This is a genomic window from Stenotrophomonas sp. P2112 (genome assembly GCF_041897515.1).
Classification (GTDB): domain Bacteria; phylum Pseudomonadota; class Gammaproteobacteria; order Xanthomonadales; family Xanthomonadaceae; genus Stenotrophomonas; species Stenotrophomonas sepilia.
This window is the reverse complement of record NZ_CP169216.1, coordinates 3875857-3930583: the sequence shown is the minus strand read 5'-3', so window position 1 is coordinate 3930583 and position 54727 is coordinate 3875857. Positions and strand designations below refer to the sequence as shown.

Below are 54727 nucleotides of genomic sequence, written 5' to 3'. Positions count from 1 at the left end.
CGATGGCCTGTGGCCGCCTTCAGCACCGTCTGGACGGGGGCGGTCCGCAATCAATTCGATGGGGCACGCTGCCCCAATCGGGTAGGCTGTGCGGGAACTGCCAAGGATCAGCGGGTTCGGATCGTGTCGATCTATGCATTGAAAGGACGTTTTCAGGACCTCCTGCGTCCAGCCGTACGCGGCCTGTACCGCATGGGGATCACCGCCAATGCGGTGACCGTGGCCGCTGCCGTGGTCTCGCTGCTGGTGGCCGGCGCCGTCTGGTGCTGCGCGCCGGCGCAGCCATGGCTGTACCTGCTGCTGCCGCTGTGGATGCTGCTGCGCATGGCGCTCAACGCGGTGGACGGCATGCTGGCCCGCGAATTCGGCCAGCAGTCGCGGCTGGGTGCCTATCTGAACGAATTGTGCGATGTGATCGCCGATGCGGCGCTGTACCTGAGCCTGCTCAGCGTGCCGGGCGTGCGCCCGGAGGCGCTGTGGCTGCTGGCCTGGACCGCGGCGCTGAGCGAATACGCCGGCGTGCTGGGGCTGATGGTCGGCGCCAGCCGCCGCTATGACGGCCCGATGGGCAAGAGCGACCGCGCCTTCGTGATCGGTGCGCTGGGCCTGCTGCTGGCGTTTGAGTGGGTTGGCGCGATGACGGTCACGGGCGTGGCCGCGGCCATGGCGGTGCTGTGCGTGCTGACGATGATCAACCGGGTCCGTCGCGGACTGCGGGAAACCGCAGTTTCGCCAAATTAATCAAGCAGATAGAAAAAGACAATCAGGAGATTGCATGCGTCAGGCGCAGGAACGGGAATTCCACAGCTTCGACCAGGTACCGCTGTTCTACCGGTACTGGGCGGGCACCACCGCAGCGCCGGCCACCAAGGCCATCGTGCTGCTGCACCGCGGGCACGAGCACTCCGGGCGTGTTACCCATCTGGTCGATGAGCTGGACCTGCCTGACACCGCCTTCTTCGCCTGGGATGCGCGCGGCAATGGCCGTTCGCCGGGCGCGCGTGGCGATGCACCGGGCTTTCCGGCGCTGGTGCGCGACCTGGACAGCTTCATCGCCCACATCGGCGCCGAGCATGGCATCGCGGTGGAAGACATCGTGGTGATCGCGCAGAGCGTGGGTGCCGTGGTCGCCGCCACCTGGGTGCACGACTACGCGCCGCGCCTGCGCGCGCTGGTGATGGCCTCCCCGGCGTTCAAGGTGAAGCTGTACGTGCCGTTCGCACGCCCGGGCCTGGCCTTGATGCAGAAGCTGCGCGGCAACTTCTTCGTCAACAGTTACGTCAAGCCGCAATGGCTGACCCACGATCCGGCGCGGGTGGAAAGCTACCGCACCGATCCACTGATCACCCGGCCGATCTCGGTGCGCGTGTTGCTGGGCCTGTATGAGGCGGCCGATCGCATCGTCGCCGATGCGCAGGCCATCAGCGTGCCGGTGCAGTTGCTGGTGTCCGGCTCGGACTTCGTCGTGCACCGTGGCCCGCAGGACCGCTTCTACGAGCGCCTGTCCAGCCCGATCAAGGAGCGCGTGCATCTGCCGGGCTTCTTCCACGACACGCTGGGCGAGCGTGATCGGGCACCGGCACTGGCACGTATCCGCAGCTTCATCCAGGCGCGATTCGCCGAACCGTTGCGCGAGTTGTCGCGGCGCGATGCGCACCGCCATGGGCCGACATTTGAGGAGTCTGAAATCCTGGCCTGGCCGCCCGAGCGCAACAGCCTGGCCGACCTGCGCTGGCGCGTGGTGCGCGGTGGCCTGCGCTTTGGCGGCAGACTGTCCGAAGGCATTGCACTGGGCCTGCAGACCGGTTTCGATTCGGGCAGCACGCTGGACTACATCTATCGCGACGAAGCACGTGGCAAGGGCCCGTTGGGGCGCCTGGTCGACCGCAACTACCTGGATGCGATCGGCTGGCGCGGCATCCGCATTCGCGGTCGGCACCTGCAGGAACTGCTGCGCGATGCCGCCCAACGCCTGCGCGGGCAGGGCATGCCGGTGCGCGTGCTGGACGTGGCCGCTGGCCATGGCCGTTATGTACTGGAAGCGCTGGGCCAGGGCGAGCAACGCGCCGAGCGCATCGTGCTGCGCGACTTCAGCGGTCTGAACGTGACCCAGGGCCAAGCGTTGATCGAGCGCCTCGGTGCGTCCGACATCGCCCGTTTCGAACAGGGCGATGCGTTCGATCCGGTGCAGCTGGCGCAGGTCGATCCGGCGCCGACGCTGGCGGTGGTATCGGGCCTGTACGAACTGTTCCCCGACAACGACGCCGTGCTGTGCTCGCTGCAGGGCATCGCCGCAACGGTGCCGATGGGTGGCTACCTGGCCTACACCGGCCAGCCCTGGCACCCGCAGCTGGAGTTCATCGCCCGCGCGCTGACCAGTCATCGTGGTGGCGCTGCTTGGGTGATGCGCCGCCGCACCCAGCAGGAAATGGATGAACTGGTGCGCCTGGCCGGGTTCGAGAAAGTGGCGCAGCGCATCGATGACTTCGGCATCTTCACTGTGTCGCTGGCACGCCGGACCGCGTGATGGCGACGCTGGCTGCAACTCCGCTTGCCACGGCGGGGCGCCCCTGGCGGCGCGCGCTGCTGTGGCTGGCCCTGCTGGGCCCGTTCTTCTTTGCCAGCTACGGCTTCGCCAACTGGATGGCCGGCCGCCACGCCGAACTGCCGGTGATGGCGTTCGGCTGGGAAACGCAGATTCCGTTCATGCCATGGACGATCGTGCCGTACTGGTCGATCGACCTGTTCTACGCGGTCTCGTTCTTCCTGTGCCGGCAGCGCCTCGAACTGGACCGGCACGCATTGCGGCTGTTCAGTGCACAGCTGATCGCCGTGAGCTGCTTCCTGCTGTGGCCGCTGCGCTTCAGCTTCGAGCGGCCGGAGATCGGCGGCGTGTTCGGTTGGCTGTTCGATGTGCTGCTGGGTTTCGACAAGCCGTTCAACCAGGCGCCATCGCTGCACATCGTGCTGCTGATCGTGCTGTGGGTGAAGTTCGCGCAGTACCTGCACGGTGCCTGGCGCTGGGTCCTGCATGTGTGGGCGCTGCTGATCGGCGTCTCGGTGTTGACCACGTTCCAGCATCATTTCATCGACATCCCGACCGGGCTGCTGGCCGGCTGGCTGTGCGTGTGGCTGTGGCCGGAGCAGGGCACGCCACCGCTGCGGGCCTGGCGCATCGCGCGGCATGCCAAGCGGTGGCGATTGGCTGCGCTGTACCTGCTGGCGGCCGCCGTGCTGCTGGTGCCGGTGGTCCTGCTGCGGGGTACGGCGTTGTGGCTGCTGTGGCCGGTGGTGTCGCTGATGCTGGTGGCGCTGGCGTATGCCGGGCTGGGCACGGCGGTGTTCCAGAAGCGCGCCGATGGTCGCCTGAGCATGGCGGCACGCTGGCTGCTGGCACCGTACCTGGGCGCCGCCTGGGTCAACTCGCGGCTGTGGACACGGCGTGCGCCGCAGCCGGTGCCGGTGCTGGACGGCGTGTGGCTGGGCCGGATTCCCTGCACGGTATTGCCGGCACCTTTGGTGGCCGTGGTCGATGCCTGCGCCGAGCTGTCCTGCTGCGCGCCGGGTGCGGCGTATGGCAGCGTGCCGATGCTGGACCTGGTGGTGCCCACGCCGGAGCAGCTGCGCGAGGCCGCCGAGGCCATCGAGCGTCTGCGGCCGCAGGGGCCGTTACTGGTGTGCTGTGCACTGGGCTATTCGCGCAGTGCCGCCAGCGTGGCGACGTGGCTGCTGCGCACGGGCCGTGCCGCGGAAGTCGGAGCGGCGGTCGCCATCGTGCGTGCGGCACGCCCCGGCATCGTGCTGGGCCCGGAGCATCTGCAAGCCATCACCGCAGCGGCTGGAGTGCGCGCATGAGTGCCGTTCCCGATCTGGCGACCATGCAACTGCTGCTGCGCCAGGGACGCTGGCCCGCGCTGCTGTCGCTGGGGCTGCTGCTGGTGGCGCTGCTGCTGCTGGGCATCGAAGCGGGGTTGGCGATGATCGCCGCCGGGCTGTTGCTGCTCAGTGTGGGCGCTGGGCTCGTGCAGGCCTACCATGCATGGCGGGTCGGGCTGGACGCGAGCCTGCTGCAGCTGTTGCGCGATGAAGGCCTGGAAGGCGAAGCCGCTGCACGCCGTACCGACCAGTTGCTGCAGGACAGTGGCCTGCGCCGCACACCGGCCGATGCGCCGCTGCGCGGCTGGGACGTGCGTTGGGCCGGCATGCGCCGGCTGCTGCTGCGCCAGTACCTGCTGACGGCAGTGCAGGCCGCACTACTGGTACTGGCCGTAGTGTGGCCGCAGACGTGAACGGGAGGGACCGATGTTCGCCGAACTGATTGCACGCGCCTGCAGTGGCGCGATCCACGTGGTGACGGGCGCCCGTGCGCTGTGGATCGGCTGTGCGCCGTCCAGCGAGCGCCGCGTGTACTACGGCAACCACGCCAGCCATGGCGACTTCGTGCTGATCTGGTCGTCGATGCCGCCCGCGCTGCGGCGACAGGTACGCCCGGTGGCCGCCGCCGAATACTGGCAGCGCGACGGCCTGCGCCGCTACCTGATCGATGCGGTGTTCAACGGTGTACTGGTAGAGCGTGAGGCCGGGCACCGCCAGCAGGACCCGTTGCAGGTGCTGCGCGATGCGGTCGACGAAGAGTGCTCGCTGATCCTGTTCCCGGAAGGCACGCGCAATGTGGGCGATGAGCCGCTGCTGCCGTTCAAGAGCGGCATCTACCACCTGGCGCGGCAACGGCCGGAGCTGGAGTTCGTGCCGGTGTGGATCGACAACCTGAAGCGGGTGATGCCGAAGGGCCGGTTCCTGCCGCTGCCGCTGCTGTGCACGGCTACGTTCGGCACGCCGCTGCGGCTGCAGGCCGACGAGGACAAGGCTGCATTCCTGGCCCGCAGCCGGCAGGCGCTGCTGGACCTGGCGCCGAATGGAGGGCGCGCATGAGCTATCTGATGGACGTGTCCGGTGACCTGGCCGCGCGCAGCGTGGGCCAGCAGACCGGTCTGCTGTTTGCCGGCGTCGGCGTGGTGCTGGTGCTGGCCACGCTGGTGGCCGAGACCCTGCGCTGGCGGCAGCGTGGGCAGCCCAGTGCAGTGATCGCCAACCTGGTGTCGCGCATCCGCGCCTGGTGGGTGATGGCGATCGTGGTCGGGCTGGCGCTGTTCTTCGGTCGCGCCGGGGTGATCGTACTGTTTGCGATCATCTCGCTGTTCGCGCTGCGCGAGTTCATCACTCTGGCACCGACCCGCTCGGGCGACTACTACGCGCTGCTGGCCGCGTTCTACATCGTGCTGCCGTGGCAGTACTACCTGGTGTGGATCGACTGGTACGGCATGTACACGCTGCTGATTCCGGTCTACGCATTCCTGTTCCTGCCGATCCTGTCGACCATCGGTGGCGATACCACGCACTACCTGGAGCGGACGGCGAAGGTGCAGTGGGGGCTGATGATCTGCGTGTTCTGCATCTCGCATGTGCCGCTGCTGCTCAACCTGCATGTGCCCGGGCATGATCCGGCGCGCAACGTGCTGCTGTTTGCCTTCCTGGTGATCGTGGTGCAGTCCTCGGATGTGCTGCAGTACATCTGGGGCAAGCTGCTGGGCCGGCACCTGATCGCCCCGAAGCTGTCGCCGTCGAAGACGGTGGAGGGCTTCGTGGGCGGCGTGCTGAGTGCCAGTGCGCTGGGTGCGGCACTGTGGTGGATCACCCCGTTCACGCCGCTGCAGGCGTTCGGCCTGTCGCTGCTGATCAACCTGATGGGGTTCTGGGGGGGGCTGGTGATGTCGGCGATCAAGCGCGACCGTGGCATCAAGGACTGGGGCCACATGATCGAGGGCCATGGCGGCATGCTCGACCGGCTGGATTCGGTGTGCTTCGCCGCGCCGGTGTTCTTCCATGTGGTGCGGTATTACTGGAAGGCGGGCGGGGGCGGGTGATCCTACCGGGCCTTCATCCACGCATGGCGTGGATCTACTGACGGGCGGGGGCGGTTGACTTTGCCGGGCTTCCATCCACGCATGGCGTGGATCCACCGGTAGTGCCGGCCGCTGGCCGGCAACTGCAACTTCCTGCCATCGTTCATGGGGTTGCCGGCCAGCGGCCGGCACGACCCACGCGCGCTTACGCGCTGATGCCGTATTCCTTCAGCTTCTTGCGCAGGGTGGCGCGGTGGATGCCCAGCATCGCCGCGGCGCGGCTCTGGTTGCCTTCGCAGTGGTTGAGCACTTCCACGAACAGCGGGATTTCCATCTCGCGCAGCACGATCTCGTAGACATCGTCCGCGTCGCAGCCATCAAGGTCACGCAGGTAGCGGCGCACGGACTGGGCGACGTGTTCACGCAGCGGTGGCCGGGGAGCGCCACGACTGTTGTCAGGACGAGAGAGGACAGCGTTCAAGGGGGTTCCCGATTCGGTTGGCCCGTGCGCGCGGAGCGCGCGGCCGGACGAGGTGGTGGCGGCCAGTCTAGCGCGAGCGTGCCCGACCTGCCACGGCTGGTCGCCTCTATCCTGCTCAGAGGAAGTCGAAGGTGAATGCGACGGTGGATGCGGCGGGTTCCTGCACGCGGAACGCAATGCGTGCACTCTGGCCAGGTTCCAGCACGGCCGCGCCGGGGTTCTCGCCGAGGTACTGCGCCGGTGCGAACACGCCGCTGCCGATCACCCGGCCATCGGCGTCAGACAGCGACAGGCGCAGATCCGGCCAGGCCTGTGCCCAGCGCGCATCGTTGCGGATGCTGGCCTGCACCTGCAGTACGCCCGCCTGGCCCGGCACGGGGCGGATCTCGCGGCTGGTCATGGTGAACGCGGTGGGGTCATGCCAGGCCGGCAGGCTGCAGCGCAATACGCCGCACAGTGCGCCCAGCCAGGCGCGGTTGCCGGCGTCGGCGGCCAGTCGCGCACGATCGGCCAGCACGCTCTGCAGGACCAGCAGCAGTGCCAGTCCGGCGACCAGCCCCCAGTGCCAGCGTGGCGTCGGCAGTGCGCGTGGCCGCGAGGTGCCCAGGAAACTGGGTGCATCTCCGGCCACGGCCTGCGGAGCCGGAGCGGCAAGGACGGGTTCGATCACGGCCGCTTCGTCGGGGTTGACGATGTCATCGCACTGTCGCGTTTCCGCCATCGGTGGCGGCGCCGCTTCGAGGGGGGTGCGGGCTTGGGCTGGCGGGATGTCATCCATCGCCGGGTCGGGCGTGCGTGAATCGGTCGCAGGTGCAGCCTCGCCTTCCGACGCGGGGCGCAGGAAGGTGGCCAAGGGGCGGCGCGGCGGGTTCGGCTCGGACATGCTCAGGGTGCGGGCTCGGATCCAGCGGTCATTCAATCACGATCAGGCGCGGCGTACGCCGGTGATGCGCATCCAGTCGCCATCCTGGGTCGCCTGCAGGTCGTTGAACCACGCGGCGTAGCGCTGCAGCAGTTCGCCTTCCTGGCCATGCAGGATGCCGGACAGGGCGATGCGGCCGCCGGCAGCGACGCGCGCGGCCAGCAGCTCGGCCAACGCGTCCAGTGCCGAGGCAAGGATGTTGGCGACCACGATCGGGTAGGTGGCGACCGGTTCGTCCTGCGGCAGGTACACGTGCATGCGTGCCTGCTCGCCGTTGCGCTCGGCATTGTCGGCGGTGGCGACCAGCGCCTGTGGATCGTTGTCCACGCCGACCGCTTCGGCGGCACCCAGCTTCAGCGCGGCCAGGGCGAGGATGCCCGAGCCGCAGCCGAAGTCGAGCACGCGCTGGCCCTGCAACTGGCCGTCCACGGCCAGCTGGTCCAGCCAGCGCAGGCACAGGGCGGTGGTCGGGTGGGTGCCCGAGCCGAAGGCCAGGCCCGGGTCCAGCCGCACCACGGCGGCATCGGCGGCCTGCGCGGCGTCCGGCAGTTCATGGTTCCACGGCACGATCCAGGTACGGCTGCCGAAATCCATCGGCTGGAACTGGTCCAGCCAGGCGCGTTCCCAGTCTTCATCCTCGACGGCGCGGAAGCTGCCGTTGCTCCAGTCCAGTTCCGGATCGAACGATTCCAGCGCGGCCAGCAGCAAAAGTGCATTGCTGTCGGCGGGGAACAGTGCGCTCAGCACCAGGGTGTCCCACAGCGGCGTTTCACCCACGCCGGGTTCGAGGATGGCCTGTTCGTTGCTGGTGTCGGCTTCGGCATCGAGCAGGGTCACAGCCAGTGCGCCGACGTCCTCCAGCGCATTTTCATAGCGGGGCTGGGTGGCTTCGGTGCAGCGCAGGGTCAGTTCCAGGAACGGCATGGCGGTGGGGGCAATCACGGGAAAGGGGGCCATGCTAGACCATCGGAGCGTCTCCGTATCGCGTGAGATGCCACCTTGAGATGAACGGGGGCAGTTCAGACAGGCCTGCCGGGCCTTGCTAAACTCGTCACTTTCCTGTGCGCCGTGAACGCTCACCGCCGCCGATGGCCTTCGCCCCGACCCTGAAAACCTGGTTGCTCGTGCTGCCGGCGGTGGCCGTGCTGGGCGTGGCCGGGTACCGGGCCAGCGGCCATGCGGCGGGCGTGGCATCACCGTCGCCGGACCTGCCGACCGTCGTGGCCAGCCGCGACAGCGGAGCGGCGTTGCCGGTGGTGCCGGAAGCCCTGGCGCGCCGGCTGGCCACCGTCGAGCGCGGCAACACGCTGCCGTCGGGCCTGCCGCTGGACCTCCGCGCCGACATCGAAGACGCCAGCGATCTGTACGCCTACGCCCAGCGACTGCGCGTGCAGGCCGATACAGGTAACCATGAAGCGCGCTGGATGCTCAGCCGCGTGTACGACTATTGCGCGCAGTACGCACTCGATCCGGGTGGCTACCGCCTGGACAACAACGTGTTGAGCGGGTTGGGCCTGACCGCGGCGCCGGCGATGATCGAGGCCCGCGAGCGCGTGGCGCAGCGGTGTGGCGGCTTCGTTCCGGGCGACAAGCTGGGCGCTGCGCTGGTGCTGGCCGAACGCCGCAAGGCGGCCGCGCAGGGCAACCTGGCCGCAGAAGCATCGTTGTTCGCCGAGGGTGAGCCGTTGCATGACAGTGCCGAGTACCGCCGCGACCTGGTCGAGCGCGTGCGCACTTCGCGTGACCCGGAGGCCTATATGGCGATCGCGCCGGGCATGGGCGTGCGTGCCGCCGGTGACAGCGCACTCGACGGCCTGGTGGCGGGCGAACAGCTCAGTGAGCTTGCATGGCGGCTTGCGGCCTGCGAACTCGGTCTACCGTGTGGAGCGGACAGCGTGCTGGTCAACAGTTTTTGTGCGAACGGAGGGATCTGTTCGCAGGATGGAGCGCAGGATTTCCGGGATTTCGTGTATGACGCTGCGGTATCGCGGCAAGGTGCTGGGAAAATGAAGGAATGGATCAAGCGATTGATTGGAAAGAGGGACGGGCGATGAATTACCGTCGATTCCTGCATGGGGCCAAGTTCTGGTTCTGGGTGGCGCTGTTCGTGGCCTACTCTGCCGGTGCGGTCGGCCTGCTGATGATCGATACCTACGAGGATCGGTACCGGCATCTGTCGAAGGTGGAACTGACCACGGTGAAGGCGCAGGAAGACGTGCGCCGCGCCGGCGCCAGCCAGGTCGCTGCGGTCTATCGCGCGCAGACGGGCATGCCGTTCGCTTCACTGCCGGCTGGCAGCACCTTCCAGGTAGTTTGGCCGGATGGCTCGACCGAGACCATGGTGATCGTCGATCCGACCTCGCCCAATGGCGTGCGGCCGCTGGCCAATTCGCAGATTCCGGCGACCGCGGCGGACGCGCGCTGAGGCCGCATCAGTAGAGCCGAGCCATGCTCGGCTGCACTCGCCCGCAAGCCGGGAACGGCTCGGCGCTGCCGGAAGGAAAACAGGAAAGGGCGGGAATATCCCCGCCCTTTCCATGTCCAGCATCGGGTGACGATCAGGTCAGCGCGATCGGCTTGTTCTTGCGTTCGGCAAGGCGCTTTTCCAGGTAGTGGATGTTCTGTCCACCGGCCTGGAAGCCCTTGTCGCGCATGATCCGCTGCTGCAGGGCGATGTTGGTCTTGATGCCATCGACCACCATCTCGCTCAGCGCCACCCGCATGCGGGCGATGGCGGTTTCGCGGTCCGGGCCGTGCACGATCAGCTTGCCGATCATCGAGTCGTAGTTGGACGGCACGCGATAGCCACTGTAGATGTGGGTATCCACGCGCACGCCGGGGCCGCCCGGCGGATGGAAGCCGGTGATGGTGCCCGGGCTCGGCACGAAGGTCTCAGCATCTTCGGCGTTGATGCGGCACTCGATGGCATGGCCGGTCAGTACCACGTCGCTCTGCTTGATCGACAGCTTCTGGCCAGCGGCGATCTTCAGCTGCTCGGCCACCAGGTCGATGCCGGTGACCATTTCGGTGACCGGATGCTCCACCTGGATGCGGGTGTTCATTTCGATGAAGTAGAAGCGGCCGTCCTCGTACAGGAATTCGAAGGTGCCGGCGCCGCGATAACCGATGCGGATGCAGGCTTCCACGCACACCTTGCCGATCTGCTCGCGCTGTTCGGCGGTGATGCCCGGTGCCGGTGCTTCTTCCACCACCTTCTGGTGGCGGCGCTGCATCGAGCAGTCGCGTTCGCCGAGGTGGATGGCGTTGCCCTGGCCGTCGGCCAGCACCTGGATCTCCACGTGGCGCGGGTTCTCCAGGAACTTCTCCATGTAGACCTCGCCATTGCCGAACGCGGCCTTGGCCTCGCTCTTGGTGGTTTCGATCGAGGTCTTCAGCGAGGCTTCGGCGTGCACGACGCGCATGCCACGGCCACCACCGCCGCCGGCCGCCTTGATGATGACCGGATAACCGATCTCACGGGCGATCTTGGTGTTGGCGACGATGTCGTCGCCCAGCGGGCCGCCCGAGCCGGGCACGCACGGCACGCCAGCGGCCTTCATCGCGCGGATGGCTTCGACCTTGTCACCCATCATGCGGATGGTGTCAGCCTTGGGGCCGATGAAGATGAAGCCAGACTCTTCCACGCGCTCGGCGAAGTCGGCGTTCTCCGACAGGAAGCCGTAGCCCGGGTGGATGGCCTGGGCGTCGGTGACTTCAGCAGCGGCGATCAGTGCCGGGATGTTGAGGTAGCTCTGCGGCGACGGCGCCGGACCGATGCAGACCGACTCGTCGGCCATGGCCACGTGCTTGAGGTTGCGGTCGACCGTGGAGTGCACGGCCACCGTGCGGATGCCGAGGGTGTGGCACGCGCGCAGGATGCGCAGCGCGATCTCCCCTCGGTTGGCGATGACGACTTTGTCGAGCATGGCGCGCCCCTCAGCCGATCACGAACAGCGGCTGGTCGAACTCCACCGGCTGGCCGTTCTCGCCGAGGATGGCGACGATGGTGCCGGACGTGTCGGCTTCGATCGGGTTGAACATCTTCATCGCTTCGATGATGGCCAGGGTTTCGCCTTCCTTGACCTGCTGGCCCACGGTGACGAAGGCCGGCTTGTCCGGGGCGGACGAGGCATAGAAGGTGCCGACCATCGGCGAGCGCAGCACGTGGCCTTCCGGCAGCGCCGGGCCCGGCTTGGCGGTGCCGCCGGTGGACGCTTCGGTCGGCGACTGCATCGGCATGGCCTGCGCCGCCGGCGCCGCCGGGGCGGCGTACACCGGAGCAGCGACCGGTGCGGCATAACCAGCGACCGGAGCGCGCGACAGGCGCACCGACTCTTCGCCTTCCTTGATTTCGATTTCAGCCAGGTTCGACTCTTCCAGCAGGTCGATCAGCTTCTTGATTTTGCGCAGATCCATGAGGGCCTCTTTGGTTTCTATCTAGGTGAGGAGAGCGCCGTGGGCGCCCGGGTCGACAATCAGGTGGCGGATACGCGCAGCAGCGCCGCGTCCATCGCGTAGCGGTAGCTGTCGGCACCGAAGCCGCACACCACGCCCACCGCCTTGTCACTGAAGTAGCTGTGCTGGCGGAAGGGTTCGCGGGTATGCGGGTTGGACAGGTGGATCTCGATGAACGGCACCGCCACCGCTGCCAGCGCATCGCGCAGGGCCACCGAGGTGTGGGTGAAGGCGGCGGGGTTGATCAGGATGAAAGCGGTTCCGTCGTTGCGCGCAGCCTGCACGCGGTCGACCAGCACATGCTCGGCGTTGGACTGCAGGCTCTCCACGGCGTGCCCGGCAGCCGATGCCTGCGCGGCCAGGGCCTGGTCGATGTCGGCCAGCGTGGTGTGGCCGTACACCTCCGGCTCGCGGGTGCCGAGCAGGTTGAGGTTGGGGCCGTGCAGGACCAGCAGCTTCGCCATGGGATCCGGAAGACGGGAAAGGGCGGCAGTCTGGCGGAACCGGTGGATGCTGTCCAGTTCGGCGAAGTTTGCAGCGTTTCAATCGTATGTTTGAAACGTGCCGGAGGGCCTGTGGCTGTATGGCGGACGCCGGATCAAGGCGCGCTGAACGTCGTGCAGGCGGTGGATGCGAGCACATAGGCCGACGATCACGGCAGGGCCGGGCGAGGGGCGATGCCGCAACGGCCCATGATGCGGTAGATCCACGCCATGCGTGGATGAAGGAAGTGCGGCGCGCAGCAAGCTACGCAGCCACCGAGGGGGCTGCCCAAGGTGCGCTGCCCCCCCCAGCGCCCCAATCGGACATCCGCTCAGGTTTCCAGCGGCACCGTCGGCACCACGTTCGGGAATACCTCCTCCAACGGCTCCTGTTCCCCCGGTTGTGGCGCCGGCCAGTTGTAGGCGTTCACCGGCTGCGCGCGGTTCACCCACAAGGCGTAATACAGGTGATCGGCGCGACCGTCGCCGGTATTGGGGTGGATCAGGATGGTCAGCCCCAGGCTGTTGAGCTGCAGCCACGGCACCAGCACCGGCAGCAGGTCGTTGGTGAAGCCGAAGTAGAAAGAGGGCGTGAAGTGCGGGCCGCGCGGCTCCAGGTTCCAGTTGCCCAGCTCCACCGGGAAGCGCTCGGCGGCCCAGCGCCGCAGCAGGGCTGCCTTCTCGAAGCTGTCCTCATCGAAATAGATATGGGCGTGGTAGCTCTTGATGTCGGTGTAGGCGCGCGGGGCGGTGGGCAACGTGGCCTCGCCGGGGCGCACGCTGGCCGGGCGCGGGGTCGGTTCGCTGGCCGTGGCCTGGCCCCAGGGGCTGCGGCCCTTGGGCGCTGGCGGAACGATGGCGCGGAAGCCAGGTCGCCCGGGTTCGGTGGTGTTCACGGCGCTGCCGACGCGCGCGGCGGCGGTGGCGGTGGACGCGCTGGCCAGGCCGCCGGCGGCCAGGCCGGCCGACGCGATCAGGCGCCGGCGGGCGGGCGAGAGCAGGTCGGCCCAGTGGGCGTCATCGTCGCCTGCGTCGGTGAGGGGATGCGGGTCCGGGTGCATGAGGGGCTCCGTGGCGGCATTGTGGGGGCAGGCGTCCACGCTCGGGCAGGGCTGCCGGTGGCGTCCAATAAGCAGCCGGCATCACTTCATGCACGGCTGCCTTCGTCGCCTTGAGCGCGACCGAACGGCGGGCTAGGGTGCAGGTCTACTGCCCCGGAGCCCGCCATGGCCTCGCCTGATGCCGACACCCTGCGCAAGCGCGCCAGCTTCCGCCAGTTGCATGCAGCAGGATGCTTCGTGCTGCCCAATCCGTGGGACGTGGGCAGTGCGCGCTATCTGCAACGGCAGGGCTTCCAGGCCCTGGCCACGACCAGTGCCGGCTGCGCCTGGAGTGAGGGGCGGCCGGACGGCGCGGTATCGCTGCAGGCCACGCTGGAGCACCTGCGACTGATGGCGGCGGCGACCCCGTTGCCGTTGAATGCCGACTTCGGTGATGGTTTCGGCGCTACGCCACGGGCGGTGGAGGAGGCGGTAGCCGCGGCGCTCGCTACCGGCATCGCGGCGTTGTCGATCGAGGACGCCAGCGGCCTGGCCGATGCACCACTGAGGCCCATCGAGCAGGCGGTCGAGCGATTGCGCGCGGCGCGTGCGGCCATCGACCGCGCGGGCGGCGACGTGCTGCTGGTCGGGCGAGCGGAGAACTTCTTCGTGGGCGTACCGGATCTGCAGGACACCCTGCGGCGCCTGCGTGCCTACGCCGAGGCCGGTGCCGATGTGCTGTATGCACCGGGCATCAGTACGCGCGAGCAGATCAGTGCGGTGGTCGCCGCCGCGGGCTCGAAGCCGGTGAACCTGCTGGTCGCTGGACCCACAGCACTGAGCCTGCAGGACATCGCCGCACTTGGCGTTCGCCGGGTCAGCCTGGGCGGTGCGCTGGCGCGTGCCGCGTGGGCTGGACTGATGCAGGCGACCCAGCCGATCGTGCAGGACGGACGCTTCAATGGCCTGCAGCAGGCGGCGTCCGGGGCTGCCTTGAACGCGTTGTTCCAGTAGCCCCGCGCCCTGCATGACGGGAAGGGCCGGTGACTACAACGCCTCGATCTCCCGCTTGGGCAGGATCACGCCGGGTTCCAGCGCTGGCAGCAGTTGGCGAAGCAGGCGCGGATTGTCCTGCAGCCCCGTGCCGTCCAGATACGTCCACCCGGAACCGCCAATGCGGCGCACGGCCACCATGAACGTGGTGCTGCGCATCGGGGTTTCACGCACCCGTACCAGGGATTGGCGTGGCACGAAGCAGACTTCTTCCTCCCCGGCCGCATAGGTCCGGGTCGGCACACCGACGTCTTCGCTGATGACCACCACGCCGCCGCTGTGCTGCTTCTTCAACGCATCGCGGGTGATCGCCTGGAAGGCCTCATCGCCGCCGGCCAGCCGCTTGAGGCTGGGATGCGTGCGCTCGATGAGGAAGTCCGCGTCGCCGCGGGCGTAGGCAGTCATCAGGGCGCGCACATCTTCGCGCAGGGCCTTCGCGTCACTGGGACTGAGTTCACCCGCGAAGGCGGATGGCAGCAACAGCGACAGCAGCAGCGTCAGTATCGTCAGGGGCAGGCGTCGATCCATGTCCGGATGTCCCACAGGGCATCGTTGCACTATACGTTGGACGCGAAAACAGCGTCCCACCGGTGGCGCTGGTTTCCCAGGAATCGCTACTTACCATTGGTAGGTATCAATTCCTGGAGATCCCCATGCACAGCCTCATTGTCATCGCCCACCCTGAGCCCGTTTCGCTGACCCACGCGATGGCGCGTCGCATCGGTGATGCCATTGCCGCGGCCGACACCGGCAACACCGTGGCCTATGCCGACCTGATGGCCGAAGGCTTCGATCCGCGCTTCAACCCGCAGGACCAGGCGTTGTTCCGCAGCACCGGCGCGGTACCGGCCGATGTCGCTGCCGAGCACGCGCGGCTGGATGCCACCGATACGCTGGTGCTGGTGTTCCCGTTGTACTGGTGGTCGTTCCCGGCGCTGCTGAAAGGCTGGATCGACCGTGTGTTCACCAACGATTGGGCCTACGCACAGGATGCGCAGGGCAGGCTGGTGAAGAAGCTGCAGCGCCTGAATGTGCATCTGGTCGGCTTGGGCGGCGCCGACGCAGCCATGGTCGAACGTCGTGGCTACGACGCGGCAATGAGGACGCAGATCGACATGGGCATCTTCGACTATTGCGGCGCACGCGTGCTGTCGTCCCACCTGCTGCTGGACGCCGATACCGGTGCCGCTGAAGCGCATCTACAGACCGCGCTGGCGATCGGCCGTAAAATTGGTGTTCCAATGCGCTGATCGCCGTGCTCCGCCGATGCCCGCCAACGCCACCCCCACGCGCCGCCGAATGACCCGGGAGCAACGCACCCGCCAGTTGCTGGATGTGGCCTGGGCACTGGTCCGCGAAGAAGGTACCGGAGCGTTGACGCTGGGGCGGCTGGCCGAAGCGGCGGGCGTGACCAAGCCTGTGGCCTACGATCACTTCGTGACCCGCAATGGCTTGCTGGCGGCGCTCTACGATGACTATGACGGACGCCAGACCGTGGTCTTCCACGAGCGCATCGGTCGCGCCCGGGCGCAGCTGGTCGATCGGGCGGCGGCCATCGCCTCCGGCTACATCGACTGCGTCCTCAGCCAGGGCAGTGAAGTGCAAGGCATCCTCGCCGCGCTGGTGGGGGCGCCGGAACTGCATGAGGTGCGGCGGCGCTACCAGCAGGATTTCATCGACAACTGCCAGGTCTGGCTGGGCCCGTTCGCCGCCGACGGCACGGTGTCGCTGGCGGGGCGCTGGGCCATCCTCGGTGCGGCTGAAGCCCTTTCAGAGGGTGTGGCTGCCGGCGCGCTGGACAAGGCCGGTGCCGTGGCCGAGCTGCAGCGGCTGATCGTGGCGACGGTCAAGCGGCGCTGAGCCGCACAAGCGGTCAGCCGCCGGCCAGGGCGGCGAATCCCGCGGCCAGCTGGTCGCGCACCAGTGCGTCGCGCGCGTCGCGGCTTGCAGAGCCCAACACCACGGTGATCAGCCGTACCGGCTGGTCCCGCCCGGATACTGGCCGGCACGCGGTGGCGGCCAGGCAGAAGCCTGCGGCCTGGGTGTAGCCGGTCTTCAAGCCGTCCACGCCGTCTTCGCCGAGCAGGGCGTTCTGGTTGCTGCGGTTGAAGCTGCCATGGGCGAACGCGCGCTGCGCGGTGATCGCCAGGATCTGCGGATGGTCGTTCAACAGGCGGGCGGCCAGCACCGCCATGTCGCGCGCGCTGGAGACATGGTGCGGTGTGGTGATGCCGGACACGCTGGCAAACCAGGTGCTGCGCAGCCCGAGCTGGCGTGCGTGCCGGTTCATGCGTTCCAGGAATGCGGCCTGCGATCCGTCCAGGTGACGCGCGATCGCCAATGCAGCGTCATTGCCGGAAACCACCATCAACCCTTCCAGCAGGCGTGCCAGAGTGATTGTCTCGCCGGGCACCAGGCCCATGCGCGTTTCATCATCGGCCACGGCATGCACATCGTCGGCGGCGATGGTGACCGGGTCGTCCCACGAGCGTCCGTTCTCTTCGACGCACGCATAGGCGGCGTAGGCGGTCATCAGCTTGGTCAGCGATGCCGGTTGCCGCGCGGTTTCAGCGTTGTGCTGGTGGATCACCGCGGAGGTCGCCGCTTCCAGGGTGATGGACGAAATCGGTAGGGGGGCGGGCGCAGCAGACGGCATGGCGGGCGGAGATGGCAGCGACGGTCAGCAAGAATAGTTCGTGCCGGCTGCACGAAGCCGCACTGCCGGAGCGCTGCAGCGTCCACGGCAACGCCCGGTTGCGCCCGGGCTGGGGTCGAGGCAGCCTGCGCACATGCAATCGGATATCCGCATCGACGGTCGTGTCTTCACCTACGTCTTCCCGTGTGCGTGGGAGGACTACGCGAAGATCGGCTTTTCACGTGATCCGCTCGGACGCATCAGCGCATTGCATCGGCGATGGTTCGAGTTCTTCGACCTCGATGCCGGTGCGCTGGTGGAAGCGGAGGGCGAGCGCGATGCACGTGATCTGGAGCTGCAGCTGCGTTCGCCGTTCAAGGCGCACCGCGCACCGGCACCGATGACGATCCAGCACAAGGCTGGGGGTCGTACTGAATGGGTACGTGGTGCCAACCAGGCCTTGTCGCTGGCAATTGCTGCGTTGGGTGAACAAGGCTATCGCTGTTACCCGCTGAAGGCATGGCTGCAGGCGGCGCTGCGCCTGCGCATGGACCGGCTGCACGACTGGGCTGTGGTGCAGCTTCCGGAAGAAGAAGGCCTGCGGATTCCCGGTGGCCCCGGTGAGGGCGTGCTGCGTGACACGCTCGACGGTTGCCGGGCACTGGATATCGATCCAATGCCCTGGCTGCCTGAATACGTCCAACGCTGGTACACAGGTTGAGCCGCGTTCAACGGGTCCTCGGCTGCTGAACCGGCGCGGCCGGTTGCGCCGCGCACGCAGGGGAGGCGGTGGACGGGCTGGCCAGCTGGCGTGCCAGCTCGGCGTTGGCCACATGGCCGTGCAGGAACAACAGGCTGCCGAAGATGTTCATGAGCGTGCCTCCACTTGAGTGGATTGCACGATACGGGCAGCATGGAAGCGCAAAAAGAGACATTTCCGCAAGCATGCCTTGAGAGGAATTCAAGCCTGATGTCCCGTCCGCCCCTTCATGCCCTGCAGGGATTCGTGGCCGCCGCGCGGCTGGGCAACCTGTCACGGGCAGCGGCGTCGATGAATCTGACCGTCAGTGCGCTCAGCCATCAGATGCGCCAGCTGGAAGAGCGGCTCGGGCAGCCACTGCTGGTCCGCCAACCGCGTGGCGTCGCCCTCACCCTGGAGGGGCAGCGCCTGCTCGACCAGGTCGGCCCGCATCTGGATGCGATCAACGAAGCTTTCCAGCCCTATGCGGCCCGCGCCGAGCACGTGCTGACGATCAGTGCGGTGCCGTCGATGGCGTCGGCGTGGCTGGTGCCGCGCTTGGGTCACTTCGTGGCTGAGCACCCACAGATCGAGATCAACCTGCAGTCGAGTGAGCGCCTGATTGATTTCGAGCGGCAGCGCCAGTTCGACGCCGCGCTGCGGCTGGGCAGCGGGCAGTGGCCGGGCCTGGTGGTTGAGCCGCTGTTCGACGAGTGGCTGCTGCCGATGGCGAGCCCGGCGCTGATCGAACGCATGGGAGGGATCGACCGGGTGCCACTGAACCAGTGGCCACTGCTGGGGGACCCCGATGGCGCGTGGGGGGGCCTGGTTCGCGTTGAGCGGGCAGACCCCGCCGTCGCGCTTCGTAGCGGTGCTGGATGATTCGGAGGCACACCACCGTGCGGCGCTGGACGGGGTGGGCGTGGCGCTGGGGCGGGTGACGCGGGCGCGCTTGTTGCTGGATTCCGGCCAACTGGTTGCGCTGTCCAACCTGCGCCTGAAAACCGCCTGGCCGCATTGGCTGGTCTACCCGCAGCGTTCGGCCCGCCACCGCGGCTTTCTTGCCTTCCGCGACTGGCTGCACGCGCAGGCTGCCGAACACGTGCGGCACATGGCGGACGCTACACTCATCGCACCAGCGTGACCGCCTGCCCGGCGCGCGCGAATGCCTCCTCCAGCAGCGAGCCGGCCTTGATCGCCTCCACTTCCTCGAACAGCGCCTGCAGCGCGTCGGCGGGGCGCGATGCCGGCGCCGCCACCGCCTGCTGGATCGCGGTGAAACGGTCGGCCAGCACGCGGTGGCCGGGATGCGCCCGCGCCCATGCTTGCAGCGGCTGGCGCACGCCGGCGGCGGCATCCAGGCGCTGCAGATCGAACAGGGTGATCGCAGCCGCCGACGTCTCGGCCCGTTCGATCGTGGCGTGGCGCAGTTCGCGGCTGAGAAACAGATCGTAGGCTGCACCGCGGCCCACCGCGATGCGCAGCCCCTCGCGGTCGAGGTCGGTCACCTGCTGCGCGGGACTGTCCTCGCGCACCAGATAGGTGCCTTCGATCTCCACGTACGGAGCACTGAAGGCGATGCGGTCGGCACGTGCCGGATCGATGGCCAGGAAGGCCAGATCCCAGCCGTCTTCGCCTGCCGCAGCGACCACCGAGGCTGCGGCATCGTGACAGGTGAAGCGTGCCTGCACACCCAGGCGCTGCGCCAATATCGCGGCCAGCTCCACCGACGGTCCGCGCGGCGAGTGCGCATCGCCCTGCGCCAGCACCGGGTTGCCCAGGTTGATCGCCACGCGCAGGAAGCCCTGCGGTGCCAGCGCACTTTGGTGATCGGCCAGGGACATGCAGGACTCCGCGAGAAAAGGGGCACCCAGCATGCCAGCGCTGCCCTGCAAGGAGTGTCATGCTGCACGACTGCAGGATGGCCTACCTTCCGTTTGCCGACGAGGCCGCAGGTGTGGGCATGGACTTGGAGGTGAGCCTGGAGCGTGCACTGCGAGCGGGGGCTGAGCTGCGCTTCGGACCGGTCGACGCGGGCGACTGGCGCGTGGCCGAGCCCACGCTCGGCTGCTGTTGGCCCAGCCGCCCAAGCTCAGCCGAGCATGGGCTCGGCTCTACAAGGTCGCGGCGCGTGAGCGCTGCAGCCAGTCGTTGATCGCCGGATCGAGCCGCGGGTCGTCCGGCAGCTGCATGCCGAAGCCTTGCTGCAGCACGTCGCGCACGTCGGCAACATCCTGCAGCGGACGCTTGTCCGGTGCCTGGCCGGGGCGGTACTCGGTGTAGTTGCCGCTGCCGATGGTGCGTCGCCAGTCCGGCCCGGTCAGCGACGCGCGCAGCTGGCCAGGGAAGCTGGAGTCGGGATGGGTGCACACGTACCAGTTGCCCACCACGTTGTCGATCGGTGCCGGCACGTGCAGGTCAAAACGGTACATCGCCCGCCAGCCGTCAGCGGATTCGGCGGACAGCACGAAATCCCCCTCGCCGGGCAGCCGCTGCAGCAGATAGCGTTCGTGCGGAGTGGCCTGCGGCTGCGGATCATGCAGCCGCAGCGGCACGGTCGGGGTCAGGCTGCCGAAACCGGCATCCACCAGCCAGTCATCGCCGTCCACCTGCACGCGCAGCAGCAGGTGGGTCCGTGCGGTCAGTTCGCCGTCCTGGGCAGCCAGCAGCACGCGCGCGCTCAATGGCTGTGCATCGAAGCCCAGCGCCTGCAGCAGCGCCAGCAGGCCGCCGTTGAGTTCGAAGCAGTAGCCGCCACGACGGTCGTCGAGCAGCTTGCGCTGCACGCTGTCCAGGTCGATCGGTACCGCATCGCGCAGCAGGCAGCTGAGGGTCTCGAACGGCAGCACTGCGTTGTGACGCTGCTGCAGCAGGGTCAGGCCGGCCAGCGTCAGCGGTGGCGGGGCATCCAGCTGCAGGCGCTGCAGGTAGCGGGGGACATCGAGCGTCGTCATGGCGGCACCGGGCGGGAGGGGAGGTCCACTGTGCTCCCCCAACCGGGGTTGAGGTCAAGGGCGCTGGTCGTGTCACGCCAGCGTCGCCTGCACCCGGTACAAAGGCCGCGTCCGCCCGTCACCGCTGGGCCAGGACGACGAAAGTTCTAAAGTTGCCTTGAATCCGGCCGATACAGGTGCGTCCTTTTGCCTGGAGTCTGTCATGTCGGCCGTTGTCCCCCACCTCCGGTCCCTGCGCACGCGGCTTGCGGCGCTGCGCCCGGCGTCTTCCGGCCTGCTGCTGTGGCTGCAACCGCATCGGCTGAGCGTAGCCAACAAGCTCAAGGCGACCTTGTGGGTCTGTGGCCTGGGACTGGTCGCAATTGCCGCCGCCTTTGCCTGGACCGGGCATGCCAGCACGCAGGCTGCGCGCAGCCAGGCCAGCTACCAGCGCGGCAGTGATCTGGCCGCGCGCCTGGCCACGCGGGTGGCCGAAGCGCGCCGCCTGCAGATCCAGTATGCACGCAGTTTCGATGATGCCGACCGCGCGCAGCTGCTGGCCACGCAAAAGGCGCTGCAGGACGATCTGCAGGCCCTGCGCACGATGCCGATGGATGCCGGCCGGCGCAAGGCCCTGCAGGCGCTGACCGAAGCTGCAGACGCGTTCTCGCAGGGTGTTGCCGCCCTGTTCGAACGGGTCGACGAGATGGGCCGTGGTGAGGCCGGCCTCGCCGCGCAGCTGCAACTGGCTGCAGACACGCTGCAGGGGCAGGTGGATGCGCAGCAGCGGGATGCGCTGGCGTTGTCCCTGCAGAAGATGCGGCGGCAGGAGGCCCTGCTGCTGCTCGACGGTGATTCCACCCACGCCGACCGCGCCAGCGAAGAAAAGCTGCCGTTCGATCTCGCGCTGGCGGGCCTGCCCGCGGATGCGCAGGTCACCCTGCGCACCGGGATGGATGCGTATCAGGCCGCATTGCTGGGGTATACCGCGGCCCGCGTCGGCCTGGATGTGGAAGCGCAGTCGCTGCTGGATACCGCCGCGGGCGTAGCGCCTGCGCTGGCCGCATTCCAGCAGGCACAGGTGGCGGCGCTGGCCGGGGCGCAGGCACGCCAGCAGGCCGGCGCGCGCACCATGAGCGTGCTGTTCGCACTGACCCTGCTGCTGGTGGCCGGCGTGCTGATCACCAGCCTGGTCCTGGTGCTGCGTGCGGTGCGCCAGCCGATCCAGGACACCCTGCGCTTCGCCAGCGACATCGCTGAAGACCGCTTGGACACCACCCTGCGCGTCTACAACGCCAACGACGAGATCGGCCAGCTGGCGCAGCGCCTGGTCGACATGCAGCAGCGCCTGCGCGCGCGTATCGAGACCGAGCGTGCCGTGGCGCGCGGCAACACCCGGGTGCGCCAGGCATTGGACAGTGCACAGACCGGTTTGATGGTGATCGATGCGGAAGGGCAGGTCGCCTACGCCAACCCGGCATTGCTGCAGCTGCTTGACCTGCGGAACGAAGCGCTGGTGGGCAGCGACGCGGTACGCCTGCATCCGGCGTTGGCCAGCCTGGCCGGCGTGCGCCAGCGCGAAGAGCGCGAGATCGGCCATGCCGGCACGCGTTACCAGCTGATTGCCAACCCCGTCATCGATGAAGGGCAATTCCTCGGCGTAGCGGTGGAATGGCGCAGTCGTGCGCTGGAGACCCTGCTGGAAACCGAGGTCGCTGCCCTGGTCGATGCTGCAGCACACGGCGACCTGCACGGTCGCATCGCGCTGGAGGGCAAGCAGGGCTTCGTGCGCACGTTGTCGACCAGCATCAACCGCCTGCTGGCGACGTTTGAAACCAACCTCGGTGACCTGCAGGCATTGCTGGCTGCGCTGGCCCGTGGTGACCTCAGCGTGCGCATGGAGGGTGAGCTGCAGGGCGTGTTCGCGCGCATGCGCGATGATGCCAACGCGACGGTCGCGCAGCTGGGCCGCATCGTCACCCGCATCCAGCACGCCACCTCCAGTCTCGATACCGGCGTTGGCGAGATCGTTGCCGGCCATCATGATCTGTCTCAGCGCACCGAGCAGCAGGCCGCCAACCTGGAAGAGACCGCCGCTTCCATGCACGAACTGACCGATACGGTCGGTCGCAATGCTGATGCCGCAGGCCGTGCCGACGCGCTGGTCAAGGGTGCGGCTGCGGTGGCGCAGCGCGGCGGCGAGGCTGTCGGCCAGGTGGTGGCGACCATGCAGGGCATCAGCGAGGCATCGCGGCGGATCGGCGACATTACCCAGCTGATCGACGGCATTGCCTTCCAGACCAACATCCTGGCGCTGAATGCGGCGGTGGAAGCGGCGCGTGCCGGTGAGCAGGGCCGCAGTTTCGCCGTGGTAGCCGCGGAAGTGCGCCTGCTTGCACAACGCAGCGCAGAGGCGGCCAAGCAGATCAAGGGCCTGATCGAGGATTCGGTGGCGCGTGTGGGAGAGGGCAACCAGCAGGCTGAACAGGCCGGCACCACGATGGGCGAGATCGTCGGCAGCGTGCAGCAGCTGGCCGAGCTGCTGGCGGGTATCCGCAGTGCGTCGCAGGACCAGCATGCCGGCATCGCACAGGTGAACCAGACCATCGTGCAGATGGAAGCCAATACCCAACGCAACGCCAGCCTGGTGGAAGAGGCCGGTGCCTCCACGGCGCAGATGCAGGTCCAGGTGCGTGCCCTGGCCGACGCGGTGGGCGCGTTCCGGTTGCAGTCGATGCCGCAGGCGCGCGCCGCCGCGGCCTAGTCAGCCGAGCGTAGGCTCGGCGCTACATCGGCTGCAGGAACACTGTAGAGCCGAGCCCATGCTCGGCTCACACCAGCGTTCGGCGGCAGGAATCAATACACGTCGCGGCGGTAGCGCCCGTTTTCCAGCAGCATTTCCACCGCTTCATCGCCCAGCGCCGTTCGCAGCACCTGATCCACGCCTTCGGCCATGCCCTGCAACGACCCACAGACATGGATCACCGCACCGCGCCGCATCCAGTCGCGCAGCGTTCCGGTGGCCGCCTGCAGGCGATCCTGCACATAACCGCCGTCGCCATCGCGCGAGAACGCCAGGTCCACCCGCGCGAGATGGCCATCGGCCTGCCACGCTTCGATCTCGTCGGCGAACAGGAAATCGAGTGCACGCTGGCGCTCGCCGAACAACAGCCAGTGCCCGTGTTCGCCTGCACGGGCGGCTTCGCGCAACAGGCTGCGCAGGCCGGCGATGCCGGTGCCGTTGCCGATCAGCACCATCGGCGCGCCAATGACACGATGGAAACCGGGGTTGCGATGCACGCGGGCGACGATGCCGGCACCGATCGGCGCATGCAACGACAGCCAGCCCGAGCCCAGCCCGGCTCGACCGGAGGCGTCATGCACCAGCCGCACCACCAGCTCCACCACGCCATCATCCGTGCAGGAGGCGATCGAATACTCGCGGCTGGGCAGCAGCGGCAGCCCGGCCAGCCACAGGCAGGCATCCTGCACTGCCAGCGCGGCATCGGCCTCCGGCAGCTCGCGTTCGCTGGCCAGCGCCAGCAGCGTGCGCGGATGGCCATCGACCAGCAAGGGCTGCAGCGGATCCAGCCCATGCGCCTTCAACACGGCACCGGCATGCTGCGCATTGTGGCGGGGCGCGATGTGCAGGATGTCACCGGCCTGCCACTGCACGTCGGCCGGTGCGGCAAGACGGATACGCCAGATCGCTCCGCCGACGCTGCCAGGGTTGAGGCGGTCACGGCCGAGCAGGCGCCACTCATGCATCTGCGTAGCCGCAGGCAGCACGCTGTCATCGGTGACGATGCCGGTGAGCGCACCCAGCTCCTGCTGCCACCGGCGCAGCGCGGGGACCGAGGCGGCATCGACGTCGACGCGCTCGAACAGTGCACGCGCGCCGTTTCCGATCAACCAGCCATCGACCCGGCGGCCGAAGCCGCAGTAGTGCGGGTACTGGCGGTCACCCAGCGCGAGCAGGCCGAACTGCAGGCCCGAAAGGTCCAGCGCTTGTGCAAGCAACTGCCGCGCTGCGCGCCGTGCGGCGTCGGGCGGCTCGCCGTCGCCGAAGGTGCTCAGCACGAACAGCGCGCTCGATGCACGCAGCAGGAGCGCGGCATCGATGCGCGCCAGCGGCAGCACCTGCACCGCATGGCCGGCCGCCTGCAGCTGGGCCGCCGCGCGCCACGCCAGCTGTTCGCCCAGTCCGCTCTGGCTGGCATGCACCACCAGCCACGCTGCGTTGCCGGCGTCGCTGGCCGGCATCGGTAGCGCCTGGCGCAGCCCGCGCGCGGCACGCTGGCTGCGGCGGCGGTCCAGGTACAGCATCCAGCCGGTGATGAAGAACAGGCTCATGCCCAGGCTGCTGAGCATCACCACCACGCGTCCGGGTACACCGAAGTAGCTGCCCGAATGCAGCGCGAACACGCTGGTGGCCAGCTGTCCGCCCGCGCCCTGGCGTGCGTACGGGCGGGCATCGAGAACCGCACCGCTGGCCGGATCGAGCTGCAGCAGGTCATGCGCACGATCGTGGTGGCCGCCGCGCTGCGACGGATCACCGGCCATCACCCGAACATTCAGTGCCTGTCCGGGTTTCTCCGGCAGGCGCAGGTCAATGAAGCCGGCGCGCACGCCCGGCAGCGCGTACAGCGTGGCTTCAATGCGGTGCAGGTCCAGCGACGCATCGGTGGCAACCTGGTGCTTGGCCGCCGGTGGGACGCCCAGCAGCGTGCTGGCCGCACTGCGATACCCGTCGAACGACCACCACAGGCCGGTCAGCGCACTCATCAGGTAGATCAGCAGCACCCAGGTGCCGACTACCGAGTGCAGGCTCCACAGGAAGCCGCGCCCGCTGCGTTTCCACTCCACTGCCAGCCAGCTGCGCCAGTGCCACCAGCGTCGTGGCCAGCGCAGGTAGAGGCCGGACAGGGTGAAGAACAGCAGGGCGATGGCACAGCTGCCGGTGATCCACTTGCCGCGTTCGCCCGCGGCAAGGTGGCGATGCAGGTCCTCGACGAAGTCAAAGAACGCCTGGCCGCGCAGGGCGCTGAAGCGCTCACCGCTGTACGGGTCGAAGTACACCCAGTGGTCCTTGCCGCCGGCAAAGCGCGCGACCGACGGCCGCTGTCCGGTGGCATCGATACGCAGGCGTTGCAGGGGGCGTTCGCTGCCGGCCTGGAGCAGCGGCACCAGTTCACTGAGTGCAAGGGGATGCTGTCCGTCGGCATGGTGCTCGGCGATCTCGGCAAAGCCGGGATTGGCGGCGCGCAGCAGCTCGTCCTCGAAGGACAGCACGGCGCCGCTGAGGCCCATCACGGCCAGGACGGCACCGGCGGTAATGCCCAGCAGCCAATGCAGTTGGAACAGGACGTTCTTGAACATCGAAGGAGAGGGGCCCGGGAGGCTGCCGCCCGCATCCTGCGCAACAGCAAATGAGAATTAGTCGCGGAATTCTCCGTGGCGCGTTGGCTGCGGTCAAGCTGGAGGTACCGGCCGGGCGGCACCCGGCACCCGCGGTAGTGCCGGCCGCTGGCCGGCAACCTCAGAAGCAACAGCCGAAGCAACAGCGGGTTTCCTGTGAGGAGGCGGGGTGGGTCCGGTTGCGGGGGACGGCGCAAGTACGTCCCTGTAGCCTTGGTCACGGCATCCATGCCGCGGACACCCCCTCAACCGGACCCACCCCGCCTTCGACAGTTTCCTGCGATCTGTCGGAACGGCGTTCTGCTTTGGTGGGTGCCGACCGTTGGTCGGCACGGGGTCTGATTCCGTTCTGAATATCGATATCTGACAGATGTGTCGACCAAGGTCGACACCTACCAACAGCCGCGAAGATCTGTCAGAGGTGGGGCGGTGTCGGAGTGCGGGGTGTCAGCCGCATGGGCCCGAGGCATGCCTCGGGCGGGTTGGGCAGGACGCCCAACCCCGGTCTTGACGTGTGCGCAGGACAGCGCACACGAGCAAGCGGCTGCCAAGCTTACAGGGACGTACTTGCAGCGTCCCCGCACTCCGACACCGCCCCGCCAACCCACGGAATGCCCGCTTTGGCTTTGGCTGTTGCCGTTGCATTGAGCAGGGTGCAGGGCTGCAAGCCCTGCAAAAAACACCCTCACTTCACCCAGCCGTCGATCTCGCCGTGGGCGAACGGTCCCAGCTTCGCTTTTACCATTCGCCCCTGCGCATCGAACAACACGCTGTAGGGCAGCAGGCCTTGCGCGTTGCCGAGCTGCACGCTGGCATCGCGCGGGCCCGGTGTCTCGATCACGATCGGGTAGTCCACTGGCACCTGCTGCAGGAAACCGCGCACGTCGTCCGTCGTGTCCAGCGCCAGACCCAGCACCTGCACACCGTTGTCGCCCTGGGCATCGGCGAAGCGCGCCAGTTCGGGCATCTCTTTCACGCAGGGCGCACACCAGCTGGCCCAGACGTTGATCAGCAGCGGCCGGCCGGCGAAGTGATCGCGCAGGACCAATGGCTGACCCGCCAGGTCCGGCAGTGTCAGCGCGGGCAACTGATCGCCCACCTGCAGCGTGGGCTTCACGGCCGTCGCCCTGGAAGCCGTTGCTGGCGCGGCAGGTGCTGATGTGCCGGGTGACAGCCGATGCCCGGCCCACAGGCCGAGGCCGGCGGCCAGCACCGCTGTCCACAGCAGCGCTGGCCGTTGCCACTTCATCGTGCGGTGCGCAGCAGCGCTTCCTCGACCACCGCCTGGGTCAGCAGGGTCGGCAGCACGGTCGGCGGCGCGCCGGGGCCGTACACCACGTACAGCGGTACGCCAACCGCCTTGTGCTCTTCCAGGAACGTGGTGATCTGCGGGTCGACGTTGGTGTAGTCACCGCGCATGTACACCGCATTGGTGCGCTTGAGCAGTTCCTTGAACTCCGGCCGTGACAGCACCGCACGTTCGTTGGCCTTGCAGCTCACGCACCAGTCGGCGGTCATGTTGACGAACACCACGCGGTTGTCGGCGCGCAGGCGGTCCAGCAGCTGCGGCGAATACTCGACCACGTTGTCGCTGGCGGCCTGTGCTGCCCTCGCCGGCGGTGCAAGCTGGGTCACGCCCCAGGCCGGAACCAGCGCACCGATCGCCAGCAGCACACCGAGCAGGGTCACCGCACGCGAGCCGGTCCAGCGGTTGCGTTCAAACAGCCACAGGCCGAACGCGAACAGCAGCAGGCCACCCAGCACCAGCGCCATGCCGTCCACGCCGCGCTGCTTGCCCAGCACCCACAGCAGCCACAGCGCAGTGGCGTACATCGGGAAGGCCAGCACGTGCTTGAGCGTTTCCATCCACGGGCCGGGCTTGGGCAGGCGGCGTGCCAGCGCTGGCACGAAGCCGATCAGCAGGAACGGCAGCGCCAGGCCCAGGCCAAGGAACAGGAACACGGTCATCGCCTTCAGCGGTGGGGCAATGAAGGCGTAGGCGATCGCACCGCCCATGAACGGGCCGACGCAGGCACTGCCGACCACGCAGGCCAGCGCACCGGTGAAGAAGTCACCGGCCGGGCCGCTGCGGCTGGCCAGCGACTGGCCAAGATTGCCGATGCCGCCGCCGAGGGTGAATACGCCGGACAGGCTCAGGCCCACCGCGAACATGATGTAGGCCAGCGCCGCCACCACGCCCGGGTGCTGCAGCTGGAAGCCGATGCCGACGGCGTTGCCGATCGCACGCAGGCCTACCATCAGCGCGCCGATCCCCGCGAACGCGACCAGCACGCCCAACGTGTACCAGAGGGCATGGCTGCGCGCGCGCTCGGGGCTCTCGCCGCTCTGCGCCAGGCTCAGCACCTTCAGCGACAGGATCGGCAGCACGCAGGGCATCAGGTTCAGTACCAGGCCACCGGCCAGCGCCAGCAGCAGCACCCAGACGAACGATCGGTCCGGGTTCGGGGTGGTCGCCGGCGGACGCGTGCGCAGGGCGTTGCCATCGCGCGCATCGGCGGCGAACTCATTGCGCGCGCCCTCACTGCCGCTGGCGGCGGGAGCGGCGTTGCCGTCGTTGGGTACGGTCGGCAGCAGGCGCAGCGGTACGCCATTGGCGGATTCACGCGGCGCACCGGCAGCGCCCAGCGCATTGACTGCTTCCTCGCGCACTGGCGCCTGGCCGGTGCCGGCGTTGAGCTTGCCGGCCGGAATCGACAGCTTCACCCGACGGGTCATCGGCGGGTAGCAGATACCATCGGTCTGGCAGCCCTGGAAGGTCACCACCAGGGTGCTGTCGACCGCATCAGTAACGGTGCGGCGCAGCGGCAGCGGCACTTCCACCTGGTTGAAGTACACCGAGACATCGCCGAAGTGCTCGTCGCGATGCGACTGCGCGGCCGGCCAGCGCGGCTTGTCGGCGAGCACGCCGGCGCTGCCTTCCAGCTTCAGCGAAGTGCGGTCGCGGTACAGGTAGTAGCCGGGTGCCGGGCTGAAGCGCAGCAGCAGGGTGTTGCCGTCGCTGGCGATGGCATCGAAGCCGAACGCCTGTTCCGACGGCAGCGGCAGCGCCTGGCTGTTGTTGGCCGCGCCCGGCAGGCGCAGGCCACCGCTGTTGCCGGCACCGGCCAGCGGGTTGTTGAACGGACTGGCGGCACCGGTACGCGCGGCAGGCACCACGGCCGCCGCACCGGCACCCGGCAGGGTGACCTGCACCACGCGCTTCTGCGGTGGGTAGCAGACGCCGGCATCGGCGCAGCCCTGGTAGCGGACTTCCAGGCTGATGGTGCCGGCAGCGTCCGTCGGCGTGCCGGGCAGGGTGGCCTGCAGGCGCTCGCGATAGGTTTCGACCTCGCCGAAGAAATCATCGTGGTGCCTGTCACCCTTGGGCATCTGCAGCGTGCCGGCATTGAAGGCCGGATCCGCCTTGACGCTGGTGCGGTGGCGATACAGGTAGTAGCCCGGTGCGATCTTGAACTGCAGCTGCACCTGGCCCCGTTCGGGGGCAGTGGCGGTCAGCGCGAACGCCTGGTCCACCGGCAGCAGGTCCTTCTCATCCAGGGCCAAGGCGGGCAGCGAGAGCCACAACAGGGCGCACAAGGCAGCGCCACGCGCAAACAGAGTCTTCAATCAGTGTCCTCCCGGGTCTGTGCCCGGATCCAGTCCAGATATGCCGGCAGGCCGGCCCGGGTTTCGACCGCGATGCACTCCGGGAGTTCATACGGATGCAGTTCGACGATCCGGGCGATTGCGTCATCGACGCGGCTCGCGGTGGTCTTTACCAGCAGCTGCAGCTCGGCATCGGTGGTCACCTCGCCCTGCCAGCGGTAGGTGGACTGCGCGCCATCAAGGCGGGTCACGCACGCGGCCAGGCGCTCGCCGACCAGCGCGTGCGCGATGCGCTCGGCACTGGCCCGGTCCGGGCAGGTGGTCAACAGCAGCAGGACGGGATCGACGGTCGGCATGACCGTCGAGTATAGGGCCGCCGCCGGGTCTGGGCCCGGCGGCGGCAGTGGACCGCAGCGTTGCGCGGTCAGTTGGCCAGCTGGCAGGTGGCTGGCTTGGCCGAGGTGAACAGGGCCGGGGTGGCCCACTCGGGGTGATCGATGAACGGGTTGCGATTGCCCTGGAAGCTGTAGACCACGTCATTGCGGGCACGCTCGGCATCATCCGGCGGATCGGACAGGTGCCAGTCGATCAGCGTCGACAGCAGGCCCATGTAGGCCGGCGAACTGCTGGTCTTGACGATCTTGCTGCGGTCGTCGGTCAGCTCCAGGTCCGGCTCGGACTGACCGGTGGCCGCATCCTTGCCACCCTCATAGCGGATCGCCATGTACATCACCGCACGCGCCATGTCGCCCTTGCGCTTGCCCCACACCTCGAAGGTGCCGGTGTTGCCGTCCGGCGTGCGCACCCAGTTGGAATTGCCCGGGTAGCCACCGCTGCCGCCGCCCTGCCCATTGTTGGCTTCGGTGGCACGCTCGCCGCAGCTGGCATCGCACTTGGCGAACGGCTTGTTGCCACGGTCGGCGTTCCACTGCGCGTCGGTCAGGTACAGCATGTGGGTGTCGGTGTACGGCGCGTAGGGCAGGCCCTTGTCACCGGTGGTGGTGGCAAAGCCCAGCGAGTTCGGCCAGGTGTGCTCGCGGTTGTAGGTCAGGCCGCTGCCGGTGCCCGCACGATCACTGACCTTGGCGTAGCTGCGGTTGCGGTAGGCATCGAGGATGCGGTTCGGGTTGTTCGGATCCTCGTCGGCGATTTCCAGGATGGTCCAGGTGCTGGTGCCCGAGCCGCTGTACGGGTAGGCGGTGTGGCCCTTGATGGTGGCGTGCAGCGAGCAGCGCAGCTGGCTTGGGCTGCTGGTGTTGACCCTGGAGTAGTAGCCGGCCGGCACGCCCGGGTTGCCCGGGTCCGGATTGCCGCCGGTGCTGGCCACGGTGAAGGCGATGCGGCTGTCGGCGGCCGGATGCGCGCCCTGCAGGTCGGTGATGCGCGCGGCGCGGATGTCGAAGCGGCAGGCTTCACCGGCCACCAGCGCGGTATTGGTGGACAGCTTCACGCTGCGGCCGCTGGCCGGGAAGGTCAGCGGCACGCTGCCGGAGGTGCCGCAGCTCAGGGCGAAGGCGCCACTGGCCAGGTTCACCGTCTCGCTGAACACCACTTCCAGGTCGGCGGCAGCGGGGAAGGTGCTGCTGCCCTGCGCCGGGGTGGTGGTGGAGACTGACGGCGGCGTGTTGGGGCCTGGCGTGCCGCCGCCGCTGAAGGTCTGGCCGTTGTTGCAGCTGCCGAACGTCTGCCCGGCCGATTCGGCCCAGGTGAAGTGGGCGTACTGGCTGCCGCTGCCGGTCAGCTGCAGTGACGTACCCGGCGCGGTGCTGTTGCTTTCGGCCACCGGGATGTTCTGGCTGGTCATGCCCGCGGCAGGGCCGCCGGAGGCGGTGATGGCACCCTCGTAGCTGAGGAACTGGACCACCTTGCCGCTGGCATCGACCAGGGCGATGCCGTCGTTCGGACCATTCTGGAGGCCGTTGGTCGGGTAGTTGACCACGGCGATGGTGGCGCTGCCGCAGCCGGCGGCGGTGCCGGCCGGGACCGGATTGTTGGCGTAGACGGTGGCGGCCGACGGGTTGCTGCCGTTGTAGAGGTACAGGCGGTAGCCGGACAGGTCCTCACCGGCAGTGGCTACGACCTCGATCGCTTCGCCGACGTCACCGGCGGCGGTGCTGTCGTCGTAGTGCAGTTCATTGATGAAGACCTCGGCCTGGACCGGCGCAGCGGCCAGCGCCAGCAGGCAGGCGGCGGCAAGCGGGGACAGCAATCGCATCGACTACTCCTTGTGATTGGGAATGCCTGACCGAGCCTAAGGCCGATCCAGTGACACTTTGTCGTAAATGAACGTCAGATATCTGACAGTGCGACGCTTGTCACCGAAATTGATCTGGACCGACGCCCTGGCCGAGGTGCGCGGGCGAAAAAATTTTTTCCTTCCGCCCTTGAAAGGGGGCGGCGGGGCTCCATCTCTGCCCTGCTCCCGACGTTGTCGGGTTTCTTCACGTGCGGTTCTGGCACTCGCCTGGGGTGAGTGCTAACATCGCCGGACTTTTTTAGACCAATCAATCACTTAAGAGGTCTCCTATGAGCATCAAGCCGCTGCACGACCGCGTTGTGGTCAAGCCGATCGAAGCCGACGAAATCTCCGCCGGTGGCATCGTCATCCCCGACTCGGCCAAGGAAAAGTCCACCAAGGGTGAGGTCGTGGCCGTCGGCCCCGGCAAGCCGCTGGACAACGGCAACGTGCGCGCGCCGTCGCTGAAGGTCGGCGACAAGGTCATCTACGGCCAGTACGCCGGCAGCTCGTACAAGAGCGAAGGCGTCGAATACAAGGTCCTGCGCGAAGACGACGTGCTCGCCGTCATCGGCTGAGCTTCGGCGCGACCTGTTTCAACCTGATCCCAAACTCCCAGCCGCCGGGCCTCGTCCGGCGCTACCAATGAGGTAAATGCAATGGCTGCCAAGGATATTCGTTTCGGTGAAGACGCCCGTTCGCGCATGGTGCGCGGCGTCAATGTTCTCGCCAATGCCGTCAAGGCCACCCTGGGCCCGAAGGGCCGCAACGTCGTGCTGGAAAAGAGCTTCGGCGCCCCGACCATCACCAAGGACGGCGTCTCCGTCGCCAAGGAAATCGAACTGGCTGACAAGTTCGAGAACATGGGCGCGCAGATGGTGAAGGAAGTTGCGTCGCGCACCAACGACGATGCCGGCGACGGCACCACCACCGCCACCGTGCTGGCCCAGGCCCTGATCCGCGAAGGCGCCAAGGCCGTTGCCGCCGGCATGAATCCGATGGACCTCAAGCGCGGTATCGACAAGGCCGTTTCGGCTGCCGTCGCCGAGCTGAAGAACATCTCCAAGCCGACCGCCGACGACAAGGCGATTGCCCAGGTCGGTACCATCTCGGCCAACTCGGACGAGTCGATCGGCCAGATCATCGCTGACGCGATGAAGGAAGTCGGCAAGGAAGGCGTCATCACCGTTGAAGAAGGCTCGGGCCTGGACAACGAGCTGGACGTGGTCAAGGGCATGCAGTTCGACCGCGGCTACCTGTCGCCGTACTTCATCAACAACCAGCAGTCGCAGACCGCTGACCTGGATGATCCGTTCATCCTGCTGCACGACAAGAAGATCTCCAACGTCCGTGACCTGCTGCCGGTACTGGAAGGCGTCGCCAAGGCCGGCAAGCCGCTGCTGATCGTCGCTGAAGAAGTCGAAGGCGAAGCGCTGGCGACCCTGGTGGTCAACACCATCCGTGGCATCGTCAAGGTCGTGGCCGTCAAGGCCCCGGGCTTCGGCGACCGCCGCAAGGCGATGCTGGAAGACATGGCCGTGCTGACCGGCGGCACCGTGATCTCCGAAGAAGTCGGCCTGTCGCTGGAAAAGGCCACCATCAAGGACCTGGGCCGCGCCAAGAAGGTGCAGGTCTCCAAGGAGAACACCACCATCATCGACGGCGTCGGCGACAAGGCCAACGTTGATGCACGCGTGGCGCAGATCAAGACCCAGATCCAGGACACCTCCTCGGATTACGATCGCGAGAAGCTGCAGGAACGCGTGGCCAAGCTGGCCGGCGGCGTTGCGGTGATCAAGGTCGGCGCCTCGACCGAAATCGAAATGAAGGAAAAGAAGGATCGCGTCGACGACGCCCTGCACGCCACCCGTGCAGCCGTTGAAGAAGGCGTGGTCCCGGGCGGCGGCGTTGCCCTGGTCCGCGCGATCACCGCGCTGGCCGGCCTGAAGGGTGCCAACGAAGACCAGAACCACGGCATCCAGATTGCCCTGCGTGCGATGGAAGCCCCGCTGCGCGAGATCGTGGCCAACGCCGGCGACGAGCCGTCGGTCATCATCAACAAGGTCAAGGAAGGCACCGGCAGCTTCGGCTACAACGCGGCCACCGGCGAGTTCGGCGACATGCTGCAGTTCGGCATCCTGGACCCGACCAAGGTGACCCGTTCGGCCCTGCAGAACGCGGCCTCGATCGCCGGCCTGATGATCACCACCGAAGCCATGGTTGCCGAAGCTCCGAAGAAGGACGAGCCGGCCATGGGCGGCGCTGGTGGCATGGGTGGCATGGGCGGCATGGGCGGCATGGACTTCTAAGTCCACGCCTCCGGCGGTCGTTGCCGGCCTCGGTCGGCACGCCTTCCCGATGTGATGTTAAAGAAGAACCCCGCCGCAAGGCGGGGTTTTTTGTTGCCCGGTTGCCGTCGCCGCAGTGCATCGCTACGCTCGGTGACCATGCCTACCTCGTTCATCGTCGTTGACGACTTCCTTTCTCCCGCCGATGCGCAGGGGTTGCGCCAGGCGGCACTGGGCCTGGACTATCCCGTCCAGGAGGGCGCATTCCCCGGCCGCAATTCACAGCAGCGGCTGGAGCTGGATGGCCTGTCCGGCGCGGTCTCGCGACTGGTCAACGAACCGCTGCGGCCGGTCAACCCGCTGCAGTCGCACGGCAAGTTCCGCCTTACCCTTGCCGGCGACATCGGCCGCGCCAAGGTACACGCCGACCACTCGCACTGGTCGGGCATTCTCTACCTGAGTGCACCGGAGCACTGCGAGGGCGGCACCGAGTTCTTCCGCCATCGCCGTACCGGCACCGAGCGCATGGCCCTGGACGCGGCGGAGCTGGCCGCATTGGGCTACGCCAACGGCGGCGACATGCATCGCGACATCATCGAGCGCGACAGCAACGACGACAGCCAGTGGGAAATGACCATGCGCATTCCGATGCGCTTCAACCGGCTGGTGCTGCTGCGGCCCTGGTTCTGGCACACCGCCGGGCCAGCGTTCGGTGATCGACCGGAGAATGGCCGGCTGGTGTACCTGATGTTCTTCGAGCAGGCGCGCTGAGGAGTGCCATCCACGCATGGCGTGGATGCTCCCCCTGGCCGCGTTCGCCATGCAGGCGTCATCGCACCCTCATTCGACGAATACCTTCGCCGCGCCATACTCCCACTGCCACGGCACGCCGGTATCGCCCAGTACGAATGCCACCAGTGCCGGGAACGCAGCTTCCGCCCGTACATCGTTGCCCAGGATCACCACGCAGCGTCTGTACCGTTCGATGCACACCAGCGTGTTGCCGACCGCATCGTCGTGGCCACCCTTGTAGAAGCCTGCGCCCTGCGGGCCGCGGAACGTCACCACGCCCAGGCCTGAGGCCAGATCCTTGCGTTGCTGCGCCACGGGCAGCTCCGGCTGCAACGTGGGGAACTGGCTGGCGGTGGTGATCGGCAGCTGCGGCCGCACCAGTTCCCTGCGCATTGCAGGCGACAGCCCATCGCCGCGGACATAGCCGGCAGCGAAGCGCGCCATGTCGGCGATGGTGGTATCCATCGAACCGGCCGCACGCACGCGGCTGCGTTCATCGTGCGGCTCGGCCGTGCCTTCCGCCGTCCAGCCATCGGCCAGGTTGGCGGCGAAATCCTCACGCCACATCATGCTGGTGCGGACCATGCCGAAGCGGTCGAATACCTGCCGCTGCATCAATGCACCCACGTCCTGGCCAAGCCGTCCACGCTCGATCACGAACTGCAACAGGATCAGCCCTTCGCCGGAATACCCATAACGACTGCCCGGATCGAAGTGGAACTTCAGGCGGCCATCGGGTTCCAGGAACCCGAAGTTGGCAAAGCCACTGGAATGGTTGAGCAGCAGGCGCGGAGTGAGCTGGCGCCAGCGCGCATCATCGGTCAGTACGCTGTAGTCGGCGTACTTCTTCGGCTCTGGCGGGTAGTCCGGCAGCGGCTTGTCCAGCGCCGTGGCGATGCTGGCGTCCAGCTCGATCCGTGCGTCCTGGGCAAGCTGTGCGACCAGGTGGCCGAACGCCATCTTGGTCAGCGAGGCGGCGTACATCACGGTATCGGTGCGCAGCGGCTCGCCTGCGGCGTTGCGTTCGCCGTAGGCGGCCACGTGTACCACCTTGCCGCCATCGATCACCGCCAGCGCCATCCCGCGCGCATGGGCCGCCTGCATCAGCCGCTGTGCTTCGGCATCGATGCGCGCGGGCGAGGGTAGCGGCGGCGCGGCCAGCACGGCCGGCGGGAGCAGCGTCAGCAACAGCAGGACAGCACGGCGCATGCGTGGAACTCCTGGCGGGACGTGGCGCGATGCTACGCCTGCCAGCTCCCGCCGTCATGCGCCAGACGTCAGCCGGGTCGGCGCAGGCAGATCCGCGCGGCACCCGCACCGATGTCCACCTGGCCACCGCGCATCGCGTCGGCACCGAGGATCAAGGCCGGTCGCGCCTCCAGGCCGATCGCCCTGAACACCGGCAGTTCGCTGATCCGGACCTCCATCGGCGGGTGCTGCCAGTTGCCGCCGGTCATGCCGGGCAGGGTGTACAGCCAGGTTGCCTGTGCACCGCCACCCAGCCCCTCGGTGCCCTCTTCACGTGCACGCACCCGAGCATCGCTGCCGTCGGTGCGCAGGCCCAGTGCGCGGGCTGCTTCGGCGTTGAGGACGGTCTGCGCGGCACCGGTGTCGACCACGGCGATGGCGTCCACGCCGGGCGTACCCAAGGCAAGCGTGATGAAGCCGAACTGGCGCAGGCCGTCATCGCGGCCGGGCAGCGCATTGGGTTGGCAACCCGGTCCTTCCAGGTCCAAGCCGCCGGGTGTCCACAGCGCCAGTTGATTGCGGCCGAAGTCCCAACGGGTGTCCCAGCGCCCGGTCAGGTCGTTGCCGATCAAGCCGTCAATGGCCGGATCATCGCCCTTCGCCAGCGATGACAGGTCGACCTGCATGCCGCTGGCCTTCAATTGCCAGCTGCCCAGCTGCCACGCTGTGCTGCGCATGCGCTGCAACCGCGCCGCCTTCGCGCTCGCGCCCTGGGCCTGCGACACTGCCGCTTCCGCATCCTGCAAACCGTAGCGCCGCACTACGCGTGCATCGACCAGGGTTGCCCCGGCGGCACTGTCGACCACGAAGCGCAGCGGCTCTGAACGCCCGTCCAGCGAGACGGCCACTGCCGGATGACCGCCCTGCATCCACATCGGCAGGACGTGCTCGGCGGCATCGGAGGCGAGCGCCGGCAAGGGGATGGCGAACAGGGGCAGCAGGAACAGGCGCAAGGGGAGACTCCGCAGTGATCGTGGGCGACCATTGGCGCGCAGCGGCGTATCACCGCGATATCGGCGTTGATACCGTCCTGATACACAGGTGCGGGATACTGGGCGAATGAACACTCCCATCCGCGTCATCGTCGTCGATGACGATGCCAGCATTCGTGACGCCATCGCCGACCACCTGCTGCTGCACGGCTACCAGGTGCGTGTGGCGGCGGATGCAACAGCGCTGGACGTGTTGCTGCAGGTTGAACGTCCTGACCTGATCATCCTCGACTGGATGATGCCCGGTGAGGACGGCCTGTCGGTATGCCGCCGGCTGCAGGCGCGGGCGATCCCGATCCTGATGCTGTCGGCGATGGGGGCCGCGCCGGATCGCGTGATCGGCCTGGAGATGGGCGCGGACGACTACCTGGCCAAGCCGTTTGACCCGCGCGAGCTGTTGGCGCGGGTTCGCGCGCTGATGCGCAGGCAGGACAAGCTGCGCGCACAGGTGGCCAGCGAGCTGCGGTTTGATGGCTGGCGATTGCTGCCTGACCAGCGTCGCCTGTTCGCGCCGGATGGCGCCGAACTGGTGCTGAGCCGCGGTGAATTCTCCCTGCTGCTGGCACTGGCTGAACGTCCCGGGCGGGTGCTGGCGCGCGAACAGCTGCTGCAGTTGAGTCGCGGAGAAGCCAGTGACAGCGTGGACCGTGCCGTCGACCTTGCGATCAGCCGCCTGCGCCGCAAGCTCGGGCAGGCCGCGTCCGGCGCTGAAGCCCTTGTGCAGACACTGCGTGGCGAAGGGTACCGCTTCAACGCGGAGGTAGGGGTGTTGTGAGCAGCCGGTGGTCAACCACCCGCTGGATCGCGATGCTGGCCTTGGCCAGCCTGCTGCTGGCAACCCTGGTCAGCGTGGCGGTAGTGGGGTGGATGCCCCGGCCCGCGCCGCCACCGATGCGGCTGGACCATGCGATGCAGGTGCTGCGTGGGGAACAGGCGCCGGCGCCACTGGGATTGCATATGTCGACGCAGGACGCGCCACCCCGGGGCAGCGCCAGTGACTGGCTCACCCAGTTGGCGGCGCTGCAGATGGACCTGCCGGCCAGGAATGTACGCCTGGTGTGGACGGGGCAGGGCAGGGCGCCCGATGTGCAGGTCATCGAGGGTGGCGCGGTACTGGACGCCTCCGCTCGTGCTGGCGTGCTGAAATCGCAGGCCGCGTTGCTGACCGCCATGCAGTGGCCGCCGTTCGAACTGGGGATGCGGCAAGCCGATGGCCGATGGCGGGTGGTCGGCAGCGACCACAGTGAACTGGCGGCCTGGCGCCGCCAGGTGATGCTCGCCCTGCTGGGCGGTGCGATCCTGCTGGCCCCTCTGGCGGCGTGGGCGTCGATCCGGTTGGGGCGCCCGCTGCGACGCCTGGCTGAAGCCAGCGCACGGGTCGACCTGCAGGCCGAAACGCCATTGCCTGATGACGGTCCACGCGAAGTGCAGGTACTGGCCACAGCGATCAGCACCGGTCGCGAACGTCTGCGCGCCCAGGCACGGGACATGACCCATATGCTGGCGGCCGTGGCGCATGACCTGCGCACGCCCCTGACCGGCCTGCGCCTGCGCGCGGAGTTCGCTCCCGCGCCACAGGCCGCCAGGATGGTGGCAGACATCGAGCGCATGGATACGATGATCGAGCAGGTGCTCGACTACGCACGCGGTGAGCTGCAGCCGTTGCAGATGCGGATGCTGGATCTTTCAGCGCTGCTGGAGGACTGCGTGCAGGCGGCGCTGCTGCGCGGGGTCGACATTTCCCTTCAGGGCCCGGATACGTTGCCGTGGCATGGCGATGCGCTGCTGCTCCGGCGCGCGGTCGACAATCTCATCGACAACGCCGAGCGCTACGCGGGCGCCGTGGAGCTGTGGGTCGCCATGGCGGGGGATGGAGTGCAGCTGGACGTGATGGACCGCGGCCCTGGCATCGCCGAGATCGATCGCGCACGCCTGCTGCAACCGTTCCAGCGCAGCGAGGGCTCGCGTAGCCGCGCCACCGGGGGCGCCGGACTTGGACTGGCCGTGGCTGCCAACGTGGCGAAGCGCCACGCGGGCGAACTTCAGCTGTTGCACCGCGAGGGCGGGGGGCTGATCGCGCGGCTGCTGCTGGGACGCACTTCCTGAGTCAACTCCGATTTGCTTCCACTGGCCACTCCTCCATATGATTAGGTGCCTAATCATTCAGTGAGGAAAGGATGATCGAAGCCAAGCATCAGGCGTTGCTGGAGGAAGCGCAGCGGCGCGGCCACGCCAACATCGCGCAGCTGCGCCTGTGCTTCCAGCTGCTCTCGTTGTCCTCGTCGATCGATCGCGACTGCGCTGCACGGTTGGCACCGCACGGGCTCAGCGAGGGTCGCTTCATCTTGCTGTTCCTGCTGCACGGGGCCGGCGGCGCACTGGCGCCGCACGCGCTGGCCGAGCGCGCTGGCGTGACCCGGGCCACCATCAGCGGCCTGCTCGATGGCCTGCAGCGCGAAGGCCTGCTGCAGCGTCGCAGCGATGACGAGGATGGCCGTCGTCTGCAGATCGTGTTGACCGCACCGGGCAAGCGTTTGGCCGAGTCGCTGTTCGAGCGGCACACACAATGGATCAGCGGCCTGTTCAACGGCCTGGATGCTGATGAACGGCAGCAGCTGTCACAACTGCTGCACAAGGTCTGGCAGCACACGGACACCGGGCGGGAAGCCTCCGCATGAGCACGCCCATTCCCGCGGAACGGCTGCGTGCACTCAACAGCGGTGGTGCCGCTGCCACGCATCTGGCCGAATGCCTGGCAGTGGATTTCGCCGCGCTGTTGCAGGGGGTGGCACCTGTGCTCGAGCCGGAAGCGCTGCAATGTATGCGCGACGCCTCCGGCAAGGGCATCACCCAGCGCATGGCGCTGGCGGCGCGGTTGCTGCACGAATCCGGGCAGGGTGATCCCGCGCACTGGCAGGCACACGCATCAGACACCGTGCGTGGCTGGGCCTGCTACCTGATTGGCAGCGATGCCGGCGCGGCGCTGCCGGCCAAGCTGCGGGCGATGCGTCCGCTGGCTGACGACCCGCACTTCGGCGTGCGCGAATGGGCATGGCTGGCGCTGCGCAGCGACATCGTTGCCGCACCGTTGCAGGCGCTTGAGTACCTGCAGGTGTGGATGCAGGAAGCATCGCCTTACCTGCGCCGCTTCGCCTGCGAAGCGCTGCGCCCACGAGGCGTGTGGTCCACGCATATCGCGCTGTTCAAGCAGCATCCAGAACTCGCGTTGCCGATGCTGGAAGCAATGGCCAACGACCCGGAGCGCTACGTGCAGGACTCGGTCGGGAACTGGCTCAACGATGCCGGCAAGACTCGCCCGCAGTGGCTGCGTGAGCTGTGCGCACGATGGCAACAGCAGCACCCTGGCGATGCCAATGCCTACATCCGCAAACGCGCCATGCGCTCGTTGCGGTAGTGCCGGCCGCTGGCCGGCAACCTCATCAACCTCAAGGAAGGCCTTCCATGTCCTACACCCTCATCGAGCTCTACACCGCTCTGGCCACCTTGTAACAGCGCCTCCGTAGGCGCATGGCACATGCGTCTGTCACCCGGACGCGGTAAACAGGACATTGCCCATGTCCATCCGCAGGGAAGTTGATCATGCAGAGCACGCTCCAGGTAACGCTGTACGGCCCGCAGGGCGATACGCCGGCACTGCAGCTGCCGCAGATGGAAGGGCCCTCGGTGGCCATCCCGGAAGCGGTACTGCGCCGGCTGGTGTCCGATCTCTACACCACCCGTTCCCTGCTCAATCCCGAGCAGCTGGACGAGGCCCGGCAGGAGCTGGACCGCGTGCTGGAGCGCTGGGCCGACATCCACGAAGGCCTGCTGCTGGACGTGGAAGTGCATGGCAGATGAGCGACGTTGCACAGCGGCCACCACGTGCGCTGCGCAGTCAGGCGCATCACTGAACCGCGCCCCCAGTTGCGGATGAAACATTTTGCACTGCGCAAAAGCTGTGCTATCAATAGATCCCATGAACGCAGCCGCTACCCGCTTTTACTGGTATTACTTTCCGAAGCCACTGGCGGAGGAAGGACTGCGCTCACCCTGAAGAAAGCTTCAGACGCATTCCCGAAAGCCGCCAGCGAACCTGGCGGCTTTTTTCATGCCGCCACGCTGGGGACCCCCAACGTTCCGGAGATCTCCTGCAATGCCCCCGCACACCGACGACCTGCGTATCCGCACCATCGAACCGCTGACACCGCCCGCCCAGCTGCTGGCGATGCTGCCCTGTGACGATGAGGCTTCCGACACCGTCAGCGCCTCGCGCGCGGCCCTGCACCAGATCCTGCACGGCCGTGACGACCGCCTGGCGGTGGTGGTGGGCCCGTGCTCGATCCACGACCCGAAGGCCGCCATCGAGTACGCCCAGCGCCTGAAGCCGCTGCGCGACGCGCTGGCTGGCGAGCTGGAAATCGTCATGCGCGTGTACTTCGAGAAGCCGCGCACCACGGTGGGCTGGAAGGGCCTGATCAACGACCCGGACCTGGACGGCAGCTTCAGGATCGACAAGGGCCTGCGCATCGCCCGTGGCCTCCTGCGCGACATCAACAAGCTCGGCCTGCCGGCCGGTGTTGAATTCCTCGATGTGATCTCGCCGCAGTACATCGCCGATCTGGTGGCATGGGGCGCGATCGGCGCACGCACCACCGAAAGCCAGGTGCATCGCGAGCTGGCTTCGGGGCTGTCGTGCCCCGTCGGCTTCAAGAACGGCACCGATGGCAACGTGAAGATCGCCGCCGACGCGGTGGGTGCGGCATCCAACCCGCATCATTTCCTGTCGGTCACCAAGCAGGGTGGCACTGCCATCGTGTCGACCACCGGCAACCCGGATTGCCATGTGATCCTGCGCGGTGGCAAGCAACCGAACTACGACGCTGGCAGCGTGGCTGAGGCCTGCCAGGTGCTGGCCAAGGCCAAGCTGCCGGCGCGCCTGATGATCGATGCCAGCCATGCCAACAGCCTGAAGAACCCCGAGAACCAGCCGAAGGTGATCGACGACATCGCCGCTCAGATGGAAGACGGCGAACAGCGCATCGTGGGCGTGATGATCGAGAGCCATCTGGTCGGGGGCCGCCAGGAACTGGTGGAAGGCCAGCCGCTGGTCTACGGGCAGAGCATCACCGATGGCTGCATCGACTGGGACACCACCGTGACGGTGCTGGAGCGACTGGCTGCGGCCGTGCGCGCCCGTCGCGACGTGAAGGTGTCCGAAGCCGCCTGAGTGCGGCACGTGTGTGGATGGCGGCCAGCGCCTGCGGGGGTGCGGCCGCGATCAGGGCCGGCCGGAGTTGGAGACCGGCCCATCTGCACCGGCGATGCGCCTGGCGCTGCGCATGAGCGACAGCGCCAGGTACATCGCCGGGGTGGTGATGCCGATATTTGTAGCGTCGAGCCATGCTCGACGTGCGCGCGACGCGCGTTGGCGTCCTGCAAAGCGCAGTCGAGCATGGCTCGACGCTACGAAGAGGCTCAATGCACTTCGTCGTGGTACACGAACTTCGGCATTTCCCAGCGATAGTGGATCGCCAGCAGGCGCAGCGCGAAGCCGCCGCCCAGGCAGCACAGGATCGCGGTGGCGTCGGCCACGCCCCAGTGCAGCAGCAACAGATACGCCGCGCCGGTCAGCAGCGCGATGATCGCGTACAGCTCCTTCTGGAAGATCAGCGGCACCTCGTTGCAGAGGATGTCGCGCAGCACGCCGCCGAACGCGCCGGTCAGCATGCCGGCGATCAGCACGATCGGCATCGCATGGCCGGCCTCGCGCGCGATCGAGCAGCCGATCAGGGTGAAGGCGATCAGGCCCAGGCCATCGAGCACCAGGAAGGTGCGCCGGAAGTGGTGCATCCAGCGCGCCACCCAGGTGGCGATCAGCGCCGCGCACACGGTGAAACCCAGGTACTCGGGATGCTTCACCCAGCCCAGCGGATAGTGGCCGAGCAGGATGTCGCGCAGCGAGCCGCCCCCGAGGGCGGTGACGCAGGCGATCATGACCACACCGAACAGGTCCATGCGGCGGCGGCCGGCAGACAGTGCACCGGTCATGGCTTCGGCGGAAATGGCAACCAGGTAGATGATGGACAGCAGCATGGAACAGGCTCCGGGCGCGGTGGGGCCGGCCATGCGCAACTGCCACCACTGCCTGCGCAATGACGGGATGACGATGACCGGTGCCGCTCCCGCTGTCCTTTTGCCTGAGAGTTCAGCGGCGTTGGCCGCGTGCCCCTTCGGCGGATCGTCCCGGGCGTGCCCGGTGACCTCTCTCCAGCTCGGCGAGTCGAATGCATGGTTGGTGGGATTCCAGCCCACCGGCCTGAGCGATCATGGGAGCCTGCGCCTTCGGCGGGCGCCAGCGCGGCGCCACTCTCCTGCATTCGGGCGCCAGTATATCCGCTGCAGTGCAGCACGGCATAATCCGGGCATGGCCCCGTCCCTCCGCCCGTGGTTCCTGTACCTGCTCGAATGCCGCGATGGCAGCTATTACGCCGGCATCAGCACCGACGTGGATGCGCGTTTCGCCGCCCACCAGGCCGGCAAGGGCGCGCGCTACACCCGGGCCCGGCCACCGCTGCGCGTGCTGGCCGTGCGCGAATACCCGGACCGGGCCGCCGCCTCGCGGGCCGAGTGGCAACTCAAGCAGCAGCCGCGCGAACGCAAGCTGGCCTGGCTGCAGGCGCCGGTCCTGTAGATCCACGCCACGCGTGGATGGGCTACCCGGCCCATGCGATGATCGCCCCGCGCCCAGAGCTGGAGACCCGGATGTCCACGATCGCCCTGCTGTTTGCTCTTTCCGCAGCAACGAGCCCTGCCCCCGACCCGGCCACGATCGCGGCCATCGAAGCCACCTGCCATGACTACGTCGATGGCCAGCTGGAGGCGGACCCACAGCGCGTCGCCCGCTCCCTGCATCCGGACCTGGCCAAGCGCGCTGTGCTCGGCGATACACCCGACGAACGCCTGGGCCTGCGCCGGATGTCGAAGGAAGAACTGGTCTCGCTGACGAAGCAGGGCGCGTTGAAGACCCCGAAGGATCAATGGGATCGTCGCTGCACGGTGCTGGACGTGACCGGCAACGCGGCCTCGGTGCGGCTGGAGACCCCGTGGTTCGTCGATTACTTCCACATGGGGCGCTTCGACCAGCGCTGGGTCATCGTCAACGCGTTGTGGTATCCAAAGCCGAAGGCACAGTGAGCGATGCGTGCCGCCGGCAAAGCATGGATCTCCGTCGTCGTGCTGGTCGCCGGCATCGCGCTGCTGCCTGGCCTGCTGTACCTGCTCGGGCTGGCATTGGCAGGCGGTCGGCCGACGCCGGCCGACCGTGCGCCCAGTGGTGTGGCTGCGTGTAGCAGCGAGCCACGGGCGGGATACCAGCCGATGAACCCCTGGCGCTTTACCGCCCAGTTCTTCGACAAGGACGCGATGAAGAAGGTGCCTGAAGTGGAGCGGGAGGCCTTCTGGATTGCCCGGCGCTACCTGTGGCGGCAACCGCAGCGCGGCATGCTGCGCTGGCATCTCAGCAGTACCGCACTGACGATCTGGATCACCCGGCATTGGAGTGCCGCGCAGATTGCCGACACCGCGAGGAAGGAGGACTTCTGCCGGACCTGGTCGAAACGGCGGGTGCCCGGTGGCCCGATGAACCAGTAGATCCACGCCATGCGTGGAGGGTGTTGACCGGGTCAGAGCCCTTTCCTGTGGAAAGGGATCCGACCCCGTTGCGTGCAGCCCTACCGCCTCGGCCGCCGGTCATCCTGGTCATCACCGAAGATGATCCGCGCACTGCGCTGGTAGCTCCAGTACGCGACTGCCCAGTTCAGCAGCACCACGATGCGGTTGCGGAAGCCGATCAGGAAGAACACGTGCGCGGCCAGCCAGAACCACCAGGCCAGCACGCCGGAAAGCTGCAGCCGGCCCAGGTGCACGATCGCGGCCATGCGGCCGATGGTGGCCAGGTTGCCGTAGTCGGCGTACTTGAACGGGCCGGGCTCGGGCTTGCCGTGCAGGCGCGCGCGGATCACCTCGGCCACGTACTTGCCCATCTGCTTGGCGGCCGGTGCCACCCCGGGTACCGGCTTGCCGTCGGCCTGGCTCAGTGCGGCCAGGTCGCCGGCCACGAACAGCTCCGGGTGACCGGGCAGGGTCAGGTCCGGTTGCACCGGCACGCGTCCGGCGCGGTCCAGTGGCACGTCCAGCGTGCGCGCCAGCGGTGAAGCGGCCACGCCGGCGGCCCAGACCACGGTGCGCGCCGGTACGAACTGTTCGCCGAGCTTGAAGCCCTGGCTGTCGATGTCGCTCACCGGGGTACCGGTCAGCACTTCCACGCCCAGCTTTTCCAGTTGGCGGCGCGCCTTCAGCGAAAGCACATCCGGGAACGAGGACAGCACGCGGGGCCCAGCCTCGACCAGCCGCACCCTGGCGCTGGCCGGGTCGATGTGGCGGAATTCGTTGCGCAGCGTGTGGCGCGCGATCTCGGCCAGGGTGCCGGCCAGTTCGACGCCGGTGGGACCACCGCCGACGATGGCGAAACTCAGCCACGCCGCCTTCTTCGCCGGGTCCGGTTCGGCCTCGGCGCGTTCGAACGCCAGCAGCAGCTTGCGGCGCAGCGCGATGGCATCGTCCAGCGTCTTCAGGCCGGGCGCATCATCGGCCCACTGATCGTTGCCGAAGTAGGCGTGGGTGGCGCCGGTGGCCAGCAGCAGGCTGTCGTAGTCCAGCGTGCTGCCATCGGCCATGCGGATCTGCCGCGCCCGCTTGTCGATGGCCACCACTTCGCCGAGGCGGACTTCCACATTGCGCTGGTGGCCGAGGATGTGGCGCAGCGGTGCGGCGATATCCGGCGCGGACAGGCCGGCGGTGGCCACCTGGTACAGCAGCGGCTGGAACAGGTGATGGTTGCGGCGATCGACCAGGGTGATGCGTATGCGCTCGCGGGCCAGGGCACGGGTGGCCCAGAGACCGGCAAAACCGCCGCCGACAACGACCAGGTGGGGAACGCGCTCGCGACTCATCGACTCACTCCAGTGGGGGCATCGGGGGAAGCGCCTGGCATCTTCGCACGGCGGCCACCTGTCACGTCAGCGCCTGCCCGGATCGGCGATACTCGGGTTCAGGCAACGGCCCGTGAGGAGCCCATGAGCGAACCGGAAAAGCGCATCGCCCTGTTGATCGACGCCGACAATGCGCCGGCCTCGAAGATCGACGAGGTCCTGGCGGAAGTCGCCCGCTACGGCGTGGCCAACGTGCGCCGTGCCTACGGCAACTGGAAGAGCCCGCGACTGAAAGGGTGGGAAGCGGTGCTGCATGAGTATGCGATCCGACCGATCCAGCAGTTCGCCTACAGCAAGGGCAAGAACGCTTCGGACATGGCGATGGTGATCGATGCCATGGACCTGCTGTACGCGCGCAACCTTGATGGCTTCGCCATCGTCTCCAGCGATGCGGACTTCACCCCGATGGTGATGCGCCTGCTGACCGATGGCGTGAAGGTATATGGCTTCGGCGAGAAGAAGACGCCCGAGCCATTCGTCAATGCGTGCTCGAAGTTCACCTACCTGGAGGCACTGGGGCAGACCCATGCCAGCGTGCCCGATGCCGAACAGGCGTCCAGCGAGCAGGCCTCGAACGAGCCGGTGGCCAACGACGATGCGCGTCCACGCAAGAGCGGTGCGGAAATGCGCAGTGACACCCGGCTGGTGAAGATGCTGCGCCGTGCGGTGTCCGCGGCCGAGGGTGAGGATGGCTGGTCGCACCTCGGCCCGGTCGGCAGCCAGATCGGCAACCAGGCCTCGTTCGATCCGCGCAACTATGGCTACGGCAAGCTCAGCGACCTGCTGGCGGCGATCGGCCTGTTCGAGCTGAAGAAGGACGGCAAGTCGTCCTACGTGCGCGCGCTGCCAAAAAAGAACAGGTAGTGCCTGCTGCTGGCCGGCAATGCCCGGATGCCAGATCCCGCATCCGGCACGCACATCTCCACCCGATCAGGCGTATCGTTGCCGCTCGCATTGCCAGCAAGGAAAACCCGCATGTTGAAGATCTGGGGCCGCCGCAATTCCAGCAACGTCCGCAAGGTACTGTGGTGCGCCGAGGAAATCGGCCTGCCGTACGAATCCATCGAAGTCGGTGGCAGCCATGGTGGTACGCAGACCCCGGAGTACCAGGCGATGAATCCCAACGGCCTGGTGCCGGTGATCGAAGACCACGGCTTGCCGCTGTGGGAATCGAACACCATCGTGCGCTACCTGAGCGCCCGCTATGCACTGGGCACCCTGTACGCTGAGGACCCGATGGAACGCGCCCAGGCCGAGAAGTGGATGGACTGGAGCACGTCGCGGATGGCGCCGCTGTACAGCGACCTGGTCTGGGGCATCATGCGCACCGCGCCGGCCGACCGCGATGAAGCGCGGATCAATGCCGCCATCGTGCGCGCCGGTGACTACCTGGCGATGGCCGACGCTACCCTGGCCAGGCAGCCGTGGCTGTCGGGCGAGAAGTTCGCGATGGGCGACATCCCGCTGGGCTCGCTGGTCTACGCCTGGTACGAGCTGCCGATCCAGCGACCGGAGCTGCCGCATCTGGCTGACTGGTATGCGCGGCTGCGTGAGCGCCCGGCCTACCAGCGCGGCGTGATGTCGCCGCTGACGTAAGCGAAGGCGTCCGGGGTCAGAGCCCTTTTCTGCGAAAAGGGATCCGACCCCAGGGCATCGGGGTCGGATCCCACCCGACGGGTGGGCTCTGACCCCTCAATACAGGTCCGTTGGATCCACATCCAGCGACCAGCGCACCTTGCGTGCTTCCGGCAGCGCATACAGCTGCGGAACCAGCTGCGCGAGCACGCCATGCAAGGGTGGCCGCTGCGGCGCCGACAGCAGCAGCTGTGTGCGCTGGTAGCCCGCGCGCCGCGGCATCGGCGCCGGCATCGGGCCGTACGCCTCCACCACGTTCTGCTCGCCCAGCAACTGCCGCGCAGCCAGCAGGAACGCATTGGCGTGCTCGACCTGCTGCGCTTCGGCGCGCATCAGCGCCAGGTGCGCGAACGGGGGGAACCCTGCGGCTTGCCGCTGGTTCAACTCGGCCTGCGCGAACGGGTGGTAGCCACCGCTCACCAGGGTTTCCAGCAGCGGGTGACCAGGGTGATGGGTCTGCAGCCAGACCTCGCCGGGGTCACGCGCACGTCCTGCACGACCGGCCACCTGGATCAGCTGCTGCGCCAGCTTCTCGCTGGCGCGGAAGTCGGCGGAGAACAGGCCTTCGTCGATGCCGACCACCACCACCAGGGTCAGCTTCGGCAGGTCGTGGCCCTTGGCCAGGATCTGCGTGCCGACCAGGATGCCGGGCTGGTCGCCCAGTTTCGCCAGCTGCTGCTCCAGCGCATCGCGGCGTGAGGTGGTGCCACGGTCGATGCGCACCACCGGGAAATCGGCGAAGGCGGCGGTGAGGTGTTCTTCCAGGCGTTCGGTGCCGATGCCCTGCGGCTGGAGCGCCAGGCTGCCGCAGGCCGGGCATGCCAACGGCGCCGGTTGGCGCGCGCCACAGTGGTGGCATTGCAGGCGTCGGCCGCCGCCATGCACGGTCATCGGCGCATCGCAGCGCTGGCACGGCGCGGTCCACCCGCAGTCGTGGCACAGCAGCACCGGTGCGTAGCCACGGCGGTTCTTGAACACCAGCACCTGCTGGCCACGCTGCAGGTGTTCGCCGATGCCAGCCAGCACATCGGCCGAGAGGCCATCGTGCAGCGGCCGCTTGCGTACATCGAGGATGCGCACGCGCGGTGGCCGCGCATCGCCGGCGCGCTGCTTCAGGCGCAGGTGCGTGTAGCGCCCGGCGTAGGCGTTGTGCAGCGTTTCCAGTGAAGGGGTGGCGCTGCCGAGCAGCACCGGAATGCCCAGCGCCTTGGCGCGCACCAGAGCGAAATCGCGCGCGTGGTAACGGATGCCGTCCTGCTGCTTGTAGCTGCCGTCGTGTTCCTCGTCGACGATCAGCAGGCCGGCCTGCGGCAATGGCGTGAAAACCGCCGAGCGGGTGCCGACGATGACCCGCGCTTCGCCTCGGGAGGCGGCCGCCCAGACGCGCGCGCGCTCGTTGTCGTTCAACCCCGAATGCAAGGCGTGCACGGCGATGCCCAGGCGGCCGCGGAAACGTGCCAGGGTCTGCGGGGTCAGGCCGATTTCCGGTACCAGCACCAGCGCCTGCCTGCCCTGCGCCAGGCAATGGATGATCGCCTGCAGGTAGACCTCGGTCTTGCCGCTGCCGGTCACGCCGTCCAGCAGGAACGGCTGGAAGCCGTCGGCAGCGTTGATCGCAGCCACCGCCCCGGCCTGGTCCGGGTTGAGCGTGGGGCCGGGCAGCGGCTGCGCATGCTGCGGTGCCACCGTCATCGCCACGCGCTCGGCCAGCTCGCGCTTGGCCAGGCTGCGTGCAGCGGTGCGCCAGTCGGCCATGCGTTCGCCGAGCACGTCCTCATCCACGATCGCTCCTGCCAGCAGCTCGGCCAGCTGCCGCGGACGGCTTCCGGCGCGCAGCTTTTCGCGCTGGGCGTGGCCTTCGGTGGTCAGCTGCCAACCCCAGTGGTGGGTGTCGGGCAGGGCCTCGCCATGGCGCAGCGGGCCGGGCAGGGCGGTGCTCAGCACCTCGCCCAGTGGCGCATGGGTGTAGCGCGCCAGCCACTGCAGGCTCTGCCAGAGTTCGCCCTGCAGCAGCGGCTGCCGGTCGCACCAGGCCAGCGCCTGGCGCAGTCCCTGGCCGTCGTCGGTCTGGCCGTGGCCGGCCACCACGCCGACCAGCTCGCGGTTGCCGAACGGCACCTTCAGGCGGCAGCCGACCGCGGCCGTGGGGCCATCGCCCTCCGGCGACAGGTAGTCGAACAGGCGGGGCAGGGGGACGGGCAGGGCGACCTGCAGGGTCGGAATGGGTGAAAGCATCGGGCCAGTGTAACGGGCCATGCACGCGCGAATGGCAGGGGGCAGACGGGCGACGACCGTTGAATCATAAATGTCACCTAAATATCGGTGTCCATTGGAGATTCAGTCTTATCCACATGTTCTGTGGATAACGTTGTGCGTTACCGGTCGACGGGAACGCAGGAGGCCGATGGCGACGAGCTCACCCTTGGGTTGGTCAAAAAATCGCCACACTTGAAAGGCGTTCAAAATCAACAACTTGAGTGTGAAACATTGCTGAAACAGAGTGAATTCAGCGGCATGCCGCAATTTCCCGCGCGGGGAGCGTGGTGCTGTGCACAACCTGCAGCACGAAGTGCCTGTGGGCGCAAGTCCTACGGGTGCCGATGGGCTGCCGCTATCATGCCGGCAGACCTTTGGAGTGACCGATGACGGCTGTGCCCGCCCCTGTTTCCTCGACCGCGGCCGGCGCGCTGTCGGCGTTCCTGCGTGGCGTCGAACGCCGCGCCCTGGTGGTGGCTGAACTGCAGTGCGGCGATGCCGCCCGTGCCGAGCAGACCCTGGTGGCAGTGATGCGCGCGTTTGCGGCGGTCGCCAGCGACCTGCCGATGGCGCAATGGCCGACCCGCTTCTGGACCCTGCTGGGCCAGCGCCAGGCGCTGCGCGAGCCGGCGGGCGGGCAGTGGGCGCCGTCGTTGGCCGCGTTGGGCGCGATGCCGCCACTTCCACGACTGGCGCTGCTGCTGCGGGTGGGCGGCAGCCTGGACGAGGGCATCGCCATGCGCGTGCTCGACCAGGACGAGGCCGGTTACCAGCACCTGCTGGCCGATGCCTGCCCGCGTGATGCCCAGGGCCGGCCCGATGCCGTGGCCTGGCGCCAGTTGGCCGAGCAGGTACAGGCGCGTGTCCGTGACCTGCCGGCCACGCGCCTGCAGCAACTGCAGCAGCCGGCCGCACCCACCACCCACAATGAAGCACCGGCCTCCAGCTGGCGCGCACCGCAGCGGGACGAGCGTGCGGCCGCCAACGGCAAGCGCCGCCGCGCGAATGCCAGGCCGCGCTGGCGCGGTCCGCTGATCCTGCTGGTGACGGTGGCGGTACTGCTGGCCGCCGCGCTGGGGTGGCGCCACCTGCAGGGACATTCGTTCGGCAGCGATGCACCCTTGCCGGAGGGCGTGGTGGGCGAAGCCGGTCCGGTGACCGTGGAAGCCCTGCCACCGAGCAAGGTGGACGCCATACCGGACGCGGGCCAGGCGCAAGCCAATGATGACGCAGCGATGCTGGCAGATCGCGACTACCCGCTGGTCGCCGATGCCGACCTGTACGCGTGGACTGCCGCGGGCGGCCCGCTGCCGGTGGATGAATCGCAAGCCAAGCCGAGCCGGCCGGAGCCGGCCAGTGCCACGCTGGAAACGGCTGCCGCCGATGAATAAGTCCGTGCTCGCCAGCCTGCTGCTGGCCCTGCCGCTGTCGCTGTCCGCCGCACCGCAGCCGTTGAGCGTGCCGTTGCCGCCACCGGTTCCGGGCAGTTCGCCGGCCACGCCGGCGTCGGCCGCTGCAACAGCACCTGCCGAATTCGCTCAGCTGGATACGCAGCAGCAGCGACAGCGCCGTGCCGACTACGCCGCCTGGCGCGCATTGCCGGAAGCAGAGCGCGAGCGAATCCGTCAGGCGGCTGCGCGCTTCAATTCGCTGCCGGCCGATCAACAGCAGCGCATGCGGCAGCAATTCCAGGCGCAGGATCAGGCGTTCCGCGCCGGATGGCGGCTGGGCCCGCAGCTGGGCCTTGAATTCCCCAAGCTGCACGGACTGTTCGGATTCGTGCCACCGGAGCAACGCGAGACCGCGCTGGCCGTGCTGCGCCAGCTCAACCCGGCGCAGCTGGCCCAGCTGGCCCTGGTCGCGCAGCGCACGCCGCCGCAGGAACGCGACACGGTACGCAGCGCCTTCCTCGCCGTGCCCGCCGCCGAGCGCGACAGCTGGCTAAAGCGCCAGGCCGGCCAGTAGAAAAGGGGACGGAGGGGATTAAGTCGTATCAGGCCAGTCAGTGCCGAATGCGACTTAATCCCCTCCGTCCCCTTTTTGCTTGGGGCGGCTGAAACCCAGCATTCACGCCATGTCATGGGAATGCAGGCGCCGCCCGCGTAAGATGGGCGCCCGCAACCCGGTGCCTGTGCCCTTCGCGCGCAACCGCAGTTCGCGTCAAGCACCTTATGTCTACTGCAACCTCCACGCCGCGCTTCAGCAAGGAAGTCGGCGCCACCGGTCTGCTCGCCCTGCCGCTCGTGCTGGGCCATGTGTCCACCGGTCTGATCTCCTTCGTCGACAACGTGATTGCCGGCCACCACGCTACGGCGACCCTTGCCGCAGTCACCATCGGTACGGCGTTGTTGTGGCTGCCGATGCTGATTCCGATCGGCACCCTGATCTCGCTCACCGCTTCGGTGTCGCAGCTGCACGGCGCCGGCCGCGAGCGCGAGATCGGCCCGCTGTTCCGCCAGGCACTGTGGCTGGCGCTGGGGCTGGGGCTGATCATGTTCACCTTCCTCACCGTGGTGCCGCCGCTGCTGCCGGCCTTCGGCATCGCGCCGGACATCGTGCCGGGGGCGACTGCGTTCCTGCATGCGGTGCGCTGGGGTGGCCCGGCGCTGACCCTGTACTTCTGCATGCGTTATCTCAGCGAGGGCATGCACTGGACGCTGCCGACCATGCTGCTCGGCTTCGGTGGCCTGCTGGTGCTGGCGCCGATGGGCTACGTGCTGGCCAATGGCAAGCTCGGCTTCCCGGAGTTGGGGGCCGAGGGCCTGGGCATCGCTTCGGCGGTGATGATGTGGCTGCAGGCGACCGCATTCGCCCTGTATCTGTGGCGGACCAAGCGCTTTGCCCATCTGCAGCTGTTCTCCCACTTCGAGGGACCGCGCTGGAAGGCGATCTGGGAGCTGCTGCGCACCGGCCTGCCGATCGGCATCACCGTGCTGATGGAAGGCGGCCTGTTCATCGTCACCGCCTTGCTGATCGGCCGCCTGGGTGCCAATGAAGCGGCGGCACACCAGATCGCGATCAACGTCGCGCAGCTGTGCTTCATGATCCCGATGGGCGTGGCCGAGGCCACCACCGTGCGCGTCGGCCATGCGGTCGGCCGTGGTGACGGCTTCGGCGTACGGCGTGCGGCGTGGGCCGGTTACGCGATCATCATGGGCACGCAGACGTTGTCAGCGGCGGTGCTGCTGTTCGGCCACGATGCCATCGTCGGTGTGTACACCAACGACCTGGCAGTGGCCGGCCTGGCCTCGACCCTGCTGCTGTACGCGGCCACCTTCCAGTTCCCGGACGGCATCCAGGTGCTGTCGGCGGGTGCGCTACGCGGCCTCAAGGACACCCGCGTGCCGATGTTCATCGCCATGTTCGCGTACTGGGGCCTGGGCATGCCGCTCGGCGCCGGGCTTGGCCTGGGGCTGGGCATGGGCCCGCAGGGCATGTGGATCGGCCTGATCGTCGGCCTGACCGCCGCTGCCATCCTGATGGGCTGGCGCCTGCGCCGCAGCAGCCAGCGCATCGGGCAGTCCGCGCTGTCCTGATCGTCCTGCCCGCCATGCCGACCCATGGCGGGCGATCCCCTGACTTGTGTCCGATGCCGCATCACGCGGCACCGGCTATGCTGGTACCACGGCAAGAAGCCATCCGGAGCGTTCCATGAATCAACCCGTGCCCCCGCTGCCCCCGGCGCGTCGCAACCCCGTCGCCAGTTTCTTCATCGGGCTGTGGGACGTCATGAACTTCACCCGCCGGTTGATCCTCAACCTGGTGTTCTTCGGCCTGCTGTTCCTGTTGCTGGTGATGTTCGTCATCGCCGCCGGCATGGGTGCCGGTGCCAGCAAGTCGCTGCAGGACCGCACGACGCTCGTGATCGCGCCGGAAGGCCGCCTGGTCGAGCAGTTCAGTGCCGATCCGGTCAGCCGCGCACTGGCCAAGGCCGTGGGTGACAACGGTGCCGAAGAGATCCAGCTGCGCGACCTGCTGCGGGTGATCGAGTCGGCCAAGGAAGACAAGAAGATCGAGCGCGTGGTGCTGGAGCTGGACAAGCTGCAGCCGTCGGGCTTCGCCTCGCTGCGTGAAGTCGCCGCCGCGCTGCAGGACCTGCGCGCTTCCGGCAAGCAGCTGGTGGCCTACAGCGAGAGCATGGGCCAGTCGCAGTACCTGCTGGCTGCACAGGCCGACGAGGTCTACCTGGACCCGATGGGTTCGGTCGTGCTCGAAGGCCTCGGCCGCTACCGCCAGTACTTCCGCACCGGCCTGCAGGACAAGCTGGGCGTGGACGTGCACCTGTTCAAGGTGGGCGAGTACAAGTCCGCGGCCGAACCGTACGTGCTTGACGCCGCGTCGCCGGCCTCCAAGGAAGCCGACCTGTTCTGGATGAACGATGTGTGGCAGCGCTACCTGGGCGACATCGCCAAGGCGCGCCGCCTGGATCCGGCACAGCTGGCTGCCGGCATCGACACGCTGCCGGAAGGCATTGCCGCCGCCGGTGGCGACCTGGCCAAGTTCGCGCTGCAGCAGAAGCTGGTGACCGCGCTGAAGACCCGCGAGGAATTCGAGGATCTGATG

The 54727-nt window shown here is 67.8% G+C and carries 53 protein-coding genes, 1 pseudogene and 2 riboswitches (1 of these 56 cut by a window edge); of the genes and pseudogenes, 32 read left to right on the top strand and 22 right to left on the bottom strand.

What is annotated here, in order from left to right:
• Positions 1-123 precede the first annotated feature (123 nt).
• Genes ACEPA4_RS18085 through ACEPA4_RS18060 form a run of 6 tightly spaced genes read left to right on the top strand, consistent with a single transcriptional unit; the run spans position 124 to position 5924 of the window.
• Complete coding sequence (locus ACEPA4_RS18085) at positions 124-741, top strand: CDP-alcohol phosphatidyltransferase family protein (RefSeq protein WP_099485488.1); 618 nt, start codon at positions 124-126, stop codon at positions 739-741.
• 34 nt (positions 742-775) lie between these two features.
• Positions 776-2527, top strand: coding sequence for a bifunctional alpha/beta hydrolase/class I SAM-dependent methyltransferase (locus ACEPA4_RS18080; protein ID WP_235646050.1), 1752 nt, complete (start codon positions 776-778; stop codon positions 2525-2527).
• Positions 2527-3855 carry a phosphatase PAP2/dual specificity phosphatase family protein gene (locus tag ACEPA4_RS18075; RefSeq protein ID WP_262089933.1) on the top strand — a complete coding sequence of 443 codons (1329 nt, stop codon included), beginning with the start codon at positions 2527-2529 and terminating at the stop codon, positions 3853-3855. Before ACEPA4_RS18080 ends, ACEPA4_RS18075 begins: the two co-directional genes overlap by 1 nt.
• Complete coding sequence (locus ACEPA4_RS18070; RefSeq protein WP_005419714.1) at positions 3852-4289, top strand: hypothetical protein; 438 nt, start codon at positions 3852-3854, stop codon at positions 4287-4289. The genes ACEPA4_RS18075 and ACEPA4_RS18070 overlap by 4 nt, the downstream gene beginning before the upstream one ends.
• A gap of 13 nt (positions 4290-4302) precedes the next feature.
• Positions 4303-4932 (top strand): 1-acyl-sn-glycerol-3-phosphate acyltransferase, encoded by a 630-nt coding sequence (locus tag ACEPA4_RS18065; RefSeq protein WP_005419712.1) that lies wholly within the window; start codon positions 4303-4305, stop codon positions 4930-4932.
• Positions 4929-5924, top strand: coding sequence for a phosphatidate cytidylyltransferase (locus ACEPA4_RS18060; RefSeq protein WP_065186303.1), 996 nt, complete (start codon positions 4929-4931; stop codon positions 5922-5924). The genes ACEPA4_RS18065 and ACEPA4_RS18060 overlap by 4 nt, the downstream gene beginning before the upstream one ends.
• Before the next feature lie 184 nt (positions 5925-6108).
• Here ACEPA4_RS18060 and fis read toward each other — a convergent pair whose 3' ends face one another.
• From fis to prmA, 3 genes are all read right to left on the bottom strand, one after another.
• Positions 6109-6384 carry a DNA-binding transcriptional regulator Fis gene (gene fis / locus ACEPA4_RS18055; RefSeq protein ID WP_005419706.1) on the bottom strand — a complete coding sequence of 92 codons (276 nt, stop codon included), beginning with the start codon at positions 6382-6384 and terminating at the stop codon, positions 6109-6111.
• Between the two features lie 115 nt (positions 6385-6499).
• The gene (locus ACEPA4_RS18050; protein ID WP_065186304.1) at positions 6500-7267 is read right to left on the bottom strand and encodes a DUF3426 domain-containing protein; all 768 of its coding nucleotides are present in this window, start codon (positions 7265-7267) and stop codon (positions 6500-6502) included.
• Positions 7268-7309: 42 nt separating this feature from the next.
• The gene (gene prmA / locus ACEPA4_RS18045) at positions 7310-8230 is read right to left on the bottom strand and encodes a 50S ribosomal protein L11 methyltransferase (RefSeq protein ID WP_065186334.1); all 921 of its coding nucleotides are present in this window, start codon (positions 8228-8230) and stop codon (positions 7310-7312) included.
• Positions 8231-8394: 164 nt separating this feature from the next.
• On the opposite strand from prmA, the gene ACEPA4_RS18040 reads away from it, so the two are divergent.
• Positions 8395-9360, top strand: coding sequence for a hypothetical protein (locus tag ACEPA4_RS18040; RefSeq protein ID WP_065178827.1), 966 nt, complete (start codon positions 8395-8397; stop codon positions 9358-9360).
• The gene (locus tag ACEPA4_RS18035; RefSeq protein WP_005419699.1) at positions 9357-9731 is read left to right on the top strand and encodes a hypothetical protein; all 375 of its coding nucleotides are present in this window, start codon (positions 9357-9359) and stop codon (positions 9729-9731) included. Before ACEPA4_RS18040 ends, ACEPA4_RS18035 begins: the two co-directional genes overlap by 4 nt.
• A 133-nt stretch (positions 9732-9864) precedes the next feature.
• On the opposite strand, the gene accC is transcribed toward ACEPA4_RS18035, so the two are convergent.
• The 4 genes from accC to ACEPA4_RS18015 all read right to left on the bottom strand — a co-directional run bounded on the left by accC (position 9865) and on the right by ACEPA4_RS18015 (position 13304).
• Positions 9865-11232 (bottom strand): acetyl-CoA carboxylase biotin carboxylase subunit, encoded by a 1368-nt coding sequence (gene accC, locus ACEPA4_RS18030; RefSeq protein WP_065178826.1) that lies wholly within the window; start codon positions 11230-11232, stop codon positions 9865-9867.
• A gap of 10 nt (positions 11233-11242) precedes the next feature.
• The gene (gene accB, locus ACEPA4_RS18025; protein WP_019660824.1) at positions 11243-11722 is read right to left on the bottom strand and encodes an acetyl-CoA carboxylase biotin carboxyl carrier protein; all 480 of its coding nucleotides are present in this window, start codon (positions 11720-11722) and stop codon (positions 11243-11245) included.
• A gap of 59 nt (positions 11723-11781) precedes the next feature.
• Entirely contained in the window at positions 11782-12225 is a 444-nt protein-coding gene (gene aroQ, locus ACEPA4_RS18020) for a type II 3-dehydroquinate dehydratase (protein WP_065186305.1), read from the bottom strand.
• A 350-nt stretch (positions 12226-12575) separates the two neighbouring features.
• Positions 12576-13304 carry a DOPA 4,5-dioxygenase family protein gene (locus ACEPA4_RS18015; RefSeq protein WP_164093266.1) on the bottom strand — a complete coding sequence of 243 codons (729 nt, stop codon included), beginning with the start codon at positions 13302-13304 and terminating at the stop codon, positions 12576-12578.
• 165 nt (positions 13305-13469) lie between these two features.
• On the opposite strand from ACEPA4_RS18015, the gene ACEPA4_RS18010 reads away from it, so the two are divergent.
• Positions 13470-14297: an oxaloacetate decarboxylase gene (locus ACEPA4_RS18010; RefSeq protein WP_164093267.1), complete on the top strand. Its 828-nt coding sequence runs from the start codon at positions 13470-13472 to the stop codon at positions 14295-14297.
• 33 nt (positions 14298-14330) lie between these two features.
• On the opposite strand, the gene ACEPA4_RS18005 is transcribed toward ACEPA4_RS18010, so the two are convergent.
• Positions 14331-14864, bottom strand: a complete 534-nt coding sequence (locus ACEPA4_RS18005) for a hypothetical protein (RefSeq protein ID WP_005419691.1) — start codon at positions 14862-14864, stop codon at positions 14331-14333.
• A 125-nt stretch (positions 14865-14989) separates the two neighbouring features.
• On the opposite strand from ACEPA4_RS18005, the gene ACEPA4_RS18000 reads away from it, so the two are divergent.
• Together ACEPA4_RS18000 and ACEPA4_RS17995 are read left to right on the top strand one after the other, a co-directional pair.
• Positions 14990-15586: an NAD(P)H-dependent oxidoreductase gene (locus ACEPA4_RS18000; RefSeq protein ID WP_065178824.1), complete on the top strand. Its 597-nt coding sequence runs from the start codon at positions 14990-14992 to the stop codon at positions 15584-15586.
• Positions 15587-15602: 16 nt separating this feature from the next.
• On the top strand, positions 15603-16196 hold the full coding sequence (locus ACEPA4_RS17995; RefSeq protein WP_065178823.1) for a TetR/AcrR family transcriptional regulator: 594 nt from the start codon (positions 15603-15605) through the stop codon (positions 16194-16196).
• A gap of 13 nt (positions 16197-16209) precedes the next feature.
• Here the strand turns inward: ACEPA4_RS17995 and ACEPA4_RS17990 are convergent, their stop codons facing one another.
• Positions 16210-16992, bottom strand: a complete 783-nt coding sequence (locus ACEPA4_RS17990; protein ID WP_065178822.1) for a D-alanyl-D-alanine carboxypeptidase family protein — start codon at positions 16990-16992, stop codon at positions 16210-16212.
• Positions 16993-17125: 133 nt separating this feature from the next.
• Here ACEPA4_RS17990 and ACEPA4_RS17985 point away from each other — a divergent pair, with 133 nt between their 5' ends.
• A complete protein-coding gene (locus tag ACEPA4_RS17985; protein WP_005419685.1) occupies positions 17126-17692 on the top strand; it encodes a GIY-YIG nuclease family protein in 567 nt (188 codons plus the stop codon).
• Positions 17693-17699: 7 nt separating this feature from the next.
• Here the strand turns inward: ACEPA4_RS17985 and ACEPA4_RS17980 are convergent, their stop codons facing one another.
• Complete coding sequence (locus ACEPA4_RS17980) at positions 17700-17843, bottom strand: hypothetical protein (RefSeq protein ID WP_162911598.1); 144 nt, start codon at positions 17841-17843, stop codon at positions 17700-17702.
• Positions 17844-17941: 98 nt separating this feature from the next.
• On the opposite strand from ACEPA4_RS17980, the pseudogene ACEPA4_RS17975 reads away from it, so the two are divergent.
• Positions 17942-18854: pseudogene (locus ACEPA4_RS17975) on the top strand (LysR substrate-binding domain-containing protein).
• Here ACEPA4_RS17975 and ACEPA4_RS17970 read toward each other — a convergent pair.
• Positions 18838-19554 carry an ABC transporter substrate-binding protein gene (locus ACEPA4_RS17970; protein ID WP_061478210.1) on the bottom strand — a complete coding sequence of 239 codons (717 nt, stop codon included), beginning with the start codon at positions 19552-19554 and terminating at the stop codon, positions 18838-18840. The pseudogene ACEPA4_RS17975 and the gene ACEPA4_RS17970 overlap by 17 nt on opposite strands.
• 270 nt (positions 19555-19824) lie before the next feature.
• A complete protein-coding gene (locus tag ACEPA4_RS17965) occupies positions 19825-20664 on the bottom strand; it encodes an arylamine N-acetyltransferase (RefSeq protein WP_005419680.1) in 840 nt (279 codons plus the stop codon).
• Between the two features lie 202 nt (positions 20665-20866).
• Between ACEPA4_RS17965 and ACEPA4_RS17960 the strand changes: the two genes are divergently transcribed.
• Positions 20867-23407 (top strand): methyl-accepting chemotaxis protein, encoded by a 2541-nt coding sequence (locus ACEPA4_RS17960; RefSeq protein ID WP_139727812.1) that lies wholly within the window; start codon positions 20867-20869, stop codon positions 23405-23407.
• A 92-nt stretch (positions 23408-23499) separates the two neighbouring features.
• Here the strand turns inward: ACEPA4_RS17960 and ACEPA4_RS17955 are convergent, their stop codons facing one another.
• From ACEPA4_RS17955 to ACEPA4_RS17935, 5 genes are all read right to left on the bottom strand, one after another.
• On the bottom strand, positions 23500-26022 hold the full coding sequence (locus ACEPA4_RS17955) for a sulfite reductase flavoprotein subunit alpha (RefSeq protein ID WP_065196840.1): 2523 nt from the start codon (positions 26020-26022) through the stop codon (positions 23500-23502).
• A gap of 724 nt (positions 26023-26746) precedes the next feature.
• Positions 26747-27310, bottom strand: coding sequence for a TlpA disulfide reductase family protein (locus ACEPA4_RS17950; protein WP_139727808.1), 564 nt, complete (start codon positions 27308-27310; stop codon positions 26747-26749).
• The gene (locus ACEPA4_RS17945) at positions 27307-29688 is read right to left on the bottom strand and encodes a protein-disulfide reductase DsbD (RefSeq protein WP_139727806.1); all 2382 of its coding nucleotides are present in this window, start codon (positions 29686-29688) and stop codon (positions 27307-27309) included. Before ACEPA4_RS17945 ends, ACEPA4_RS17950 begins: the two co-directional genes overlap by 4 nt.
• A complete protein-coding gene (cutA, locus tag ACEPA4_RS17940) occupies positions 29685-30023 on the bottom strand; it encodes a divalent-cation tolerance protein CutA (RefSeq protein ID WP_005419675.1) in 339 nt (112 codons plus the stop codon). The genes ACEPA4_RS17945 and cutA overlap by 4 nt, the downstream gene beginning before the upstream one ends.
• Before the next feature lie 68 nt (positions 30024-30091).
• Positions 30092-31882 (bottom strand): endonuclease, encoded by a 1791-nt coding sequence (locus tag ACEPA4_RS17935; protein ID WP_061478149.1) that lies wholly within the window; start codon positions 31880-31882, stop codon positions 30092-30094.
• A 311-nt stretch (positions 31883-32193) separates the two neighbouring features.
• On the opposite strand from ACEPA4_RS17935, the gene ACEPA4_RS17930 reads away from it, so the two are divergent.
• The 3 genes from ACEPA4_RS17930 to ACEPA4_RS17920 all read left to right on the top strand — a co-directional run bounded on the left by ACEPA4_RS17930 (position 32194) and on the right by ACEPA4_RS17920 (position 34962).
• On the top strand, positions 32194-32481 hold the full coding sequence (locus ACEPA4_RS17930) for a co-chaperone GroES (RefSeq protein WP_005411227.1): 288 nt from the start codon (positions 32194-32196) through the stop codon (positions 32479-32481).
• Between the two features lie 81 nt (positions 32482-32562).
• Complete coding sequence (gene groL, locus ACEPA4_RS17925; RefSeq protein WP_005411226.1) at positions 32563-34212, top strand: chaperonin GroEL; 1650 nt, start codon at positions 32563-32565, stop codon at positions 34210-34212.
• A gap of 138 nt (positions 34213-34350) precedes the next feature.
• Positions 34351-34962 (top strand): DUF6445 family protein, encoded by a 612-nt coding sequence (locus ACEPA4_RS17920; protein ID WP_053497029.1) that lies wholly within the window; start codon positions 34351-34353, stop codon positions 34960-34962.
• A 69-nt stretch (positions 34963-35031) separates the two neighbouring features.
• Here the strand turns inward: ACEPA4_RS17920 and ACEPA4_RS17915 are convergent, their stop codons facing one another.
• Together ACEPA4_RS17915 and ACEPA4_RS17910 are read right to left on the bottom strand one after the other, a co-directional pair.
• The gene (locus ACEPA4_RS17915; protein WP_139727800.1) at positions 35032-36192 is read right to left on the bottom strand and encodes a serine hydrolase; all 1161 of its coding nucleotides are present in this window, start codon (positions 36190-36192) and stop codon (positions 35032-35034) included.
• A gap of 68 nt (positions 36193-36260) precedes the next feature.
• Positions 36261-37184 carry an aspartyl protease family protein gene (locus tag ACEPA4_RS17910; RefSeq protein ID WP_005419669.1) on the bottom strand — a complete coding sequence of 308 codons (924 nt, stop codon included), beginning with the start codon at positions 37182-37184 and terminating at the stop codon, positions 36261-36263.
• 106 nt (positions 37185-37290) lie between these two features.
• On the opposite strand from ACEPA4_RS17910, the gene ACEPA4_RS17905 reads away from it, so the two are divergent.
• The 6 genes from ACEPA4_RS17905 (at position 37291) to ACEPA4_RS17880 (ending at position 42450) form a co-directional block, all read left to right on the top strand.
• Positions 37291-37998 carry a response regulator gene (locus ACEPA4_RS17905; RefSeq protein ID WP_065178812.1) on the top strand — a complete coding sequence of 236 codons (708 nt, stop codon included), beginning with the start codon at positions 37291-37293 and terminating at the stop codon, positions 37996-37998.
• Positions 37999-38030: 32 nt separating this feature from the next.
• Positions 38031-39329 carry a cell wall metabolism sensor histidine kinase WalK gene (locus tag ACEPA4_RS17900; protein ID WP_065186316.1) on the top strand — a complete coding sequence of 433 codons (1299 nt, stop codon included), beginning with the start codon at positions 38031-38033 and terminating at the stop codon, positions 39327-39329.
• Positions 39330-39400: 71 nt separating this feature from the next.
• The gene (locus ACEPA4_RS17895) at positions 39401-39901 is read left to right on the top strand and encodes a MarR family winged helix-turn-helix transcriptional regulator (RefSeq protein WP_139727794.1); all 501 of its coding nucleotides are present in this window, start codon (positions 39401-39403) and stop codon (positions 39899-39901) included.
• Positions 39898-40638 (top strand): DNA alkylation repair protein, encoded by a 741-nt coding sequence (locus tag ACEPA4_RS17890; protein WP_262089929.1) that lies wholly within the window; start codon positions 39898-39900, stop codon positions 40636-40638. Before ACEPA4_RS17895 ends, ACEPA4_RS17890 begins: the two co-directional genes overlap by 4 nt.
• A gap of 185 nt (positions 40639-40823) precedes the next feature.
• Positions 40824-41081 carry a hypothetical protein gene (locus ACEPA4_RS17885; RefSeq protein ID WP_005419663.1) on the top strand — a complete coding sequence of 86 codons (258 nt, stop codon included), beginning with the start codon at positions 40824-40826 and terminating at the stop codon, positions 41079-41081.
• Between the two features lie 295 nt (positions 41082-41376).
• Entirely contained in the window at positions 41377-42450 is a 1074-nt protein-coding gene (locus ACEPA4_RS17880; protein WP_065186318.1) for a 3-deoxy-7-phosphoheptulonate synthase, read from the top strand.
• Positions 42451-42698: 248 nt separating this feature from the next.
• On the opposite strand, the gene ACEPA4_RS17875 is transcribed toward ACEPA4_RS17880, so the two are convergent.
• Entirely contained in the window at positions 42699-43316 is a 618-nt protein-coding gene (locus ACEPA4_RS17875; protein WP_005419661.1) for a trimeric intracellular cation channel family protein, read from the bottom strand.
• Positions 43317-43400: 84 nt separating this feature from the next.
• Positions 43401-43504: riboswitch (glycine riboswitch) on the bottom strand.
• A gap of 13 nt (positions 43505-43517) precedes the next feature.
• Positions 43518-43607, bottom strand: a riboswitch (glycine riboswitch).
• Positions 43608-43647: 40 nt separating this feature from the next.
• Between ACEPA4_RS17875 and ACEPA4_RS17870 the strand changes: the two genes are divergently transcribed.
• The 3 genes from ACEPA4_RS17870 (at position 43648) to ACEPA4_RS17860 (ending at position 44873) form a co-directional block, all read left to right on the top strand.
• Positions 43648-43914, top strand: coding sequence for a GIY-YIG nuclease family protein (locus ACEPA4_RS17870; RefSeq protein ID WP_005419660.1), 267 nt, complete (start codon positions 43648-43650; stop codon positions 43912-43914).
• Positions 43915-43985: 71 nt separating this feature from the next.
• Entirely contained in the window at positions 43986-44417 is a 432-nt protein-coding gene (locus ACEPA4_RS17865; protein ID WP_032954574.1) for a nuclear transport factor 2 family protein, read from the top strand.
• Between the two features lie 3 nt (positions 44418-44420).
• Positions 44421-44873: a hypothetical protein gene (locus ACEPA4_RS17860; RefSeq protein WP_065178806.1), complete on the top strand. Its 453-nt coding sequence runs from the start codon at positions 44421-44423 to the stop codon at positions 44871-44873.
• A gap of 80 nt (positions 44874-44953) precedes the next feature.
• On the opposite strand, the gene ACEPA4_RS17855 is transcribed toward ACEPA4_RS17860, so the two are convergent.
• A complete protein-coding gene (locus ACEPA4_RS17855) occupies positions 44954-46234 on the bottom strand; it encodes an NAD(P)/FAD-dependent oxidoreductase (RefSeq protein ID WP_065178805.1) in 1281 nt (426 codons plus the stop codon).
• 123 nt (positions 46235-46357) lie between these two features.
• On the opposite strand from ACEPA4_RS17855, the gene ACEPA4_RS17850 reads away from it, so the two are divergent.
• Together ACEPA4_RS17850 and ACEPA4_RS17845 are read left to right on the top strand one after the other, a co-directional pair.
• The gene (locus ACEPA4_RS17850) at positions 46358-47137 is read left to right on the top strand and encodes an NYN domain-containing protein (RefSeq protein ID WP_049470953.1); all 780 of its coding nucleotides are present in this window, start codon (positions 46358-46360) and stop codon (positions 47135-47137) included.
• A gap of 111 nt (positions 47138-47248) precedes the next feature.
• The gene (locus ACEPA4_RS17845) at positions 47249-47869 is read left to right on the top strand and encodes a glutathione S-transferase family protein (RefSeq protein WP_005419650.1); all 621 of its coding nucleotides are present in this window, start codon (positions 47249-47251) and stop codon (positions 47867-47869) included.
• Positions 47870-47965: 96 nt separating this feature from the next.
• On the opposite strand, the gene ACEPA4_RS17840 is transcribed toward ACEPA4_RS17845, so the two are convergent.
• The gene (locus ACEPA4_RS17840; RefSeq protein ID WP_005419648.1) at positions 47966-50143 is read right to left on the bottom strand and encodes a primosomal protein N'; all 2178 of its coding nucleotides are present in this window, start codon (positions 50141-50143) and stop codon (positions 47966-47968) included.
• Between the two features lie 407 nt (positions 50144-50550).
• Here ACEPA4_RS17840 and ACEPA4_RS17835 point away from each other — a divergent pair, with 407 nt between their 5' ends.
• From ACEPA4_RS17835 to sppA, 4 genes are all read left to right on the top strand, one after another.
• The gene (locus ACEPA4_RS17835; protein ID WP_139727789.1) at positions 50551-51555 is read left to right on the top strand and encodes a hypothetical protein; all 1005 of its coding nucleotides are present in this window, start codon (positions 50551-50553) and stop codon (positions 51553-51555) included.
• Positions 51548-52129, top strand: a complete 582-nt coding sequence (locus ACEPA4_RS17830; protein ID WP_032954564.1) for a DUF3106 domain-containing protein — start codon at positions 51548-51550, stop codon at positions 52127-52129. Before ACEPA4_RS17835 ends, ACEPA4_RS17830 begins: the two co-directional genes overlap by 8 nt.
• A gap of 206 nt (positions 52130-52335) precedes the next feature.
• Complete coding sequence (locus ACEPA4_RS17825) at positions 52336-53700, top strand: MATE family efflux transporter (RefSeq protein ID WP_005419642.1); 1365 nt, start codon at positions 52336-52338, stop codon at positions 53698-53700.
• 115 nt (positions 53701-53815) lie between these two features.
• Positions 53816-54727: the beginning of a signal peptide peptidase SppA gene (gene sppA / locus ACEPA4_RS17820; protein ID WP_171956146.1), read on the top strand. It continues 1011 nt past the right edge of the window; 912 of the gene's 1923 nt are visible here — the first part of the coding sequence; it begins with the start codon at positions 53816-53818; the stop codon falls past the right edge of the window.

Coding starts and splice junctions, on each gene's coding strand:
- ACEPA4_RS18080 (WP_235646050.1), top strand. CDS start 776: ATGCGTCAGGCGCAGGAACGGGAATTCCACAGCTTCGACCAGGTACCG.
- ACEPA4_RS18075 (WP_262089933.1), top strand. CDS start 2,527: ATGGCGACGCTGGCTGCAACTCCGCTTGCCACGGCGGGGCGCCCCTGG.
- ACEPA4_RS18070 (WP_005419714.1), top strand. CDS start 3,852: ATGAGTGCCGTTCCCGATCTGGCGACCATGCAACTGCTGCTGCGCCAG.
- ACEPA4_RS18065 (WP_005419712.1), top strand. CDS start 4,303: ATGTTCGCCGAACTGATTGCACGCGCCTGCAGTGGCGCGATCCACGTG.
- ACEPA4_RS18060 (WP_065186303.1), top strand. CDS start 4,929: ATGAGCTATCTGATGGACGTGTCCGGTGACCTGGCCGCGCGCAGCGTG.
- ACEPA4_RS18050 (WP_065186304.1), bottom strand. CDS start 7,267: ATGTCCGAGCCGAACCCGCCGCGCCGCCCCTTGGCCACCTTCCTGCGC.
- prmA (WP_065186334.1), bottom strand. CDS start 8,230: ATGCCGTTCCTGGAACTGACCCTGCGCTGCACCGAAGCCACCCAGCCC.
- ACEPA4_RS18040 (WP_065178827.1), top strand. CDS start 8,395: ATGGCCTTCGCCCCGACCCTGAAAACCTGGTTGCTCGTGCTGCCGGCG.
- ACEPA4_RS18035 (WP_005419699.1), top strand. CDS start 9,357: ATGAATTACCGTCGATTCCTGCATGGGGCCAAGTTCTGGTTCTGGGTG.
- accC (WP_065178826.1), bottom strand. CDS start 11,232: ATGCTCGACAAAGTCGTCATCGCCAACCGAGGGGAGATCGCGCTGCGC.
- accB (WP_019660824.1), bottom strand. CDS start 11,722: ATGGATCTGCGCAAAATCAAGAAGCTGATCGACCTGCTGGAAGAGTCG.
- aroQ (WP_065186305.1), bottom strand. CDS start 12,225: ATGGCGAAGCTGCTGGTCCTGCACGGCCCCAACCTCAACCTGCTCGGC.
- ACEPA4_RS18015 (WP_164093266.1), bottom strand. CDS start 13,304: ATGCACCCGGACCCGCATCCCCTCACCGACGCAGGCGACGATGACGCC.
- ACEPA4_RS18010 (WP_164093267.1), top strand. CDS start 13,470: ATGGCCTCGCCTGATGCCGACACCCTGCGCAAGCGCGCCAGCTTCCGC.
- ACEPA4_RS18005 (WP_005419691.1), bottom strand. CDS start 14,864: ATGGATCGACGCCTGCCCCTGACGATACTGACGCTGCTGCTGTCGCTG.
- ACEPA4_RS18000 (WP_065178824.1), top strand. CDS start 14,990: ATGCACAGCCTCATTGTCATCGCCCACCCTGAGCCCGTTTCGCTGACC.
- ACEPA4_RS17995 (WP_065178823.1), top strand. CDS start 15,603: ATGCCCGCCAACGCCACCCCCACGCGCCGCCGAATGACCCGGGAGCAA.
- ACEPA4_RS17990 (WP_065178822.1), bottom strand. CDS start 16,992: ATGCCGTCTGCTGCGCCCGCCCCCCTACCGATTTCGTCCATCACCCTG.
- ACEPA4_RS17985 (WP_005419685.1), top strand. CDS start 17,126: ATGCAATCGGATATCCGCATCGACGGTCGTGTCTTCACCTACGTCTTC.
- ACEPA4_RS17980 (WP_162911598.1), bottom strand. CDS start 17,843: ATGAACATCTTCGGCAGCCTGTTGTTCCTGCACGGCCATGTGGCCAAC.
- ACEPA4_RS17970 (WP_061478210.1), bottom strand. CDS start 19,554: ATGTCCCTGGCCGATCACCAAAGTGCGCTGGCACCGCAGGGCTTCCTG.
- ACEPA4_RS17965 (WP_005419680.1), bottom strand. CDS start 20,664: ATGACGACGCTCGATGTCCCCCGCTACCTGCAGCGCCTGCAGCTGGAT.
- ACEPA4_RS17960 (WP_139727812.1), top strand. CDS start 20,867: ATGTCGGCCGTTGTCCCCCACCTCCGGTCCCTGCGCACGCGGCTTGCG.
- ACEPA4_RS17955 (WP_065196840.1), bottom strand. CDS start 26,022: ATGTTCAAGAACGTCCTGTTCCAACTGCATTGGCTGCTGGGCATTACC.
- ACEPA4_RS17950 (WP_139727808.1), bottom strand. CDS start 27,310: ATGAAGTGGCAACGGCCAGCGCTGCTGTGGACAGCGGTGCTGGCCGCC.
- cutA (WP_005419675.1), bottom strand. CDS start 30,023: ATGCCGACCGTCGATCCCGTCCTGCTGCTGTTGACCACCTGCCCGGAC.
- ACEPA4_RS17935 (WP_061478149.1), bottom strand. CDS start 31,882: ATGCGATTGCTGTCCCCGCTTGCCGCCGCCTGCCTGCTGGCGCTGGCC.
- ACEPA4_RS17930 (WP_005411227.1), top strand. CDS start 32,194: ATGAGCATCAAGCCGCTGCACGACCGCGTTGTGGTCAAGCCGATCGAA.
- groL (WP_005411226.1), top strand. CDS start 32,563: ATGGCTGCCAAGGATATTCGTTTCGGTGAAGACGCCCGTTCGCGCATG.
- ACEPA4_RS17920 (WP_053497029.1), top strand. CDS start 34,351: ATGCCTACCTCGTTCATCGTCGTTGACGACTTCCTTTCTCCCGCCGAT.
- ACEPA4_RS17915 (WP_139727800.1), bottom strand. CDS start 36,192: ATGCGCCGTGCTGTCCTGCTGTTGCTGACGCTGCTCCCGCCGGCCGTG.
- ACEPA4_RS17905 (WP_065178812.1), top strand. CDS start 37,291: ATGAACACTCCCATCCGCGTCATCGTCGTCGATGACGATGCCAGCATT.
- ACEPA4_RS17900 (WP_065186316.1), top strand. CDS start 38,031: ATGCTGGCCTTGGCCAGCCTGCTGCTGGCAACCCTGGTCAGCGTGGCG.
- ACEPA4_RS17895 (WP_139727794.1), top strand. CDS start 39,401: ATGATCGAAGCCAAGCATCAGGCGTTGCTGGAGGAAGCGCAGCGGCGC.
- ACEPA4_RS17890 (WP_262089929.1), top strand. CDS start 39,898: ATGAGCACGCCCATTCCCGCGGAACGGCTGCGTGCACTCAACAGCGGT.
- ACEPA4_RS17885 (WP_005419663.1), top strand. CDS start 40,824: ATGCAGAGCACGCTCCAGGTAACGCTGTACGGCCCGCAGGGCGATACG.
- ACEPA4_RS17880 (WP_065186318.1), top strand. CDS start 41,377: ATGCCCCCGCACACCGACGACCTGCGTATCCGCACCATCGAACCGCTG.
- ACEPA4_RS17875 (WP_005419661.1), bottom strand. CDS start 43,316: ATGCTGCTGTCCATCATCTACCTGGTTGCCATTTCCGCCGAAGCCATG.
- ACEPA4_RS17870 (WP_005419660.1), top strand. CDS start 43,648: ATGGCCCCGTCCCTCCGCCCGTGGTTCCTGTACCTGCTCGAATGCCGC.
- ACEPA4_RS17865 (WP_032954574.1), top strand. CDS start 43,986: ATGTCCACGATCGCCCTGCTGTTTGCTCTTTCCGCAGCAACGAGCCCT.
- ACEPA4_RS17860 (WP_065178806.1), top strand. CDS start 44,421: ATGCGTGCCGCCGGCAAAGCATGGATCTCCGTCGTCGTGCTGGTCGCC.
- ACEPA4_RS17855 (WP_065178805.1), bottom strand. CDS start 46,234: ATGAGTCGCGAGCGCGTTCCCCACCTGGTCGTTGTCGGCGGCGGTTTT.
- ACEPA4_RS17850 (WP_049470953.1), top strand. CDS start 46,358: ATGAGCGAACCGGAAAAGCGCATCGCCCTGTTGATCGACGCCGACAAT.
- ACEPA4_RS17845 (WP_005419650.1), top strand. CDS start 47,249: ATGTTGAAGATCTGGGGCCGCCGCAATTCCAGCAACGTCCGCAAGGTA.
- ACEPA4_RS17840 (WP_005419648.1), bottom strand. CDS start 50,143: ATGCTTTCACCCATTCCGACCCTGCAGGTCGCCCTGCCCGTCCCCCTG.
- ACEPA4_RS17835 (WP_139727789.1), top strand. CDS start 50,551: ATGACGGCTGTGCCCGCCCCTGTTTCCTCGACCGCGGCCGGCGCGCTG.
- ACEPA4_RS17830 (WP_032954564.1), top strand. CDS start 51,548: ATGAATAAGTCCGTGCTCGCCAGCCTGCTGCTGGCCCTGCCGCTGTCG.
- ACEPA4_RS17825 (WP_005419642.1), top strand. CDS start 52,336: ATGTCTACTGCAACCTCCACGCCGCGCTTCAGCAAGGAAGTCGGCGCC.